The following is a 55817-nucleotide window of genomic DNA, read 5'->3' as shown; positions in this document are numbered from 1 at the left end:
CTATCTACGAGCGCCAGCGCTTCCTTGCGCGCCGTGCCGAAGACGATGTCGACATTCTTGAAATCGACCGCAGCGCTCATTTGGCGGCTCCCGTGCCGATGCGGCTGATGCGGTCGAGGATGATGGCGAGCACGACGATGGCGAGGCCGGCTTCGAGCCCGAGCGGGATGTTGACCGAGTTCAGCGCGCGCACCACCGGCTTGCCGAGGCCGTTGGCGCCGATGAGCGCAGCGATCACGACCATGGAGAGGCAAAGCATGATGCACTGCGTCAGCCCCGCCATGATGGTCGGCAGCGCCGCCGGCAGCTCTACCTTCCACAGGAGCTGGCGTTTTGTCGCGCCGAAGGCTTCGCCGGCCTCGATCATCGGTTTCGGCACCGAGGTTATGCCGAGATGCGTCAGGCGGATCGGCGCAGGAGCGGCGAAGATGACGGTGACGATGAGGCCGGGAGCGATGCCGAGGCCGAAGAGAATGAGCACCGGGATCAGGTAGACGAAGGTCGGCATAGTCTGCATAAGGTCGAGGATTGGCTGGAGATAGCGGTAGCCACGCTCGTTATGCGCCGCCCAGATGCCGATCGGCACGCCGATGGCCATGGAGGCCGCAGCGGCGCCCACGACCAACACCAGCGTCTCGACGGTTTCCTGCCAGAGATCCTGGTTGACGATGAACAGGAGGCCGAGCGCGACGGCAAGCGCCAGCTTCCATGATTTCTGCAGGTACCAGGCAAGCCCGGCTATGGCGGCAACCAGGAGAACCGGCGGGACGAGCAGCAAAAGATCGACCAGCCCGTCGAGAACGACGGTGAGCCCGTCGGCGATACTGTCGAAAAACCACTCGAAATTGGTGGTCAGGAAGTCGAAGAAGGTCTTGCCCCACCGCCCGATCGGGATCTTGAAGCTCGAAATCAGTTGCGAAACCGGATCCATGGCAAATGTCCCCTCATTTCTTCTTCACCCTCCCCCTGGCGGGGTGGGTCGAACCGCGCAGCGCAGCGGAGCGGGTGGTCACGGTTATGCTCCGTTCTGCACCACCCCACCGCGGCGCGTGCCGCGCCTCCCCGCAAGGGGGAGGGTGTAAGTCTGCTACGAACCCAGCGCGGTTTTCACGGCGGCCGCGGCGTCGCCGCCGTCGAACGTCGTCACACCGGCGAGCCATGGCGTCATCGCGTCCGGATTGGCCTTGAGCCATTCGGTAGCCGCGGCCCTCGGGTCGGCGCCGTCATTGAGGATCGCACCCATGATCTCGTTTTCCATCTTGAGCGAGAACACCATGTTCTTGAGCAGCGCGCCGACGTTCGGGCATTCAGTGGTGTAGCCGGCCCGGACATTGGTGGCGACGGTCGCGCCGCCGAAATTCGGGCCGAACACCTCGTCGCCGCCCGACAGATAGGCCATCTTGATGTTGGCGTTCATCGGATGCGGCTCCCAGCCGAGGAAGACCACGTCTTCGCCCGATGCGGCCGCCTTCTGCACCGCCGACAGCATGCCGGCCTCCGAGCTTTCGACGAGCTCGAAATCCTTCAGGCCGAACTTGTCGGCGGCGATCATGTCGAGGATCAGGCGGTTGCCGTCATTGCCGGCTTCGATGCCGTAAATCTTGTTGTCGAGCTTGTCCTTGAACTTGGCGATATCAGCGAAATCCTTGAGACCGGCGTCATAGGTGTGCTGCGGCACGGCGAGCGTATACTTTGCGCCTTCGAGGTTGGTCACGATCGTCTCGACCGACTTGTCTTCGAGATAGGGCTTTATGTCGGCTTCCATGGTCGGCATCCAATTGCCGAGGAAGACGTCGACGTCCTTGTTCTTCAGCGAGGTGTAGGTGACCGGAACTGACAGCACCTGCACGTCGGGTTCGTAGCCGAGCGCTTCGAGGATGACGCTGGCGGTAGCGGTGGTGGCGGTGATGTCGGTCCAGCCGACATCGGCAAAACGCACCGGCTTGCAGCTTTCCGGCTCGGCGGCGAATGCGCCGCCCGCGGAAAGAAATGCCGCCAGACCGAAGCCGGCGGCGAATAGTTTCATACGCGACATCATGTATTCTCCCATTGTGATCTATCGGCGAAGCGAAGTTGCGGTTTTGTCTCCGCCTTGTTTCGTCAGCCAAACACCATTCTGGTGCGGTTTCAAGCGATAAGACAATCGCGACCAACGGCGCGGGCTGGCCGATCAGCGACACGTTCGCCGCTTTTCTGGTGGAATGTGAGGACGCCCCCTCCCCGCGCCGGGACAACTCGGCTTAAAAGGGCTGCATGGCCAAGCTGTACTTCCACTACGCGACAATGAATGCCGGCAAGACGACGATGCTGCTGCAGGCCTCGTACAATTACCGCGAGCGCGGCATGACGACGATGCTGTTCGTCGCCGGCCACTACCGCATGGGCGATACCGGGCTGATCTCGTCGCGCATCGGCCTGGAGACGGAGGCTGAGATGTTCCGCAACGGCGACGACCTGTTCGCCCGGGTCGCCGAGCATCACGACCACACGACCGTGCATTGCGTCTTCGTCGACGAGGCGCAGTTTCTCGAGGAGGAGCAGGCGTGGCAGCTCGCCCGCATCGCCGACCGGCTGAACATCCCGGTGATGTGCTACGGCCTGCGCACGGATTTCCAGGGCAAGCTGTTTTCCGGCTCGCGCGCGCTCTTGGCGATATCGGACGATCTGCGCGAGGTGCGCACCATCTGCCGCTGTGGCCGTAAGGCGACGATGGTCGTGCGCCTCGGCGCGGACGGCAAGGTGGCGAGACAGGGCGAACAGGTGGCGATCGGCAAGGATGTCTATGTCTCGCTCTGCCGCCGCCACTGGGAAGAAGAAATGGGCCGCGCCGCGCCCGACGATTTCATCGGCTTCACCTAAAGCGCGGCGCGTCGTCACGCGGCGCGCGTCAGTTCTCGTTGTTTGCGTGTCGTTGTCCCAAAACCGTTGCGCACTTTTGGGCGACATGCATCAAGCCTGACCAGCGCTATTCTGGGTTGCGTGCGCATCGAACGGTGCGAGGAGGAGGGGAAAGAACCGGCAAGAAGAACCGCGATCGGGGAGCTATTCGTTGCTTTGTGACGGCAGTTATGCTAGTAGTTTGGCCATGGTGCTGATTGCGCCGACGACCCGCCGCCGAGGCGGGTTTTTTGTGTCGGGTTTCGGCGCTATCCTTCGCAAACTCCTAATCTTCCGCCTTCCCTTCCCCCCATGCCACACATATATTCGCGGCGGTTCGCGACACGAAACAGATGCCGAAGCGGGAGGCCCCTATGGCGACATTGCAGAATTTCGATGCCGAAATTGCCAAGACCAAGCAGGTCGTGCAGGACATGCGCACGAAAATCGAGCAGTCCGGCACGGTGCTCGACACGCTCGCCAAGACCGACAAGAAGATCGGCGACGCCAATTTCGACCTCGAGAACGCCCGCATCGAGGATGTGCTGAAGCAGCAGAAGGTGATGGAAGGCAACATCGCCGACCTGATCATCGGGCTGGAGGACGCCACCAACGTCTTCGGCGCCGAATTCGAGAGCATGAAGAACTACACCGGCTGGGAAAGCCTCGTCGGCATATTTTCCGACCAGAGCAAGCAACGCATGCGCACCGACCGCGTCCGCAACATGTCGCTGGCCGGCAATCTGCAGGAGCTTCTGGCGAAATCCGACACCATCGTCGGCATCCTCAAGGCGCAGAAGCAGATCCTCGACCAGCGTTACAAGACCTCCGAGGCCAGCCTGTCGCAGGTGATCGAGCGCCGCAAGGCGACCATGTCCAATCTGGAGACTGTGCAGAAGCGTATCGAGGAGCTCAATCCGATGCTGCTCGACATCGAGAACAAGATCGCCGCCTCGATCAGCCAGAAGGAGCGCACCGAGCTCGAAGGCGACCGTTCGAAACTGGCCACGGAGTACAACGAGAAGCAGGCCAAGGAGCAGGAGCTGCTGGCCGAAAGCCAGACGCTGGAGCGCTACACCTCGATGTTCCAGACCTTCGTCGATTCGCTCAACAACCAGATCGCGGCGCAGTCGACGCTGATCAACAAGCTGACCATCGATACCGAGCAGCGCATCGTCCTTTACAAGGCGCTGGAAGACTCGCTGAAGACCGCCGCCCAGCAGGACGTCGCCCACAAGATCAACACGCTGGGCAGCCAGGTCGACAACACCGCCGAGGAGACCATGGCCGGCATCGGCGCGGCCTCGCAGAAGCACATCGGCGATCTCCTCGAAATGCACGAGAAGAACATGGTGGCGACCGCCGACATCCAGCGCCGCAAGAAGCTGGCCGACGATGCCTTTGCCCGCCGCTTCGACGACGTGCTGAAGAAGCACAATGCGGCAAACTACGTGCAGTCATAATTGCTGCACCCGCATCGCTACCAAGGGCTGGCTGCATGACCCCCGAAAATGAAGCGGCAGCGCGGTATTTCTCGGCGATCACCGCGGCGCTGAGCGGCCTCGAGGTGTTCATGCGCGACGATCGCTCGCCGCTCTACCGGCACGGCATCGTCGCCAAGATCGTCGCCGAATACATCGCGCGGCTCGACAACTCGTTTTCCTGCTGGCGCAACCGGCTGGGCTTCGTGGAGACGTTCCGCATTTCGCGCGCCGAAAGCGGCTTTCCGGTCTTCCAGAACGTGCTCGAACTGGAAAACGATCGCCGCCAGGCCGATACGCGTCTCGCCAACATACCGCTGGCCGACGAGTTGCGCGAGGAAATGGCCGATTTCATCCTGCGCCACAAGGAATTCCCCGAGGCGCTGCAGAAGTCGATGGCCGAGCGGCTCTATCTGGAGGGCGTCAGGAGCGAGACGACCTTCGGGCCGTTCACTTTGGCGCAGACGGCAAAAGTCTCGGTCAATTCGAAGACCGGACGGCCTTACTATCTCGTCCACTGGGCCGCCTTCGACGGCAGCGCCAACCTGCCGCTGGTCTATATGGTGACGGTCGAGGATTCCTCCGAAGAGATGATCGGGCAGCTTGTCGACCGAAATGGCAAGCTCAACGACAAGGTCGACATTCCGCTTCCGGTTGACGGGCTGCTCAATCCCGAGCTCGCCCACCGCTTCGACGACTTCACCGAGAAGAATTCCGCCTATACGCTGTCGCCGGCGACGATCGCGGTCAACCTCGACAAGGATTTCGAGCCGCTCCACCCCAAGCAGTTGCGCCGCGTCGTGCTCGGTCCGTTCTATTCGGCAGGGATCACCGAGAACAATTCGACGGTGAGCGAAGTGCTGGCCAAGGTGCGCAGGCCGGAAAACGCCTGGCTGCTGACCTGGACCATCCAGGAGGTCTATTCCAAGGCCGAGAAGCCAGGTCGCAAAGGCCTTTTCTCAAGCGAGAAGACGACGCAGGAATTCTTCATCGACACCGACGATCTGGAGGCCGCGCGACAGGGCGTGTCGAGCTACGAGAAGCATGCGCTGATCCCGCATGAGGCCTATCAGGCGCTCTACGCCGCCGGCGAGGCGCAGAAGATCTTTTCCGGCTACAAGGTCCACATCCTGTCCAAAGGACAGGTCATCAGTGACGTCTGACCGTCAAATCGCGGAGCATCCTTCATGGACACCGGCCTGACCACGATTTCGGAAGCGGCAATCGAAAAGCACCGCGCCACGGCGCAGAGCTTCATCACCCGCATCGTCGTGCTGGAGGATCCGTCGCGGGAATCCGGAACGGCACTTGCCGGCACCAACCGCCGCTTCGTTTCGACCGTCTCGGTCGGCTCGGCGCGCCGCACACGCGAGGTCGAGCTTTCCAAGACCGTCGCCGCCGTCCATCCCGACGACCAGTTGCTGAGCATTGCACAGCACATGCTGCTGTTTCGCACCCGGCGCGGGCTGGCGATCGCGCTTGCCATCGCTGATGTCTTCGCCGAAGGCTCAGATCTCGAGAGCTTGAAGGCGAAAAACGCCCGCGCCCCGCTCGAAGGCGACGAGGCCGCCACATTCAAGAAGCTGCTGTCGGCTTCGGCCTATATTTCGGCCTTCAGCCTCGCCTCCTATCTGTTCCAGCTGATCGACAGCGACGGCGAGGCGCCGAACGATACGCCCGAGCCGGACTTCCTGTTCGACACGCCGCAGGATGCAGTGAAGTCAATTGTTGCCGGCCTCGACAGGGCGATATCAGGCGCGAAGGACGACGCCGAGCTGATGACCCGGGCGCGCGCCTTCGCCCGCGTCGCCATCGACGGGCTTTTGGCGCGAAAGGGCCGCTTCGACGGCATCGGTCCGTTCGAGAACGCGCATATCCGCATCGACGTCGACGACTTCACCCTCGACGGCTTCGACGTCGCACCGGGCAAGCGGTCGAAGCCGCTGGTGATGACCTTCAAGAAGCCGGAAGAGGTTGTCGGCAACCACATCGCCAAGTACCAGTCGGTGAAGCTCGCCAAGATGCTGATGGCTTACGATTTCGAGCGCGAGCTGAACCCGTTCGTCGAACTCGGCGGCTTCCTGTTCACCTTCATCGGCGACGGCGCGCCCGGTACCGGCAAGACGACGCTGATCCAGATGATCGCCGGTCTCGTCAACGGTTACTGCCAGGTCGCCGGCTATCCCTTCGCCTACGAGAATTTCGGCGTTGACCAGATCTCCTCCTATCAGGGCAAGTCGGGCCAGAACTGCCGCCAGTTCATCAACAATGTGCTGAACCCGCGCGTCATCGGCTTCGGCACCATCGACGATATCGATCAGGTGGCGGCCCGCCGCTCCGATGATCGCGCCTCGGCCGGCCAGCAGGAAATCACCGGAGTCCTGATGGACGCGTTCGGGGGCGCCGGCACGGTGGTGCGCGGCAACTGCTCCTTCGGCATGTTCTCCAACTATCCCGAAAACGTCGACGACGCGCTGCGCCAGCGCGCCGGCGCCCGCTGGCTGGTCGATGGGCCGCAGAGCCGCGACGATTACATCGACATCTTCGTGCTGCTCGCCGGCAAGAACCACAAGATCCCGCTCGGCGACCACAAGCTCTACGCCGCCCAGGAAATCCAGCGCGCGGTGATGGAAGCCTATGAAGAGCATGAGAAGCCCAGGGAAGACGGTCTCATGAAGGTCTATGAGCGCTACATGAAGGAGAACGGCGCACCGAAGTCGATGGCCGACATCGGCACCTATCTGCACATGATCAAGGAGGCCGAGCCGCGCTTCACCGGCCGCGCCATCAGGAACGTCACCGACGCGATCAAGATGCGCGCCATGGACATCGAGCTGCCGGACGAGTGGTTCGAGAAGCCGGAAGTCTTCATGCACAAGGGCTACGACGACAAGAAGGCGATGATCGAGGAACTGCGCGGCCCGTTCTCGATGGACATGGTCATGCAGGAGGTCAACCGCTACGCCGACTCGGAGTTCCGCTACTCCGACAAGTCCGACGACGCGGCGGTGACCAAGATGATCCGCGACACCCGCCTGCGCGACCGCGCGGTCCGCGAGATCGAGGAGTTGAAGAAGAAGGGCCTGTGGAATGCGTGAGGTTCTTCCTTCTCCCCGTTCACGGGGAGAAGGTGCCCGAAGGGCGGATGAGGGGCAGCGCAATGCGTGGTGGAAACGAACCGAAAGTATCAAAGGCCCGGCAACTTCGGAAAGTTGAAAACGACGCCGAGGAAAAACTCTGGAGCGAACTGCGTGGACGGAGATTGAATGGCCATAAATTTGTTCGTCAATTGCCAATCGGTCCATATTTTGCAGACTTTGCCTGCCGTGAAGCCAATCTGGTTGTGGAAGTTGATGGAAGCCAGCACGCAAATCGATCTCAGGATCGGTACAGGGACGAAACGATGAACCGGAACGGCTGGTCGGTGCTGCGGGTGTGGCACGCTGATGTTCTAGCGAGTCGCAAAAGCGTGTTGGATACGATCGTAGCGGTCCTGGACGGTCGACTGGATAAAAAAATGATCGCTGTCGACGCGAAATTTCTGCCGTCAGCAACTTCAGAGGAAAGATGATGAGCGTCTGCGCCGCCCCTCATCCGTCCTTCGGGCACCTTCTCCCCGTAAACGGGGAGAAGGAAGAATGAGCCCGGCCAGGAAATCCGATCTGCTGCGCGAGAACGAGCTGATCTACGGCCGGCTGCTGACCGTAGACGAGCCGCATCTCATCCAGCGCTACAACAAGGCGTTGGTCGCCTTCGGCCTGAATCCGACGAAGCTGAAAAGCTTCGAGATCGACCGCACCGGCTTCTCGCCGCAGGTGGCCGAGGAATGCGGCGACTATAACTACCTCGATCCCAACGAGATCAACCGCCGTTTCATCATCCTGACCCCGTCGCAGATCGATCTGCCGGTGGTCCACACCGCCTTTTCCAACACCTCGCAACTGATGTTCGAGTTCATGTCGACGAACCAGCGCGCCATCGACGCGCTGACCATCAAGGATGTCATCTACGGCGAGATCGAGGATTCGGTTCCCAAGGTCGACGACATCGAAGATCTGCTGTCGATCAACCAGGTCGAGTTCAAGGTGCTGTCGGCGGAGGACGTGCTCGGCAAGGCCGCCGAACTCGGCAAGCTCGTCGACCAGCTGAAGCAGGAGCCGGACGCCTGGCGCGACAACGCCATGCTCACCCGCATGGTGGAGCTTGCCAAGATCTGCGGCGACATCCGCGAGAACGCGCTGGTGCCGGATCAGGTGATCTTTCGCCACAGCGCCTATTGGACCAGCCATTTCGGCGGGCTCTATGTGTTCATCGACCCTGATATGACGACGGTGATCAGCGACCCGGCAGCACCCGGCTTCCGCCGCTCGCGGCCGTGGCAGGTAAGCTACCTCTCGATCAATGATGCCGACAGGGTGTTCAAGTTCCTCGCCGCGACCGGCCGCATCGAACTGCCGCGTGCCTCATGGATCGAAACATCAGGCTATCTCGAACATCGCGCTGAGATGGTGGTGCGCGCGCTGATCCGCGACGCCGAGCCCGACCGCAACCTGACCGACGTCGACAAGGTCTGGCTGCAGACCTGGATCCACGGCCATGCCGACCTGATCACCAGGGACGGTAATTTTCCCTTTCTCAACGCCGCCAAGCGCGAGATCGCTCGCCTCGGCTATCTCAAGATCGAGGACGTGTTCCCGCAGCAGCGTTTCCTGGCGATCCGGGCCAAGCCCGGCCATCCCGACGCCTGGCTGACCAACCAGCTGATCTCGGATTTCGTGCCGCAGGACTTCGTCTCGCGCTACGTGTTCAACAAACCGGGCTTCTACAGGGACTATGACGGCTTCAGCGACGCCTGGCGATCGCATGTTGTGGACGTTCTGAAAACCACATATCTGAAAGACAAGGTGGCGTTTCGCACACGCCTCTACGGCCTTACCGATTGAATGACCGGCTGACTGACGAGGGGGTGACATCGCCATGCTTGATCCGATCGTGAATTTCTTCACACGGATTTTCCAGTGGATCGGCCGCGGTATCGGCTTCGCCATCGGCGTGATCCTGTGGCCGTTCATGTGGGCTGGGCGCTGGTACACGCAGCGCGGCTGGATCCTGAAGGCGGTGCTCGGCCTCGCTCTGCTCATGCTGGTCGGCCTCTACGGCTACTTCATCTGGAACACGCAGGTCTGGAGCAATTTCAATCCCGCGTATGCGCAGGCATATAATTTCACACAGCCGGCCGGAACCGCCCCGCCGCAGCCCGCTCCTTCTGCCACCGGGGAAACCGCTGGCGTCGAGGGAGAAGTCAAGACCTGCACCAACTCGGCCATTGTCCAGGTCGCGGCCGATCTCATCGATTTCAACGTCAACGAGAACGCCTGGATCTCGTCGATGATACTCTACAAGCTCGGGTTCTTCGGCATGGACTGGGACCACACGCCGTTTCTCGACAACAAGGCCTCCTTCCAGCGTGGGGTCAATCAGGCCATCCGGCGCACCGCTGTCGAGCTTGTCGACACGCTGGGCCGCGTTCGCGGCACCAGCCAGATCGACCAGAACCTGCAGGATGCGCGCGGCGCGATCACCTTCGATGAGGAAACCTGGTATTTCGGCCTCAGGCCCTTTGGTCCGAAAACCCCGACGCCGAGTTTCTATCGCACGGCGGCGAGCAGCCTTCGCGCCTTCAACGACCGGCTGATGAAATGCGAAGTTGTCTTCAACGCGCGCGCCGACAATCTGTTGCAGTTCGTCGACCGGATCGCGAGTGACATAGGCTCGACGTCGGACATGATCCGCGACCGTTCGCAGAACTTCAACAGCGGCTGGTTCGATACGCGCGCTGACGACCGCTTCTGGTTCGCCTACGGCCAGCTCTATGGGTATTACGGCATCCTGACGGCGGCGCATCACGACTTCCAGCAGATCCTCGACAATCGCGGCCTCACGCCACTGTGGAACAGCGTAGAAGGCCAGCTCAAGGCAGCGCTCGCCATCCGGCCTTTCATAATCTCCAACGGCCGCGAGGACGGCTGGATCATGCCCACCCACCTCACCACGATGGGATTCTATGTGCTTAGGGTGCGATCGAACCTCGTCGAGATCAGGTCCGTTCTGGATCGGTGAAGCAAGCGACTGGTGGAAGACGCCCTGGCTTGAAATCACTGCCGGTACTGGTCGGGATCCAGCAACCTTCTGTCGCAGTGGTTCGGTTGCGCATTGCGGGGAGCGGAACCTGATCGTCTCGTCGTCGTTCAATCGTGGGCGGCAGCCAGCGAGGACACGCGATGGATATCCGCGAAATTGCTCGAAATTTCTATGCCACGATCGATGCGCAAGACTGGGATAAACTGGCCAGTCTGGTCTCTCCGGATCTCGCCGTTCATCTCGCCAGCGCCAACCCGATCGGCTTCGACGACTGGCGCAAATCGCTGACCGAGTTCTTTGTCGGATTCCCGGACGGACATCACGTCATCGACGACTATGTCAGCGATGCCGACAATGTGGTCACGCGCGGCCGCTTTCAGGGCACGCACACCGGCATCTTCCATGGCGTCGAACCGAGCGGAAATTGCGTCTCGGTTGGTGTAATTAACATTGATCGCGTCGAGAACGGCATCGTGGTCGAACATTTCGGCCAGCTTGACGGCTTGGGGCTGATGCACCAGATCGGCGCATTCTAGCGCGACCGCTCGAAGCGCCGACCGGCGCGCGAACCCTGTCGCATTCCGTGCATTCCGCGGCTGTTTTGAGACGGCAGAACGACGCGTGCTCTGGCTTCTATACGGCGCGACAACCGGGCGCGAAGACCCGGGACAGGTCGACCGGGAACACCACAACCTTTCTTCATAGGAAACATAGTTGCATGCAAGTTGACGCCACGGCAGCGACAGGGTTAGAACGTGCCCTCGCCTGCAGTGCCGGGCTGTTTCGAACAGGCTTGCGACCACACTGATCAAACCCGTCCCCTCCACCGTCCAATCCAGAGGAAAGCCGCCATGGCCGAAGTGAAGTCCGACATCGAGATCGCGCGCGCCGCCGACAAGAAGCAGATCCAGGAGATCGGCCAGAAGATCGGCATTCCGAGCGAGCATCTTTTGCCTTACGGCCACGACAAGGCGAAGATCTCGGCCGAGTTCATCAAGTCGGTGAAGGCAAACAAGGACGGCAAGCTGATCCTCGTCACCGCCATCAACCCGACGCCGGCCGGCGAAGGCAAGACGACGACGACGGTGGGCCTCGGCGACGGTCTCAATCGCATTGGCAAGAAGGCCATCGTCTGCATCCGTGAGGCCTCGCTCGGCCCGAATTTCGGCGTCAAGGGCGGTGCTGCCGGCGGCGGCTATGCGCAGGTCGTGCCGATGGAGGACATGAACCTCCACTTCACCGGCGATTTCCATGCCATCACCACTGCGCATAATCTGCTTTCGGCGCTGATCGACAACCACATCTACTGGGGCAACGACCTCGGCATCGACATCCGCCGCGTCGTCTGGCGCCGCGTCATGGACATGAACGACCGGGCGCTGCGCGAGATCATCTGCTCGCTCGGCGGCGTCGCCAACGGCTTTCCGCGCGAGGGGGGCTTCGACATCACCGTCGCCTCGGAAGTCATGGCGATCCTCTGCCTCGCCACCGACCTGAAGGACCTGGAAAAGCGCCTCGGCGACATCATCGTCGCCTATCGCCGCGACAAGTCGGCCGTCTACGCCCGCGACCTCAAGGCCGACGGCGCCATGGCCGTGCTGCTGAAGGACGCCATGCAGCCCAACCTGGTGCAGACGCTGGAGAACAACCCGGCCTTCGTCCATGGCGGCCCCTTCGCCAACATCGCGCATGGCTGCAACTCGGTCGTCGCCACCACGACGGCGCTAAAACTTGCCGACTATGTCGTCACCGAAGCCGGTTTTGGCGCCGATCTCGGTGCCGAAAAATTCTTCGACATCAAGTGCCGCAAGGCCGGCCTGAAGCCGGCGGCAGCGGTCATCGTCGCCACCGTGCGCGCGATGAAGATGAATGGCGGCGTCAAGAAGGAAGACCTCGGCAAGGAGAATGTCGAGGCGGTCAAGAAGGGCTGCGCCAATCTCGGCCGTCACGTCGAGAATATCAGGCAGTTCGGTGTGCCGGCGGTGGTCGCCATCAACCATTTCTATTCCGACACCGACGCCGAGATCCAGGCGATGAAGGACTATGTCGCCTCGATGGGCGAAGAGGCAGTCCTGTGCAAGCACTGGGCCAAGGGGTCGGCCGGCATCGAGGAGCTCGCCAGCAGGGTGGTGGCGCTTGCCGAATCCGGCGTGTCGCAGTTTGCGCCGCTCTATCCCGACGCCATGCCGCTGTTCGAGAAGATCAACACCATCGTCCAGCGCATCTATCGCGGTTCCGAAGCGATCGCCGACAAGTCGGTTCGCGACCAGCTCCACGCCTGGGAGCACGCCGGCTACGGCAACCTGCCGGTCTGCATGGCCAAGACGCAATATTCCTTCTCGACCGACCCGAACCTGCGCGGCGCGCCGACCGGCCACACCGTGCCGGTGCGCGAGGTCAGGCTGTCTGCCGGCGCCGGCTTCATCGTTGTCATCTGCGGCGAGGTCATGACCATGCCCGGTCTTCCGAAGGCGCCGTCCTCGGAAAAGATATTCCTGAACGAGATGGGCCAGATCGAAGGGCTGTTCTGAGAATTCTGAAGGCCGGAATGACGAGGGCGCCGCATCGCTGCGGCGCCCACTTTGCTTCTCCGCGACAATTTTCTAAGCGGCGCTCCGCGCCAGCGCGCGCTGGTTGGAAGCGTGGATCGTGTCGCGTTCGGGCAGCGTGCCGGTCTTCAGGCAGTCGATCCATTCGGCGGTCCTGAGAACGGCGGCGAAGCGCGACTGCAAGATAACAGTCACCACGCGGTGGATATCCTCGGCCGAAGCGTAGCCGGCGCTGTTGGCATAGGGCACAGAGCCGGTGGCGTCGGACAGGAACTCCACGGCAAAACCCATATGGACAGCGTGGATGACTGTCGACAGATCGCAGTTATGCGTCATGTAACCGACGACGGTGACCGTATCGATGCCGTTGGCGCGCAACCAGTCCTCTAGGTCGGTACCGGTGAAGGCGCTCGGCAAGGTTTTTTCGACATAATGATCGCGGCTTCGCCTTGATATCTCGGGATGCAATTCGGCGCCATGGCTGCCCTTGGCGAAGACCGGTGACGTTTCCGGCGCCAACTGCTTGATGACCACCACCTTAACGCCCGCCTCGGCCGCCGCGTCCATGGCGCGCGCCACATTGGCGACACTGTCGCGGAAGGGCGGGTGCTTGATGGCGAGGTTGCCACCGTCATAGTCGTTCTGAACGTCGACGACGATGAGGGCGCGGCGTGGGGCTTGCCTTTGGCTGGTTCCGACATGGGGTTTTCCTTTCCCGTTGACGCTGATGGGTGGAGGATAGGCTCGGCATCGGCCCGCAAAAAGTGTCCCGATTGACATTGTTCGAAAGAATTGGGACAATTTGAACCTACCCTCATTGGTGCTCATCATGGCAGATTCGATCGTTGCCGCCATCGCCTTCGATGGCATCAGTCCGTTCCACCTTTCCGTGCCGTGCCTTGTATTCGCAGAGGATCGCACGGCGCTCGGCCTGCCGCGCTTCGACTTCCGCGTCTGCGCGATTGAGAACGGGCCGATCCGCACCGATGCGGGGCTGACCATCAGCGTTCCCCACGGGCTTTCCGCGCTCGATGACGCCGAGATCGTCATCGTGCCTAGCTGGAAGAACCTCGAAGTCCCACCGCCACGGGCACTGATCGAGGCGCTGCGTCGCGCGCACCGGCGCGGCGCGCTGATTGTCGGACTGTGCTTGGGGACGTTCGCTGTTGCGGCGACCGGACTGCTTTCGGAGCGACGCGCCGCGACGCACTGGGCTTTTTCCGAGCAGCTGCAGGCCCTCTATCCCGACATTCTCGTCGAGCCGGAGGTGCTCTACATCGATAATGGCGACGTCGTGACTTCGGCCGGTGTCGCCGCCGGGCTCGACTGCTGCCTGCACATCGTGCGGGCCCGCTGCGGGGCCGAAGCGGCGCTGCGCCTCGCCCGGCAGATCGTCCTTTCTCCCCATCGGCAGGGCGGGCAGGCGCAGTTCATAGAACGCCCCATCGCCAGGACCGGCAATGCCGACCGCTTCACACAGGCTCTCGACGCAGTGCGCAAGACGCTGGGCGAGACGCACAGTCTGGACAGTGTCGCCGATGCCGCCGGCCTCACCCGCCGGACATTCACGCGCCGCTTTCAAAAATCGATCGGCACCAGCTTCGGCGACTGGCTGACCGACCAGCGCGTCGCGCTGGCGCAGCGGCTGCTGGAAGCGACGGAAAAATCGATGGATTCGATCGCCTTCGAGGCCGGTTTCGGCAGTGCCACGTCGCTGCGCCAGCACTTCGCGGCGCGGCTCAGAACCACGCCAGCGCAGTACCGGCGCGAATTCTCGAAGAACGCTCAGCAGGAGCTCGTGGCGCAAGCGCCGAGGTGATGGTCAATCGATCCTGCCCCTTCTTGAAAGGGCTTGCGTCATCTGTCATATACGAAGCGACAGATGACGTTAGGAGGCAGGCTCGTGGCGATGGCATTGGAAAAGGCAGATGCAGGGCCAAGAAACAATGAACTGCAAAAGGTAGCCAGGTTGCTCGGCGGCACCCGCATTCTATCACGGAACCTCAGGAGCGCATTGGACGCCCATGAGTTGCTTGTGCACGGCCTGCCGGGTTCGGCGCTAGACCATCTCCTTGGGCAGCTCGTATTCATCCAGAAGACTGATTCGCTCGAGAAGGCCGTCGGTATGAGCTTGCGCACCTACCAGCGCCGGAAGGATGCACCTTCCAAGCCTCTCAGCCAGGATCAGAGCGGGCGAACCTGGAAATTTGCGGAGATCCTGTCGAAAGCGACCGACGTGTTCGGTTCACAGGCGGAAGCCGAGCAATGGCTGGAGCGCCCGGCGATCGGGCTCGACCAGCGTCGTCCCATCGATCTTCTGGCAACCCCGGCGGGTGTCGAGCTTGTGGAAGACTATCTCGAGCGTCTTGAATACGGCGTTTATGCATGACGCCGCTGCCGGCGGTGCTTGGCGGCTCCGACGTCATTGGCTGGCGTCTCGATCAGGCTGCGTGTGCGCCTACATGGGACAGTGGCGAGGGCGCATACAGGGTCGGCGGACGATGGAACAGCAGGGGCGTGCACGCGGTCTACTGCTCAATCGATCCTTCGACTGCAATTCTCGAAGTTGCAGTCCATAAAGGTTTTAGGGTGCTCGACACGATCGCGCATGTGATGACTGCGGCAATAATCAGCGATGTCACGGATGTGCATATCGTCGACCCTGCCGCCGTTCCGAACCCTAACTGGCTGCGTCCGGGCATCCCGAGCTCTGGGCAACAGGCATTCGGCGACAATCTTCTCAAACGACATCGGTTCGTGGTGATTCCGAGCGCGGTGTCGCAGAATAGCTGGAATCTGATCTTCGAGGCGAGCGTCGCGAAGGGCGCCTATGCGATGAAGATACAGGAGGTCTTTGCGCTCGATACGCGATTGCATCCACCTCCTGCTAAGTGACCGTGCTAATCTCGCCGCTTCGCTGATCCAGCTGGAACAAAGGATGCTCAGCCACGCCTGACCGGCCGCGCCGGGTTGCCGACAACCCTGGTGTTTGCCGGCACATCGCTCGTCACCACAGCACCCGCTCCGACAATGGCGCCGGCGCCGATGCTGATCCCGCCGAGGATGATGGCACTGCCGCCGATCCAGGCATTGTCACCGATCTCGACCGGCTTCGCGATCTCCAGCCCGGCCTGTCGACCCGCCGCCTCCTTGTGGTGCTCGGCGCAATAGATCTGCACATTGGGGCCGAGCAGCGTTCCCTTGCCGATGCGGACTGGCGCCGTATCGAGGATGGTGCAGCCGGCATTGAGAAAGACGCCGTCGCCGAGAAAGAGATTGAAGCCGTAGGCGCAGTGGAACGGCGCTTCGATCCGGGCGCCCTCGCCCACAGCGCCGAGCAGCGGCTTCAGGGCAGGTCCGACGTCGCCACGTTGCCGGGGCGGCAAGGAATTGTGTTCGAACACCGCGTCGCGTGCGACGATGCGCAGCGCCTCCAGCTCTGCGTCGAGGCAAGTGTACCACTCGCCCGCGGCCATCTTTACGCGCTCGCTTCTGTTCAAGGCGATGCCCTCCTGTCTTACCCTGCTGTTTCAACGTGGTGTCAAAGCACAGTCCATAAAAATCGGGTAACGCCAGACATCGCAGGCTCTGGTCAAATGCCGATCCTATGCTAGCCTACCCCGGCCGGGCTATCCCAGGCCGTGTGATCGAGGGGGATCAATCATGCTGTACATCCTTGCACTTCTGATCGGCGTCGTTGCCGGCCTTCGCGCCATGACCGCGCCTGCCGCCGTCGCCTGGGGCGCTTATCTCGGCTGGCTGCCGGTCGCCGGAACCTGGGCTGGTTTCATGGGCCACTGGATCACCGTCGGCATCTTCACCATCCTGGCCATCGTCGAGCTGGTCACCGATCAGTTGCCGTCGACGCCGAGCCGCAAGGTGCCGCAGCAGTTCGGCGCACGCATTGTCATGGGCGCCTTCACCGGCGCGGTGATCGGGGCGACCGGCGGCGCCACCATCGGCGGCCTGATCGCCGGCGCAATCGGCGCGGTGATCGGCACGCTGGGCGGCGCCGAGCTGCGCAAACGTCTGGCGCTGGCTTTCGGCAAAGACCAGCCCGCAGCCTTCATCGAGGACGCGGTGGCGATCATCGGCGGCCTGCTGATCGTGGCGGCGGTGGCATGACGGCAAAGACATTCGACGCAATCATCATCGGCGCCGGACAGGCCGGCCCGCCGCTCGCCGGCCGGCTGACGGCGGCCGGCATGAGCGTGGCGCTGATCGAGCGCAAGCTGGTCGGCGGGACCTGCGTCAACACCGGCTGCATGCCGACCAAGGCCATGGTGGCCAGCGCTTATGCCGCGCATCTTGCCCGCCGCGCCGCCGACTACGGCGTGACGCTCTCCGGTCCGGTCGGCGTCGACTACAAGGCGATCAAGGCACGCAAGGACAAGGTGTCGGACGACGCCCGCGGCAACCTCGAAAGCTGGATTGCCGGCATGGACAGATGCACGCTTTATCGCGGCCATGCGCGCTTCGAATCGGCCAACACCGTGCGCGTCGGCGACGACCTGCTGAGCGCCGGGAAAATATTCATCAACACCGGCGGCCGTGCCTCGGTGCCGGACCTGCCAGGCGTCAACGACATTTCGTTCCTGACCAATTCGTCGATGATGGATCTCGACGTGCTGCCGCGCCACCTCGTCGTCGTCGGCGGCAGTTACGTCTCGCTCGAATTCGCGCAGATGTTCCGCCGTTTCGGTTCAGAGGTCACGGTGATCGAGAAAACCCCGCGGCTGATCGGCCGCGAGGACGAGGATGTCTCGGCCGCCATCCTGTCCATCTTCGAAAACGAAGACATCACCGTCCATCTCGGCGCCGACGACATCGGCTTCGCCAGGCAGGGCAGCGACATTGCCGTGACGTTCTCCGCCGGCAAGGCGCCGGCGGTCGGCTCGCATGTGCTGCTGGCAGTGGGCCGGACGCCCAACACCGACGATCTCGGCCTCGACAAGGCCGGCGTCGAGGTCGACAAACGCGGCTTCATTGTCGTTGACGACCAGCTTCGCACCAGCGTGCCCGGCATCTGGGCGATGGGCGACTGCAACGGCAAGGGCGCCTTCACCCACACCTCCTACAACGACTACGAGATCGTCGCCGCCAATCTGCTCGACGACGATCCGCGCAAGGTGAGCGACCGCATCGAAGCCTATGCGCTCTATACCGACCCGCCGCTCGGCCGCTGCGGCATGACCGAGACGGCGGTAAGAAAGTCCGACCGTCGCGCGCTGGTCGGCCAGCGGCCGATGACCCGCGTCGGCCGCGCCGTCGAAAAAGGCGAGACGCAAGGTTTCATGAAGATCCTGGTCGACGCCGACACCAAGGAAATCCTCGGCTGTTCGGTGCTCGGCCCCGGCGGCGACGAGGCGATCCACTGCGTGCTCGACCTGATGTACGCCAAGGCGCCGGTCAGCACGCTCGCGCGCGCCATGCACATCCACCCCAACGTCTCGGAACTTCTGCCCACCATTGCCCAGGAATTGAAGCCGCTGGCATAGGCTACGACCGCAAGCGGCAAGCGCACAACGGCGCGGTTTTGGCGCCGCTGGCGATCGCCGTGGCGGTGTCGCAGACGTTGGACCGCCAGCTGCTGGTGACGCACGCCGCGCAATAGTTGCGCCCATAGCGCAGCAGACTGGACCAATCGACAGCGTATCGGCGAAAGGGCATGTGTTCAGCCTCTTTCCTGGAGGAGTATCATGCAGAAATCGATCGAGCGCATTGCCGGCGACAGCGAGGGCGTTTGCTACGAATTCCCAGTGTTCCGCTTCGAAGGGTTCCGCTTTGACGGCAGCGACAAGGCCGCACCTTCGGCCTATCTGCAGGCGGCACTGCATGCCGGCGAACTGCCGGGGGTCGTCGCCATCGACGCGCTGATGCCGATGCTCGAAAACGCCGAAGCGGAAGGCCGCATCAAGGGCGATATCACCATCGTACCCCAGGCCAATCCGATCGGCCGCGCCCAGTATCATTTCGGCGAGCATCAGGGCCGTTTTCACTTGGGCACCCGCACCAACTTCAACCGCGGCTTTCCGCTGCTGGCCGCGCCTGACCCGACGCTCTTGCCGGACGCCACATTTGGCACGGCCGACCAGCGGCTGAAGACGCGGCTGCTGCAGCTGTCGATCGGCCACGACATCGTGCTCGACCTGCACTGCGACGACGAGGGCCTCGCCTACCTCTATGTCCATGCCAGCCTATGGCCGGCCATGGCGGATTGTGCGGCGGCCATGGGCGTCGATGCGGTGATCCTGTGGGGTGAGGACACCGACGGCACCTTCGAAGGCGCCTCGATCACACCGTATCTGAACGTCCCTGCCGATGTGGCCCGGTTCGACCGGCGCGTCGCCACCACGGTCGAGTATCGCGGCATCCTCGATGTCGACGGCGCTCTGGCCGGCTCCGATGCCGAGGGGCTCTATCGGCTGCTGGTGGGGCGCGGCGTGGTCCTGGACCAGGCCTTGTCCACGCCCAGCAGCTTCACCGGTATCGTTGCACCGCTCGAAAACATCGACATGATGCCGGCGCCTCGGGCGGGCGCGGTCCTCTACGACGTGAAGCCCGGCGACCGTGTGGCAAAAGGCGCACTGCTCGCCACCATCGTTCATGCGCCGGGTGAAGCCGGCGGCCGCACGCAGGTGTTTGCGCCGCAAGCAGGCATCATCCTGACACGGCGGTCCCGCCGCATCATCCGTGCCGGCGAAGATCTGCTGAAGCTGGTCGGCGACAGGAAGAGCGCCGATGCAAGGTCGGGAACGCTGGAGGATTGAGGGGCTCATGCCCTTCTCCAAGCCTTCCATTGAATCCAGTTGCGTGGCCGTGCAATCGCCGCTATTGGAATCGCTATGAACATGCGCTCGATCAAGACCGTTTGGTGGTGGGCTCGCTGACAGCGGCCTGTTCGAACGCGTGCGCGTGAAAATAGAAGGTGGCCGCAACGGAATGTCCGGGCGGCCATTTGTTTTTTCAAGCCATGCCCCGGGTCCGTTGCCCCAAGACGCTGAAATAGCCAAGACGCTGATGGAGACGGCAATGACGACGAAAATTCTGGAGAACGGGGCGGAGCGCTTCGTCACGGCGGGTGGCGTGACGATTACCCGCGAGCGCCATGATCGGCCTTATGAAGGCGCGATCGACGCCTATATCGACGGGCTGAATTCACGTCGTGGCGCCGTGTTTTCCTCGAATTACGAATATCCCGGCCGCTATACGCGTTGGGACACCGCCATGATCGACCCGCCGCTGGTGATCTCGGCGCGTGGCCGCGCAGTGCACATCGAGGCGCTGAACAGCCGCGGCGAGGTGCTTCTGCCGGTCATCGGCAAGGCGCTTGGCGGGCTTGACGACGTGACGATCGCCGAGACGTCGAGGAGACTGATCCGCCTCGATGTGGCCAAGCCAGGCCGTGTCTTCACCGAAGAAGAACGCAGCCGCGTTCCCTCCGTCTTCACCGTGCTGCGCGCCATCACCGCCTTGTTCAAGACGGAGGAAGACGCCAATCTCGGCCTCTATGGCGCCTTCGGCTACGATCTCGCCTTCCAGTTCGATCCGGTCGACTACAAGCTGGAGCGCCAGCAAAGCCAGCGCGACCTCGTGCTGTTCCTGCCCGACGAGATCCTGGTCGTCGACCACTATTCGACCAAGGCCTGGACCGACCGCTACGATTATTCCGGCGACGGGTTTTCGACGGAGGGATTGCCGCGCGACGAAATCGTCGAGCCGTTCAAGACCGCCGACCGCATCCCGCCGCGCGGCGACCATGCGCCCGGCGAATATGCCAATCTGGTGCGCAAGGCGATGGAGAGTTTCAAGCGCGGCGACCTGTTCGAGGTGGTGCCCGGCCAGATGTTCTACGAGCGCTGCGAGACACCGCCCTCCGACATCTCCCGCAAGCTGAAGAGCATCAACCCCTCGCCCTATTCCTTCTTCATCAATCTCGGCGAGGGCGAATACCTGATCGGCGCCTCGCCCGAAATGTTCGTGCGCGTCAACGGCCGCCGTGTCGAGACCTGCCCGATCTCCGGCACGATCAAGCGCGGCGACGACGCCATTTCCGACTCGGAGCAGATCCTGAAGCTGCTCAATTCGAAGAAGGACGAATCCGAGCTGACCATGTGCTCGGACGTCGACCGCAACGACAAGTCGAGGGTCTGCGACCCAGGCTCGGTGCGCGTCATCGGCCGCCGCCAGATCGAGATGTATTCGCGGCTGATCCACACCGTCGACCACATCGAGGGACGGCTGCGCGAAGGCATGGACGCCTTCGACGCGTTCCTGTCGCATGCCTGGGCGGTCACCGTCACCGGCGCACCGAAATTATGGGCCATGCGATTCATCGAGCAGAACGAGAAGAGCCCGCGCGCCTGGTATGGCGGGGCGATCGGCATGGTCAATTTCAACGGTGACATGAACACCGGCATGACCCTTCGCACCATCCGCATCAAGGACGGCATCGCCGAGGTGCGCGCCGGGGCCACGCTGCTCTTCGACAGCATTCCCGAGGAAGAAGAAGCCGAAACCGAACTGAAGGCATCCGCCATGATCTCCGCCATCCGCGACGCCAAATCAGGCAATGCCGCCGACACCGAACGCGCTACCGCGCGCGTCGGCGACGGCGTCAACATCCTGCTGGTCGACCACGAGGACTCCTTCGTCCACACGCTGGCCAATTATTTCCGCCAGACCGGCGCCAATGTCTCGACCGTGCGCACGCCTGTGCCGGACGAGGTCTTCGACCGGCTGAAACCCAATCTGGTCGTGCTGTCGCCCGGTCCCGGCACGCCGAAGGACTTCGACTGCGCCGCCACCATCAAGCGAGCCCGCGCGCGCGACCTGCCGATCTTCGGCGTCTGCCTCGGCCTGCAGGCGCTGGCCGAGGCCTATGGCGGAGAGCTGCGGCAGCTGCACGTGCCGATGCATGGCAAACCGTCGCGTATCCGCGTGTCGAAGCCGGGCATCATCTTTTCCGGCCTGCCCAAGGAGGTGACGGTCGGCCGCTATCACTCGATCTTCGCCGATCCGGTCCGCCTGCCCGACGGCTTCGTTGTCACAGCCGAGACGGAAGAAGGCGTCATCATGGCATTCGAGCACAGCAAGGAGCCGATCGCTGCGGTGCAGTTCCACCCGGAATCGATCATGACGCTCGGCCACAATGCCGGCATGCGCATCATCGAGAACATCGTTGCGCATCTGCCGCGCAAGGCCAAGGAAAAGGCGGCTTAGCTCCGGTTTCGGCGGCCGGAAGATCAATGACCGCTATTGATTCGAAAAACGCCGCCAAGCGCAAGGTCGCCAGCCTCGCCTTCTGGTCGATCATCGTGGCTTTCGTCGTGCTCGGCCTGAAGCTGGCGGCCTGGTACATCACCGGTTCCGTGGCGCTGTATTCGGACGCCCTGGAATCGATCGTCAACGTCATTGCCTCTGCCGCCGCCTATTGGGCGATCCAGGTCAGCCACAAGCCGGCCGACCAGGATCATCCCTTCGGTCACCACAAGGCCGAGTATTTCTCGGCTGTTTTGGAAGGCGTGCTGATCGTGCTGGCAGCCCTTCTGATCCTCAACGAAGTGTGGTGGTACTGGCGGCATCCCGTCCCGCTCGAACAGCCCTGGAGCGGCCTTGCCATCAACGGCGTCGCGACGGCGATCAACGCCTTCTGGGCCTTGACGCTGATCCGTGCCGGCCGTGCCGAGAAGTCGCCAGCACTGGTCGCCGACGGCAGGCACATCATGACCGACGTGGCGACCTCCGTCGGCGTGTTCGTTGGTCTGGTCGGCGCGGTGCTCACCGGCTGGCAAGTCCTCGATCCCGCTCTCGCCGTCATCGTCGCGCTGAACATCCTGTGGCAGGGCTGGCACGTGATCGGCTCGTCGATGAACGGACTGATGGACCGCGCCGTCGATACACACGAGCACATACACATCCGCGACATCATCTCGGCCAATTGCAAGGGCGCAATGGAGGTCCACGATCTCAAGACGCGGATTGCCGGCCGCGCCACCTTCATCGAGTTCCACCTGGTCGTCGACGCCGACATGTCGGTGGGCGCCAGCCACGTCATCTGCGACCGCATCGAAGATGCGCTGAAGGCCGAAAACCCCTCGGTGCGCGTCACCATCCATGTCGAGCCGGACGACGAGGCAAAACTGCCCAAGGGCACGACGGCAGTGCCGTTCGCGTGAAGCGGCGATCATCAGATCTATGTCGGCCGTTCTAAAGCTGCCTCGACAAAGTCGTCGTCAAGCGGCCCGGTCACCTGGTCGAGCCAGGCCCAATCCTGCGCGAGCGGCTCTAGGATGACCGCCCGGCCTTGACGGTGGATCGAAACCTCCTCGGTTTCGAAACAAAATTCCTTGGGCAGACGCACCGCCTGCGAGCGGCCTGACCAGAACACCTTTGCCTTGTTCATATGCCGTCCTTTCTGACCCAAAGTGTCAAGGCGCGCAGGCAGCCTGCGGCATCGGCTCCAGCCGGTAGACCTTGTCGTCGGATGCGGTCTCGCCTCCGGCCGCCTTCGAGCACAGGTCAACGATCGGCAGGCTGCTGTTGGGGTTGGCCAGCATCATCGTGCCGTTGGCGCCGCGCCGCAGATAAATCTCCCTGGCCACGATATCGCAGGAAAAGTCGCTTGTCTTTCCGCCCGCCACACAGCGCCACTGGTCCGCTTCGCCTTCACAACTGTAGCTCTGCGTGACCTTGGCCGCCTTGTGGCGCGTGGTGACGGAAACAGCTATGTCGGCACCACTCGGCCAGGTTGTGGGATCGCCGTCCTTGGCGAAGGCGGCCAGTTCGATCGGGCCCCGGAAAACCCGGATGGTGTGGGTAAGCTGATCGGGATGCGAGCCGAGATGCGCGGCATCGTAGTCGCGCCCGTAGCAGAACGGCTGGTCCGGTTTCAGCCGCTCACGCAGCGGGGCTCCCAACGCCGGATCGACCGGATCGATGCGTGCGAATTCGGCCTTGCAGGTCTGCGCCGGCATGCGGTCGAGCCGAAAGCCGTCATCTTCCGTGCCGAGTGCCTGCTTGGTAAACTCCTTTTCGCCCAGCTCATCCTCGGCGCCGGCATCGAGATAAAGGTTGCGATGCACGCCGGAGACGATCAGCCGGCCTTTTTCATCGACGTTCAGTAAGGCCATGGTGCGGTCGCATTCCATGCCGCAATGGATCTCGCCCGATTGCGAGTCATCCTTGCCGCACCAACCGCCGACCCATTCGGGCTTTTTGGCGCTGCGCACCGTCGTCGCCATGAAGCCGTTGTAGCCGGACGGAGCGCTGCTCGGCTCCTCGTTCGGGTGGCTGACCGGATCGCTGCCATAGTAGAAGAAAATCCGTCCCACCTTCTGGTTCGGATGTACCTTGAGATGCGCGGCATCATAGACACGCCCGAAACAGGCATCCTTGCCGTCCCGGCTGAGTTCGGTGAGTTCAGGCGTATCGTCGGCAAGGGCCGTGCCGGCAACAGCGGCAAGCAAGGCGCCACCAAGTCCGGCGCCCACAATGGTCCTAGATGTCATGTGCCCCTCCTCGCCCGACAGGACGTGACTTCAATTTATGCTAGGATCGAGGCCGAAGCCACGCAATTTGCGAGGACTGCATACTGGAGAACGACATGATGCGACGCCGCGATATTTTCCGTGTGGGCCTTGCCGGGGCCGCTGGCCTCTTCGGGCTGCGCCAGGTGAAGGCGGCAGCCGTGGAAGAAAGGCAGAAGGTCGCCTATCACCTCAGTGATCTCGACAAGGTCGGCTTCGTTTTGGGCAATATCAAGAACCATTATGAGGGCACCGGCGGCAAGGTCGACATCGTGCTGGTCGTGCATGGACCGGCCCTCGCCGCCTTCAAGTCGAAGAGCGCGTCAGCTGCCATTTCCAGCCGTTTTTCCGGCCTGGTCCGCGACGGGCTGACCCCGCATGCTTGCGCCAACACCATGCACGGTATGGATGTTGCGCTCACCGATCTCCTCTATGGCTTCCATGCCGCCGAGACCGGCGGCGTCGTCAAGCTCGCCGAATTGCAGCGCCAGGGCTACGCCTATTTGCGGCCCTGAACCTCTCCGGACTTGAACATGAGGGCGGCGAGGCCCTACGAAGAGCGGGAGAGTCCCGGAGGAATAGACGTGCCAACCACCACAACCGCCCTTCTCACCCCCACGTTGGTCATCCCCGATCTCGCCGGTAAGGCGGTGCTGATCACCGGCGCTTCGACCGGCATCGGGGCGGCACTTGCACTGGCCTACGCCGCGCAGAAATGCCGCGTCGCGCTGCATTACAATTCAAGCCGGGCGGCTGCCGAAAACCTGGCCGTGACCATCCGCAACGGCGGCGGCGAGGTATTCCTGATCCAGGGCGATTTCTCGATCCCCGCCGATGTCGAGCGCGTCGTCGAAGACAGCGCGCAACATTTCGGCCGGCTCGATGGACTGGTCAACAATGCCGGTGGCATGCTTGGGCGCGTGCCCTATGCCGAACTAACCGAGGCGCATTACGACGCGGTGATGGACCTCAACGCCCGCTCCGTGCTGACCGCATCGCGCAAGGCGATGCCATGGCTGAAGCGCCAGGGCGGCTTCATCGTCAACACCTCGTCGATTGCGGCGCGCAATGGCGCCGGCGGCGGCGCCGGCCTTTATGGCTCGGCCAAGGCCTTCGTCTCCAATGTTACCCGCGGCATGGCCAAGGAACTGATCGGCTTCAACATCCGTGTCAACGCGGTGGCGCCGGGCACCATCGCGACGCCTTTCCACGAGCGCTATTCGACCGAGGAGCACATGAAGGCCATGGTTGCTACCATTCCGCAGGGCCGCGCCGGCACGCCCGAGGACTGCGTCGGCGCCTATCTGTTCCTCTCGTCCGCTCTGCTGAGCGGTTACATCACCGGCCAGGTGATCGAGGTGAATGGTGGCCAGTTGATGCCGTGAGCGGCGACCTGCATACTTGTCGCGGAAGCCAACGGAGAAAACGGCAATGTACGGTCTGATCGGCAAGATGCGGGCGACGCGCGGCCAGCGCGACGCAATGATGCATGTCCTGCTTGCCAGCACCGGCGCCATGCCTGGCTGCCTGAGCTACATCATCGCCACTGACCCGGCCGATGCCGACGCGATCTGGGTGACCGAGGTGTGGACCGACCAGGCAAGCCACAAGGCTTCGCTGCAACTGCCGGAAGTCCAGGCGGCGATCGCCAAGGCGCGGCCGATCATCGCCGGCTTCGAATTCCAGGTCGAGACCCAGCCGGTAGGTGGCTTCGGCCTGCCCACCGTTAAAACCGACTGACGCCTGAGCGGACACATTTTTCGCCGCCGCGGGGTTCGCATCTCCCCTCTTCGGGTCTAAGACCGAAAAATGGATTCCCTGCCAGACCAGCCGACCGTCGAACGCATGGCGCGGATATCCAAAGCCTGGCAGTGGCTGGCCCTCCCGATCTTCTCGATCCTGTTTGCCGGCGCGCTGGAATTCGCCGCCTTGCCGGCGGCGCTGCTGATCGGGCCGATGCTGGCGGCGATCCTAGCCGGCACCAACGGCGCCACGGTGCGCGTGCCGCGCCCTTTGTTCGGCGCCGCCCAGGCGATCGTCGGCTGCCTTGTCGCCGCTTCGATCTCTGCGAACATCTTTCCGGTCTTCTACAGGGAATGGCCGCTGTTCCTCGGCACCGTGGTGGCGACCGTTGCTGGGTCAAGCCTGCTCGGCTGGCTGATCAGCCGCTGGCGTATCCTGCCCGGCACCACCGCAGTCTGGGGCTCATCGCCGGGCGCGGCCACCGCCATGGTGTTAATGGCAGGCGCCTTCGGCGCCGACCAGCGCCTCGTTGCCTTCATGCAATATCTGCGCGTCATCTTCGTCTCGATGACTGCCGCGCTTGTCGCAAAGATGTGGGTCGACACATCAGGAATCGAGGTCCCGGCCGTCATCTGGTTTCCGCCGATCGATCCAACAGCCTTTGCCGCGACACTTGGCGTGGCGCTCGTCGGCAGCCTCATCGGAAAGCTGCTCAGGCTGCCGTCGCCCTTCTTCCTCGGCACCTTCGTGTTCGGCACTGCGGTGCATCTCGGACTAGGCGTGCCGATGCAGTTGCCGCCCTGGCTGCTTGCCCTCGGCTATACGATGATCGGCTGGACGATCGGCCTGAATTTCACCAGGGCAATTCTGCGGCACGCGACGCGGGCGCTGCCGCAGATCGTCGGTTCGATCATCATCCTCATCGCCTTCTGCGGCGGTCTCGGCTTCATGATCAGCCATGTGCTCGGCATCGATCCGCTGACCGCCTATCTGGCGACCAGCCCCGGCGGCATGGATAGCGTCGCCATCATCGCCGCCGCCGCACAGCACGTCGACATCTCCTTCGTCATGGCGTTGCAATCGGCACGCTTCCTCGTCGTGCTGCTGATCGGGCCAAGCGTGGCGCGGCTGGTGGCGCGAAGTCTGAGGGAATAGAGGGTAATCTGCGGCTGCAGAAAGACCTGCGGCGCTGTCACCTAATTGGATCAGGCGCCACGCAATCTGCTCGCGGCCGCTGAAGGACCAGCCCAGTCGCTCAGGAATGCGTCGGGCAGTATAAGAAACGCCAGTCGTTCGGCCCCACAGTCGTTCGGCCCCACTTGCCTCTCTTTGGCTGCTCCTGTATGAAAACCGCCATGATCAACCGCGCCACCTCCGTCGCTTCCCGTCAGACCGGCTTTGCTGGCGAGACCGTGCGCGCGCTTGCTTCCGCTCTGCTGCTTCTCGGCCTTATCGGCGATCGCCGGGTTCGCTGAAGGAGCGCCCGGCGGTCGAACCGCCGCTCACGCGCATGCTCCTTGGCCAGTCTCAAAATTGGCAAGTCACATCAAGCGAATGAACATCTGGTAAAGGCGCCGCTCGGCACCAAATCCGCCTGAAGGCGGATCCCGCGAGCCGCCGGGAGAGACGACAATGAACGCACGAGAAGAGATCCGCGCAGACAGCGGGGAGATGGGCAAGGATGCTCGGGGCATGCCGGAGGCAGCCCGAGGCATGCCGGAGGCAGCCCGAGGCATGCCGGAGGCAGCCCGGAAATATCAACCTTACCCGACGGTCGGTCTCACCGACCGCATTTGGCCTTCGAAGGTCATCGACAAGGCGCCGATCTGGTGCTCGGTCGACCTGCGCGACGGCAACCAGGCGCTGATCGACCCGATGGGCCACGAGCGCAAGGCGCGCATGTTCGCCCTGCTCCTCGACATGGGCTTCAAGGAGATCGAGATCGGCTTCCCGTCTGCCTCGCAGACCGATTTCGATTTCGCCCGCTGGTGCATCGAAGAAGGCAATGTCTCAGCCGATGTCTCGCTGCAGGTGCTGGTGCAGTGCCGGCCGGAACTGATCACCCGCACCTTCGAGGCGCTGCAGGGCGCCACCAACCCGATCGTGCATTTCTATAATTCGACCAGCGAATTGCAGCGCCGCGTCGTCTTCGAGAAGGACGTTGCCGGCATCAGGCGGATCGCCACCGATGCTGCCAAGATGATCACCGACATGGCGGCGAAGGCCGGCGGCGGTTATCGTTTCGAATATTCGCCGGAGAGCTTTACCGGCACCGAGCTCGAAGTGGCGCTGGAAATCTGCAACGCCGTCACCGAAATCGTGAAGCCGACGGCGGATAACAAGCTGATCATCAACCTGCCGTCCACGGTCGAGATGTCGACACCCAACATCTATGCCGATCGCATCGAATGGATGTGCCGCAACCTCGACAACCGCGAGAACCTGCTCATTTCGCTGCATCCGCACAACGACCGCGGCACCGGCGTCGCCACCACCGAGCTCGGCCTGATGGCGGGCGCGGACCGCGTCGAAGGCACGCTGTTCGGCAATGGCGAGCGCACCGGCAATGTCGACATCGTCACGCTGGCGCTCAACATGTACACGCAAGGCGTCGATCCCGAGCTCGACTGCTCCGACATAAACCGGATGAAGGACGTCTACGAATATTCGAACCAGTTGAAGATTCCCGAACGCCATCCCTATGTCGGCGAGCTCGTCTACACCGCCTTTTCCGGCTCGCACCAGGATGCCATCAACAAGGGCATGAAGGCGTTGCGCAAGGCCAACACGCCGTACTGGGAAGTGCCCTATCTGCCGATCGACCCGGCCGATGTCGGACGCAACTACGAGGCGATCATCCGCATCAACTCGCAGTCCGGCAAGGGCGGCATCGCCTATGTGCTGCACGCGGACTACGGCCTCAACCTGCCGCGCAACCTGCAGATCGAGTTCAGTCAAGCGATCCAGGCGATCACCGACGCCGAAGGCAAGGAGGTGCCGGCCAAGCGCATCTACGAGCGCTTTCTCGAAACCTATGTCGATCAGCCCGGCGCGCGGCTGAAGTTCCTCGACCACCACACCTATCCGGACCTCGAGACCAAGGGCCGGCGTGCGGTGGAGGCGGTCATCCTGGACAGGGGCAAGGAGGTGACGATTTCGGGCTCGGGAACCGGCCCGATCGACGGCTTCGTCGACGCGCTGTCGCGCCATGTCGGCGTGCCGATGTCGGTGCTCGACTATTCGGAGCACTCCATGCAGCGCGGCTCGAATGCCTCGGCCATCTCCTATGTCGAGATGGAGCATCCCGGCGGCAAGCTGTTCGGCGCCGGCATCAACACCAACATCGTGGCCGCTTCCCTGGAAGCCGTCGTTTCCGCCGCCAACCGCATCGTCGACCGAAAGGTCGACTAGAGCAATTCCAGGAAAAGTGCGTAGCGGTTTTCCGTCCGGAATTGCGAAAAACAAATACTTAGAGCGGTTCGGCGGGTCCATCAAAAAGCTGAACCGCTCTAGACAAGCTGTCGAAAGCTAACAGCGCTGGAGCAAGATGAACCCACTTCTTGCTCTGGTCTTTCGCGCCGTTAACCACCAGAAAATTATCCGGTGGGGTACGCGATCGCATAATGGCTGCATGCTTGTATGGCAGGGCAGGCCCTATATGATTGCGTCTTAACCTGTGCCGACTTCGAAAGGATCGACACTTGCAGCATGCCACGCCTGCCGCCCCCGCAGTGCGCGAGACGTTGGAGCGATTGCTAGCCAGCGAAACGTTCGGGAGATCCGAACGAGCGCGTAAGCTGCTTCGCTACCTGGTCGAACGCGAGCAGGCAGGCGAAGCCGACAAGCTCAAGGGCTTTTCCATAGCGATGGATGTTTTCGGCAAGGACGGCGATTTCGATCCGTCGACCGACGCCGTGGTGCGGGTGCAGGCGGGCAGGCTGCGCGAACTTCTGCAGCATTACTTCGCCAATGAGGGTGTTGCCGAGCCGATCCGCATCGCCATTCCGCGTGGCGGCTATGTTCCATCCTACGAACTCAACGCGATCCGCCTGCCGGCCGAGCCGAAGCCGGAGGAACACACCGAGGCGGCTGCCACCTTGTCGGGATCGCTCGAGGAACCCGGCATGGCCGCAGGTCCCGCATCGTTGATGTCCCCTGTCGTTCGCGAGCCGGCACCGTCGCTGCTGCGCCATCTCCAGTTCTTCTGGCTGGCGATCGCTCTGGTCATCGCCATGCTGGGCGTGCTGATCCTTCGTCAGGGAAGCGGCGCATTGCTGGCGGGAAGCGAAACCGCGTCGACGATCGAAAATGCGGTGGCAACCGGCAGCATTGCGCCATGGGCTCCGATTGAAAGCCTTCCGCTCGTCTACATTGCGGTGAAAACCAACAGCGCCGAGGCTGCCCGCGTCGCGGCATCGCTGCGCGCCGGCCTCAGCGGCTTCGATACGGTCACCTTCATCGGTCGGGACGCCGACGGCCCGCCCGATCCGGTCACCGATGCGATCAGCTTCGTATTCGATGTCTTGCCGGGACCAACGGCAGGCGATGTCACTCTGGAGCTTCAAAGCGTGGCGACCGGACGGGTCCTGCTATCACGCAACTTGACTGCCGCCGACAGCACACCCTCCGCCGTCGAGGACAGTGTCGCCGGCGTTTTGAGTTCGGCCGTTCCCGCCTCTGGCACGATCTACAACTATATCGAACAGAGCGGTCTTCAGACCGGCCTGACGGAATGTCTGCTGCTCGACGACAAGTACTATCTCGACCAGGGCGCGAAAACCCATGAGGATGCCTATCGCTGTCTCGAAAAACTGATCAATCGGAATGCGAAATCGTCGCTCGTCTATTCGGAGCTGGCGACCCTGCATCTCGAGGCGGCCACAGATCACTACGCCTATCCAGCCGGCGCAACGCTCGAACAGGCGATGTCGCTTGCCCGTCGCGCCGTGCAGATGGGGCCGACCAGCCCCTATGCGCACCGTGCCTATGGCTATCTCAATTCCCGCCTCGGCAATTCGGAGGAATCGATCCGCTGGATGCACAAGGCCTACGAACTCAACCCTTACGACCTCAGCATGGCGGCAGCTTACGCCTATGGGCTGATTTTCGCCGGCAGGTACAGGGAGGGAACACCGATCCTTGCTCACGCCGCCGAAACCTCCAGCGCGCATCCGCCCTGGTGGGACTACGGGCTTTTCGTCGGGCAGTTCATGGCGGGCGATATGAATAAGGCCGCGCTTGCCAGCGATGCGCTGCAAGCGACGCCGACGAAATCGCACTATCTGGCTGCGCGGCTGATCGGCGCGAAGGCAACCGGCCGCAATCAACTGGCGCATGAACTTGTGGACGAGATGACTGTCAAATTCCCGAAATTCGCTGCCGATCCGCGCGCGACCTTTGTCGAGCGGAGATACCCCGCCGATCTAACCGATCGGCTGGTCGAAGCGTTGCGTGCCGCCGGGCTCGGCAATGCCAGCTAGATTTCTGAATTAGCATGGCTGATCGCGAAAATTTTACTGGCCATCGGCTTGGACAAGGCGCAATCCAGCCACAATCTGGAATTTCGCATCCTGTTTGATTTTGCAATAAAACCATAAAATTGCATGATTTCATCCCTTTACGCTGCCGAACGGGGCGCCGGTCCGAAGACGGTTGTCTTCCTGCATGGCTTCGGCGGTTGCCACGACGACTGGCACGAGGTGATTTCGACACTGGCACTTGGTTCACGGACGCTGGCCTATGATCTTCCGGGCCATGGGCTATCCCTCGATTTTCCGGGTGGCGGTCCGGCCAAGGCGGCCGCCCGGGCCGTTCTTGCAGACCTCGCCGCACGCAGAATTAGGAGGGTGCATCTCGTCGGCCACTCGATGGGCGGAGCGGCGGCAGTGCTGATGGCATTGGCCGAGCCCGAAAGGATAGCGTCGCTGACGCTTCTGGCGCCGGGCGGATTTGGGACTGAGATCAACGGCCAGCTGTTGCGCCGTTACGCCGCCGCTGCCGGCAAGAGCGAACTTCGCGCCTGCCTCGCCGCCATGTCCGGACCGCAAAGCCTGCCCTCGGAGCGCATCGTGGATGTGCTTGGCGAAATGCGTGCGCGTCCCGGCCAGTTGCGGAAACTTGTCGAGATCGCGGGCGCCATGACTAGGGACGATCGGCAGGGCGTCATCCCGCGCGAACGGCTCGAAACGCTTGATATGCCGGTGATGGTGGTTTGGGGGACAGATGACGCGGTGCTGCCCTTCACACAGGCCGATGGACTACCGGCGCATTTCCACCTGCACCACGTGTTGGAGGCCGGCCATATGCTGGTCGAGGAAGCGCCCGGCCTGATCGCCGAGATCGTCCGCCGCAACATGAAACGCCGCGCCAGGCCGCTTCGTCTAAAATCCGCCTCCGCGGCGAACTGATCCGTCCCTGTCAAAGCGCGGCTTCGGGCCGGATTTGGTCCGGCAAGCCGTCTATCGATCTCGCAAGTGCATTTTGCTGCATTTTGCCGACGGCTGTGTTAATTCGGTGTTAACCAAACCCGCGAGGCAAACGCCGATGAAGGATGCAGGCGAGAACATCACCCAGATCGATCAGTCGCGAAAACTGTCCGACGCCATTCGCGATGTGAAAAACGCCTTCGCCGACCGCGACGACGTCGTGATCGACATGCGCGAGGCGCATCGCATGCGGCTGGAATTGCTTGCCGCCGAACTCGCGCCCATCTTCGCCGACGTGCCCGCCGACATGGACAATTTCGACTTCGCCGTCTCGTCCGGGCTGCAGCCGCGCCTCTGGATCGACGCCGTCAGCCATGTCGCCATGGGACGCGACCGCCGCACCTATCGCTTCCTCAGGGATACGCGCATCGGTCGGGTGGTGCTCGCCGAATCAACCGAGATGAAACCGGTTGCCGATCAGGTGATGCGCTACGTCGCGGAGCGCGTCGTCGAACGCCAGAGAATGATGGAAGGCGGGGTCGAGCAGGCTGTCGCCGGCCTGAAGCGTGCCTTGGTCCCGGAAGCCGAGCCGCCACTGCGATCCGTCCCGCGCGGCAAGCGTTGGTCGGCGTTTCTCTCCGGTCTCGGCCTGATCGCCGCAGGCGCCCTGGTCGGGCTGGCTGTATCGATCGTGTTGTTCTGGGACCGCCTTGTTGCGATGGGACTGAGCTTTGGACCATGATCCTGAACCGAAGGTCCGCGTAGCGAAAAGTGGAAACCGGTTTTCGGAAAAGATCATGGTCAAACAAAAAGATAGAGCTCCATCCCAATTCTATCGGATGGAACAGGCTCTAATGCATGTCGCGCAAAAGTGCGCAGCGGTTTTGCGATAACGACATGTATAAAACAACAACCTGAAGCGCGTCGCGCGAGGCCGATCGAACACGACGCGCTTCAGGCCATAGCGTCCGCGCCAAGCTCCAGAATCTCCAGATCGGAAGGCGGGATGGCCGGCCCGGTCAGGCCACGTCGCGTCAGCCTGATCCGCCAATTGTCCTTTTCGCCATCGATCTCCAACAGATTATATTGCGCCGCCGGCCGCCTGCCGCCTGGCGCCTGCCCTGCGGCGGCGACGCCGACCACTGGAATTTTGGCGCCGCGCCCATTGATGGAAAACAGCGTCGGCTCGTGCGAATGGCCGTGCAGCACAAGCTCGGCCCCGTGCCGCTGAACGACCTTGTGGAAGCGGGCAATGCCGAACAGCCGCTTGGGCTGCGAAACGGCGCCGCGCACTGGCGGATGGTGGATCATGATCACCCGGAACAGTCCGCGCTTGGCCGTAGCATCGAGCACTTCGCGCAGCCTTTCCGCCTGGTCTTCCAGAAAGAAGCCGTTGGCCATGAACGGAGCCGTGGCCCGCGCCGTCGTCACACCGATCAGCGCGACGTTGCCACGCACGCGCAGATACGGAAAGGCGTCGCGGTCGATCGGCGTATTGACGCCGTCGCCGGTCATCCATGCCGTCCACGACCGGCAGGCCTTGTCGAAGGCGCCAGGCACATAGGCGTCGTGGTTTCCTGGAACGACCGACACATCATCGGGAGAACCCAGCGTCTCCAGCCAGTGCTTGCCCATCTCGATCTCGCCATCGAGCGCCAGATTGACCAGATCGCCGGTGACAGCAAGGTGATCCGGTGCGCTCGCCTTGATATCGGCGACGATCGTGTCGATGACGGCATCGCGCATGTGACGGCGGCGGTTGCGCTGCCAGTTGACGTAACCGACCACGCGCTTGGAGGCGAGATCGCGATAGGTTACACCGGGAAGCGGCCCCAGATGGATATCGGAAATATGCGCGAGCCTGAACATCCTCTCTTCATAAGCGACGCGCGCGCTGCTTTCCACCCACGGTTTCGTGGGTGATGACGCGGCCCGATCCGGAGCAAGCTTTCCGCCAGGCCGGCTGGCCAGGTCTCAGGGCAAGGCTGTTTCATCTGTATTTCGTGCTGCGGCGGCCAATGACGCTCGGGGTGCGCGGCTTGATCCACGACCGCACGTCCAATTCCGTCTTCCTCATTCGCCACACCTATGTACCGGGCTGGCAGCTTCCCGGCGGTGGCGTCGAGCTGGGCGAGACAATGATCGAGGCGCTGGCGCGCGAGCTCTGCGAGGAGGGCAATATTGCATTGACCGCGCCGCCGTTGCTGAAATCGATGCATTTCAACCGTCGGACCAGCCGCCGCGACCATGTCGGCCTCTATTTGGTCGAGCAGTTCAATCAGACGGCGCCGAAGCTGCCGGACCGAGAGATCGCCGCAGCCGGTTTCTTTCCGCTCGACCGCCTGCCGGACGGAACGACGCCGGCCACGTTGCGGCGAATCGCCGAGATTTTTGGCGGCGCGACGGCGTCGCCCTACTGGTAGGTCACGCTGCCTTCCTGAACCGCGCCCGATCATGCGGCGCGGCGTAGTCCAGTTCCGGTCCGACCGGCACGATGTGCGTCGGGTTGATCGTTTCATGGCTGCCGTAATAGTGCGCCTTGATGTGGTGCAGGCTCACCGTGCCAGCGACGCCCGGGACCTGATAGAGGTCGCGCAGATAGTTCGACAGGTTCGGATAGTCGGCGATGCGGCGGAGGTTGCACTTGAAATGGCCGACATAGACCGGATCGAAGCGAACCAGCGTGGTGAACAGCCGCCAATCGGCTTCGGTGATGCGGTCACCGACGAGATAACGCTGGCGAGACAGGCGATCCTCGAGTTGATCGAGCGCCGAGAACAGTTCGCCAAACGCCTTTTCATAGGCCGCTTGCGTCGTGGCGAAGCCGGCGCGATAGACGCCGTTGTTGACTGAGGGATAGACCAGCGCATTGACTGCGTCGATTTCGCGGCGCAGTGCCTGCGGATAGAAATCGAGGCTGGCGTCGCCCCATTTGTCGAAGGCTGAATTGAGCATCCGGATGATCTCGGAGGACTCATTGGAGACGATTGTTTGTTCTCGCCTGTCCCACAGAACCGGCACCGTCACGCGGCCGGAATAGGCGGGATCGGCCTTGGTGTAGATCTGATGCAGGAAATCGAGGCCGTAGAGCGTGTCACCGGTGGCGCCGTCCTCGGCCAGGAATGTCCAGCCGTTGGCGCCCATGAAATGATGGACGACCGAGACGGAAATCACGCCCTCGAGCTTCTTCAGTGCTCGAAAGATCAGCGTCCGGTGCGCCCAGGGACAGGCAAGCGAGACATAGAGATGGTAGCGGCCAGGTTCGGCCTTGAAGCCGCGCTTGCGGCCTTCGGCCGGCGTGCCGTCGACCGTGACCCAGTCGCGCCAGTGCGACTGCGCCCGCACGAACTCGCCGTCGCTGCCCTTGGTGTCATACCCGCGGTCCTGCCATTTGCCGTCGACAAGCAATCCCATGCGATGTCCTTTCGTCTTCATGGGGATGTAGGCACATACCGACGATGCGGAAACCGCCAGGCGTTGAACAGTTCGTCAATCGCCAGGGCGGCAAACGAAGGGCGGCAGGCGAAAACGGCCGATTGCAGTGGCTGAAGATTGGTGCTAGCGGAAAATCCGCATGTTCGACTTTGCCTTGATCCGGTTCGACCGACGACGAAAGGGCGCCCGCGCTTGATGAAGCGCTGACCGGCGAACGCTGCCGTTTGCAGCAAACCTTTCCCCGTATACCGGAACGCAAAGACCATGAGCCTTGCCGACGTGAAATACCTGCCGGAAAATCCGGCGCATGACCCCGAAATCGAAGCCATCAACGACGAAGCCTTCGGGCCGGGCCGTTTTGTGCTGGGCGCCTACAGGATCCGCGAGGGCGGCCCGCATGAACGCGCTTTGTCCTTCGTGGCCGTCGATGACGACATCGTTGTTGCCTCGGTGCGCATGACGCGCATCGCGGCCGGCGCCGGCCGTGCGCTTATGCTCGGACCGCTTGCCGTGCGGCCGGCATTCAAGAATCTCGGCATCGGCCGCCGGCTGGTGACGATCACACTGGAAGCCGCCGCCAAGGCCGGCATGCCGGCCGTGATGCTCGTCGGCGACGAGCCCTATTACGGCCCGCTCGGCTTCAAGAGAATTCCGCGTGGGCAAATCTCCATGCCGCGCCCGGTCGATCTCGACCGGCTTTTGTCGCATGAGATCGTGCCGGGCGCGATGGCACGGCTGGTGGGCGAGGTTTGCCACGCCGATCAGGCAAGAATTGCCGCGCACGTCGCCGCGATGGCGTGACCATCCCGACGCTGTTGCCGTCCTGTCGGAGCTTCGTAGCATGTGGCCGGTCAGCGCATGACCCGGAAAATCGGAATCGATTTTCGGAAAGGATCATGCGCAAATAAAGTGCTACAGCGTCCTTTGCGCGTCCGAAAGGACGCGCGGCGCTGTAGTGCATGTCGCCCAAAAGCATGCCCTCGGGCCTGACCCGAGGGTGCGCAGCGGTTTTGGGATAACGACATGCATAAAAACAAAGACCTAAAGCGCGTCGATTGAGTCCGTTTCAATTCGACGCGCTTTGGATGGAGGACGCCGGCATGAACCCGAACGGCCAGATTGCGATCGTCACCGGCGGCGGCTCCGGCCTCGGCGAAGCGACGGCGCGTGCACTGGCCGCGAAGGGCGCCGGCGTTGCCATCCTCGACCTCGGCATCGAGCGTGCGGCGAAGATTGCGGCCGATATCGGCGGCATCGCCATCCAATGCGACGTAAGCAGCGCCGACGGCGGTGCTGCTTGCGTGGCGGAAGTGGCAAAAAAGCTCGGCGAACCTCGTATCCTGGTGAATTGCGCCGGCATCGCCATCGGTATGAAGACGATCGGCAAGGACGGTCCGCACCCGCTCGACCAATACCGCAAAGTGATCGAGGTCAATCTGATTGGCACCTTCAACATGATCCGCCTCGTCGCCGACCGGGCCGCAAAGCTTGAGCCGCTGGAGGGCGGCGAGCGCGGGATCATTGTCAACACGGCATCGGTCGCCGCCTATGACGGTCAAATCGGCCAAGCGGCCTATTCAGCCTCCAAGGGCGGCGTCGTCGGCATGACGCTGCCGGTTGCGCGCGACCTTGCCCGGTCGGGCATTCGCGTCTGTACCATCGCGCCCGGCATCTTCAAGACGCCGATGATATCAGGCATGCCGCAAGAGGTGCAGGATTCGCTGGGCGCCGCGGTGCCCTTCCCGTCCCGTCTCGGCGAGCCTTCCGAATATGCGGCCCTTGTGCTGCACATCGTCGAAAACCAGATGCTCAACGGCGAGACCATCCGCCTCGACGGCTCCATCCGCATGGCGCCGAAGTAGCCGATCATGAGTGCCGAAGTCTCGCCGCAGGCGAAGACCGGCCCGCTCGCCGGCCTGACGGTGATCGAGATGGCCGGGATTGGACCGGTGCCGCTGGCCGGCCTGATGCTGTCGGAGATGGGAGCCGAGGTGCTGCGCATCGAGCGGATTGGGTCGACCCAGCCGTTCCTGTCGCTACCGGATGAATACGACATCGACCGTCACGGCCGCTCCATCCTGCGGCTTGACCTAAGGCGCTGGGAAGGCGCCGAACTGGTGCTGCGCCTTGCCGAAAAGGCCGACATTCTGGTCGAAGGGTTTCGTCCCGATGTCATGGAGCGGTTTGGTCTCGGGCCGGATGCGGCATTGGCGCGTAACCCGGCGCTGATCTACGGCCGCATGACGGGGTTCGGCCAGGACGGACCGCTATCGGGTCGTGCCGGCCACGACATCACCTACCTCGCCTATTCGGGTGTGCTGCACGCCATCGGCCAGGAAGGAAGCCGGCCAGTCCCACCGCTCAACCTCGTCGCCGACTATGGCGGCGGCGCCGTGATGCTGGTTGCCGGCGCACTGGCCGCCCTGTTTGAGCGTTCGCGCTCCGGTAGGGGCCAGGTGATCGATGCCGCGATGATCGAGGGCGCTTCGATGCTGGCGACACCTGTGCACGCCTTGATGGCGGCGGGCCTGTGGAGTGACACGCGCGGCGCGAACCTGCTCGATTCCGGCGCGCCCTTCTACGATAACTATGAGACGGCGGACGCACGCCACGTCGCCGTCGGCTGCCTTGAACCCCGGTTCTTCGCTGAATTCGCAAGCCTGCTGCCGCTCGACAAGCGTTTTGTGCACGGCCAATACGACAGGAATTTGTGGCCGCAGATGCGCGCTGCCATTGTCAATCGGGTCGGGCAGAAGACACGGGACGACTGGGACCGTCTCTTTGCTGCGACCGATGCTTGCGTTGCACCGGTTCTGTCGTTGCGGGAAGCCAGGGATCATCCGCACAATCGCGCTCGCAACGCCTTTGTGACGTCGGGTGCGCTTGAACGCCCCGCCCCGGCCCCGCGCTTTTCGCGCTCCCGGCCGACGCTTGCCGCCATGCCGGCCGATCACCATTGTCAGGCGGCGACCGTGCTGGCACGCTTCGGCCTTTCGGAAAGCGAAACTGAGGCCCTTGTCAAATCCGGTGTGATAGGTTGATTACCGGAGAATAAAAATCAGCTTAAGACGGTGTGGATTTTGGCCGACCGAAAAAAGGACGTGATCCGCGAGACCGACGCCGAAGCGATCAGGCTGGCAAAGACGCTGATCCGCAGCGCCCGTTTCGGCGCGCTGGCGGTGATCGAGCCCGGGACCGGTTCGCCGCTGGCCAGCAGGGTTGGTGTCGCCACCGATATCGACGGTGCGCCGATGATCCTTGTATCGATGCTGTCCGCCCATACCGGCGCGATCCTTGCCGACCCGCGCTGTTCGCTGCTTGTCGGCGAGCCCGGCAGGGGCGACCCGCTGGCGCACCCGCGGTTGACGCTCGTCTGTCGGGCAGCACGGCTTGAGCGCGGGTCCGGCGAGCATGCCCGCGCCGAACGGCGCTATCTCAACCGCAACCCCAAAGCGAAGCTCTATGTCGGACTTGGCGACTTCTCGATCTTCCGCCTCGAGCCGGAGCGGGCCAGTCTCAACGCCGGCTTCGGCAAGGCCTACTTGCTCGAGCGCACCGATCTGGTCACGACCGCTCCGATCGTCGAAGACCTTGCCGCTGGTGAACAATCCGCCCTCGACCATATGAATGCCGACCATAGCGACGCAATTGCCGTCTACGCGCGCCATTTCGCCAAGGCCGCAGGCGACGGCTGGGTCATCACCGGCTTCGACGCCGACGGCATGGACCTGGCATTGGGCGACGATGTCTGCCGGGTCTTCTTCCCCGAGCCACTGAGGGCGGCGCGTGAGCTCAGGCATGTTCTGGTCGACATGGCAAAGACCGGCCGAGTTGCAGACGAAACACAGTCCGACAGTTAATCGTGTCGGATCGAAAGCAAGTCTTGAGGTTTGAGTGAAATGTTCTACCCTTTCTCGGTAGCGTTGAATCGCCAGCGCACATTCGCGAGTGAGTCTATGGAATCAGACGCTATTGCCCCCATAGCGCCGGATGAGCAGGAAGGTGTGGGGGATCGATGGTCTCGAAAAAGCTAATCGCCAATGCCGAATCAGCGGCTGCGTTTCTGACGCTGATGGGCAACGAGAAACGACTGTTGATCATGAACTATTTGGCCGACGGTGAAATGTCGGTCGGTGCTATCGCCGAGAAGGTTCTGCTCAGCCAATCCGCCCTGTCCCAGCATCTGGCCAAACTGCGGGCGCTCGATCTCGTCGAGACCCGGCGCGACCGGCAGATGATCTACTATTCCTGCAAATCCGATGCCGTGCGCGAACTTCTCAACACGCTGGACGGGATTTTCGGCGAAGGTGAGTTGTCGCAGATGGCGTACCGCCTGCGTCGCTCCGGGACTTGATCGGCCAATGCATGTCGCCCAAAGCCTGCCCTTGGGCTTGACCCAGGGCTTGACCCGAGGGTGCGAAGCGGTTTTGGGATAACGACATACATAACAACAAGAACCGGCCCAAGCACCCCCTACCTCGCTGACGGTTCTTAGAGCGACTTGCGTCCACTTGGACGCAGGAAGTACTTTGGATCCACGCATCGAGCTGTCCGAAAACCCACTGCGATTTTCGGGGCGATGCGTGTCCGCCGAGGCAAGCATGCGCCCCATTCGTATCGAAGACCCGCAAGACCCGCGCGTCGCCGCCTATGTCGACATCCGCGAGCGCGATCTTGCCGGCCGGCAGGGCCGCTTCGTCGCCGAAGGCAAGGTGGTGCTCGAAATGCTGCTCGCGGCCAAACGCTTTTCGGCCGAATCGGTGCTGGTACTCGAAAACCGGCTGGCAGGCCTCGACGGAACCCTGCGCAAGGCACCCGCGGACCTTCCGGTCTACGTCGCGGCCAGCGAGGTCATGGACAGGATTGCCGGCTTTCACATGCATCGCGGCATATTGGCGATCGGCCGCAAGGGCGCGGCGCAGCCTGCAGAGGCCTTGCTTGACACCTTGCCCGCCCGCGCGTTGATCGTCGTGCTGGTCGGCATCGCTAACCATGACAATATGGGCTCGATCTTTCGCAACGCCGCCGCCTTCGGCGCCGATGCGGTGTTTCTGGACGCGACCTGCTGCGATCCGCTGTACCGCAAGGCGATCCGTGTCTCGGTCGGCGCCGCGCTGAAAGTTCCCTTCGCCTCCCTCACTGAGACCATCGGCTTCACCGCGGCGCTCGACCGGCTGGGCTTCGGCCAGTTCGCTTTGTCGCCACGCGGCCAAACCGGCATCCGCGATGCGAAAGGGACTGAACGGCTGGCGCTCTATCTCGGCACTGAAGGCGAAGGCCTGCCCGAAAGTCTGCTCGCCCGCCTGCGGACGGTGCGGATCGATATGGCAGAAGGTTTCGACAGCCTGAATGTCGCCGCCGCGTCAGCCATCGCCCTACATCATTTTTCGGCAAGCAGGACCTGAGCCGCAGAAGACAGCATCACTGCCTGGGCTCAATGCGCCGATTCGGCCTCTGCAGCGCCCGCACGCGATCGGCAAGGCTGCGTTCGCCGCTTCCCGGTGGGTTGGGTGCCGCAAGAGCCTTTGCGATCGGCGACTCCGGCCCGTCGAGCTTCGCCGTCAGGGCGACGACTTGCGCCGCCAGGTCGCTCATCTGCTCACGCAATGCAGCGCTGGCGCGGCGCGCATCGTCGCCGCCTTCGGATTTGGATGCCTCGAAGGCGGCAAGATCCGTTTTCAGTTTCTTGTTCTCGCGGGCCAGTTCCGTCAGCCTCGCCTCCAACCGCTCGCGGTCGTTGTCGAGCTTGGCGATGGCTTTTTGGGTGTCGTCCTTGACGGCCGCATCGGCCTGACTGCCTTGCACTCCGACGAAACGCACCGCGGAGGCGTTTTCCACGCGTTCGCTTTTCGACTTTTCGCGAAGCCGCGCGATTTCCTTGTCGCGGCGGTCAAGCTTGTCCTCGCGATCGGCAAGCGTGGCGAGCAGGCGCTCGACCTTCTTGTCCAGTTCGCCGGTCCTTTTCTTCTCGGCCTTCAACGCGTCTCGTGCGGCCTTGCTCTCGGCCGCGATCTCCTGTTGGCGCCTGTCCGCCTCCTTGCGCTGGCCACGCAGCACCGAAATGTCGTCGGCCAGCTTTTGCAGTTCGGACTCGCGCGCCACAAGTTCGATCTGACGGCTGCTCGAAGAAAAGCTGGCGTCGTCATACATGTGCTCCAGTTTTTTCAGCTCGAGCACACGCTTTTCCAGGGCATGCTCGGTTTGAGCAAGTCGATCTGACAAAAGCTGCAACTGGTCTTCGCGCTGCCGAAGGTCTTCGAGTTCGGAAACGGCCTGTTTCTTGTCCTTCCGCTCGAGCGCCAGCTCCTTCAGTGCCTCGCGGCCGCGGCTGATCTCGACAAGCTGTTCGGCCGATTTCTCGCGCAGCGACTTGACGCTCATCTCGAGCCGGCGCGTCGACATGGCGAACTCGGCGCGGATGCGATCCTTCTCCGCCTGGATCTCGGCCAGCGTCAGCGGCATCGAGCCCTCGACGCGTTTGCGCGTCAGCATCACGGCCCGCCGCCAGATGGCCGGGGCAATCATCAGCGCCACAAAGCCGGCGCAGAGAAAGCCGAGGACAAAGAACAGGACCGACTGAACCAAGGTGACTATCCGTTATGGACGGCAAACAACCGTAAGCGACTGTGCCACGTTCGCATGACGGAATTCCAGCGCTGCGGCAAGGGTCTGCCGCAGCAATGTTCAGATCGTCGACCTTGGAGCCAGTCGAGACGGCGAGGCAACCGCTTGCTCAGAATGGATTCCAGGTGGCGCGCTGGGTAAGCTTCAGATAACCGAGATTGACGCCAAGCCGGGCGCCGACGCCGGTGCGGATCGGCACCAGCAGCACATTGTTGTTCTTCATCACGTTGAAGCCGACGCCAGCCACGAGATAGGCCGAGCCGGCAACGCCGCCGAAACGATTGTAGAGGCTGTTCACGTCGTCGAGATTATAGACCAGCATCATCACCCGCGAGCCCTCGCCGCCAAAATCCCAGCCGAGCGACGGGCCCTGCCAGAACACTTTGTGATCGCCGGCGTTCTTGGTGTAGAGCGTGCCTTCGCCATAGGTCAGGCCACCGATCAGCGCGCCCGAGCCCTCCTCGCCAAGCAAATAGCCATTGGGCAGGCCGTAGGAGGCGAAAATCTTCTCGACGACGGTGGCGAGCCCGCCCGACGTCGCGCCGAAGAATTTATGACCGGAATCGACGATCTCCTGAGCGGTGTATTCCTGGGCCCGCGAAGGCGAGGTCGAAAAGACGATGACAAGGCCCATGAGAGCGATCGCCATTGAGAGGACACGGAAGAAACTCCGGTCAGAGATGACACGGAAAATCCGGTCAGAGGTGACACGGAAAAAACTCCGGTCGTAGTATCGGGAAAACATGCTTCCAATCTCCGTCAGGGAGCACTTTCGCCGACGCCTCACATCCGTGCGGCTCTTTGGCGGCCGCTAAGGATGACTGTTATGGGCAAACTATGCCGTAATCCTTTTTCAACCATTAAGCTTTCACATGAAGATGGCGGTTAGAAGGCTGGTTTCGAGCTGGTTTCGCGTCGCCCCGCAGTATCCGCACCCTGCGTGAACACACCATTTTCGATAACGACAATTCCGGATTTGTTGCTGCACGCTCAGGCGCTGTGTATTCAAGGCCTTGGAGAGAGCGTGATTCGTGTTGGCAGGCGTGATCATTTATCGCGCGGCCATTCCAGTGAAATTTTGCAGGGACTTTCGCCGATGGCCGAGCTTTTCACCCTTTCCGCACCCGATCTCGCAGCGCTTTTGTGCAGCCGGGTCTGCCACGACATCATTTCGCCGGTCGGCGCCATAAACAACGGGCTTGAGCTGCTCGACGAAGGCGGCGCCGACGAAGATGCCATGAAATTGATTCGGCAGAGCGCCAGAAACGCTTCGGCCCGCCTGCAATTCGCCCGCATCGCCTTCGGCGCAGCCGGTTCTGCCGGCATGATGATCGACACGGGGGACGCCGAGGCCGTTGCGATCGCCTTTTTGAGGAACGAGAAGCCGGAACTGGTCTGGAACGGAACCCGTGCGCTGCTGCCCAAGAACAAGGTAAAGTTGCTGCTCAATCTCATTCTCGTCGCCAACGCCGCCATTCCGCGTGGCGGTAAGCTTACGGTTACGCTTGAAAACCTCGACACAGAACCCCGCTTTGCGCTCGCCGCGAGCGGTCCGATGCTGCGCGTGCCGCCCAAATTCCTGGAGCTCCATTCCGGCAACAGGCCTGAAGAACCGATCGACGCGCATTCGGTGCAGCCCTACTACACGTTGCTTCTGGCGCGCGAGGCGAACATGACGATATCGATCCACGCAACCGCAGAAGAAATCGTACTATCGGCTGCTTGAAGTTACTAAGAAATGATTGAAAAGAACAGATAAGAGGTTTTAGACAATATTTACTACCCCCTCACGGTCGAATGAAGCGAGCCTTCCAGGCTAGTTCGGCCGAAGCATCGGTCAAGAAGTTTCCGTAAAAGCTGTTCTTGCAAAAATTTTACCTATCGGCTTTTCAGCTTCTTTACCGGATTGATCCTACCGTGCCTTTCAGTACCGCGACGCTGCCGGATTGCCGCATGGCAAAGAGGGACCGGAAATGAAACGCTGCATGTTCATCGACGATTCGAGCGTCATCAGGAAGGTCGCAAAGCGCATCCTGGGTGGTTCCGACATGCTGGTCATCGAAGCTGCCAGCGGGTTTGACGCGGTCGAGATGTGCACTGCCGACATGCCGGATATCATCGTCGTCGACGGCGCCTTGCCGGACATGCAGGCGGAGGACGTCATCCGCCGCATACGCGCCATGGAAAGTCCGATACAGCCCCAGATCCTGATTTCGCTGGTTGAGGTCGACGTCGCTTCGATCATGCGGGCAAAGCGCGCCGGCGCTCAAGGCTATCTGCTGAAGCCGTTCAATCGGCCGCAACTTCTCGAATGCTTCCGCACCTTGAGAATTGCAGCCTGATTCGCCGATCCCTGGCGCATCGCCCCCGGAAATTGGCGCTCCATGTCTGCGATACAAACGCAAAAGTCCGGCCGAAGCCGGATTTTGTCGGAAAATCGATCGGATCGGCGTCGTCAGCTCAGGCGCTGACGCGGATATCTTCCGGCTCGCGCAGCACATAGCCGCGACCCCAAACCGTCTCGATGTAATTCTGGCCGCCGGAAGCGTGGTCGAGCTTCTTGCGCAGCTTGCAGATGAAGACGTCGATAATCTTCAGTTCCGGTTCGTCCATGCCGCCGTAAAGGTGGTTGAGGAACATTTCCTTGGTGAGCGTAGTGCCCTTGCGCAGCGAGAGCAGCTCCAGCATCTGGTATTCCTTGCCGGTCAGATGCACGCGCTGGCCACCGACCTCAACGGTCTTGGCATCGAGATTGACCACCAGGTCGCCGGTGGTGATGACCGACTGGGCATGGCCCTTGGAGCGCCGCACGATAGCGTGGATGCGGGCGACCAGTTCGTCCTTGTGGAACGGCTTGGTCATATAGTCGTCTGCGCCGAAGCCGAGGCCGCGTACCTTGTCCTCGATGCCGGCCATGCCGGAGAGGATAAGGATCGGCGTCTTCACTTTGGAAAGGCGAAGTGTTCTCAAGACCTCGTATCCCGACATGTCGGGGAGATTGAGGTCGAGAAGGATGATATCGTAGTCGTAGAGCTTGCCTAGATCGACACCTTCTTCGCCAAGATCGGTCGTATAGACGTTGAAACTTTCCGATTTCAGCATCAGCTCGATGCTTTGTGCGGTTGCACTGTCATCTTCTATCAGCAGAACACGCATTTCATTCCCCTTTTCTGCTGCCGGACCATTTCACGACCCGTCCAGGACCGGAGCAGTGATTGCCTGAGCAGAGGCTGCCATCGAATGGTTAACAAAACCTAATTCCGTGCCGCTGACGGTATCAGATTTTTTAACCCCTTTCTACACCTTGTTGAATCTAATAGTGAATCACAGAACCAAACCGCTAATGCAAAACATTAATAAGCCAGACTAAGTGACTCTTTGGACTCGCTGGCCGTGCTTCCGCATCGAGAGCCGGAATTTTTACCCGGCCTTAAGTCCTGAGCCCTATGATTAACAATGCCCGTAAACGAATGGTTACCGCCGGCAAAAAACTTTAGGAATTTGTTTCCCATAGTTCCTGTAAAGTCGGTGGAAACGGGTGAAGCCTGCGGTTTGCCAGGTGGATTGGACGATATGTGCAGGTGTGCGTTTCCAGGAGTACCGAATCATGAAGTCACGTGAAAACCTCGTTCGGCTGAAGCAGTTCCAGGTGAATGAGAAGCGGCGGCAATTGCTGCAACTCGACATGATGATCGCTGAATTCGAGCGCATGGCTGTCGAACTGGAGCTCCAGATCACTGCCGAAGAAAAGAAAGCCGGCATCACCGACATCAACCATTTTGCCTATCCGACCTTCGCCAAGGCAGCGCGCCTGCGCCGCGACAATCTCAGAAACTCGCAAAGCGACCTCGCCCAGCAGCGAAGCGTTGCCGAATCACTGCTCGGCGAAGCCGAAGCGGAGCTTTCCAAAGCGGAAATGCTCGAATCGCGCGACACCAAGATCCGCGACGCCGAGACCGGCGGCCGCAGCGCCATGATCGGCTGAAAACAAGGCTTTAAGCCGGTCAACACCCAGCGATCACGGCGTTGCTCATCTGGAACGTCGCCGCTCATTGGTCGAGCAGCCGCCAGTTTCAGGGCTACGCTAGCAAAATCTCCTTCACGTTCCGAGACCGCCCGCATCCGGGCATTCCTGATGTCGGCGCAGGCGATTCCGGCCAGGACCTTATCTGATTGAGCAACCCACCGGTTCTGGCCGAGTTCGGCGCGTCGAGCGGATGTCCGTCGGGCCCGACCGCACAGGCTTGTGGAACGTGGCAAGGTCGACGCGAAAAGCTTGCCGTCCCTGTGGCAATGACCCGCTCGAAGAAGCAGGCGCCGCTCATGCCTTTCTCGGCCGATCGGCAGGTGGTGCTGACCGTCTGAAGCAGAGAAAACCGTTGCGGCAAAGCAAAAAGGGCGCGGATTGTCGCGCCTTTTGACTTCCTTGAACCAGCCTTAATGCCGATATTGCTGGATGCGCGTCGTGCGCAGGCCGGCAAGGCCATATTCGTCGATCGACGCCTGCCAGGACAGGAATTCCTCGGTGGTCAGCTTGTAGCGCTGGCATGCCTCCTCGAGGCTCAAAAGCCCACCCCGTACAGCAGCCACCACTTCCGCCTTGCGCCGAATAACCCAGCGACGTGTGTTCGTCGGCGGCAGATCGGCAATCGTAAGGGGGCTGCCGTCAGGCCCGATAACATATTTGACGCGCGGTCTAACAAGATCGGTCATCGTACTCTCTACTAAAAACTCAAAGACCCAATCCCCACCACATTACCGCCACAGCTTTAAAAATTGCCTAAGCGAACCCTAATAGCTAGGTAAGGATCATGAACGCCGCGTTAGTCTTTTCGTCGGCATTTGAGATATCTGCCCGCGAGCGCCGAATCCGTTCAAAAAAATCGGCCGGTTCGCGAAGCTGGCGCGCCCGGAAAGCTTGACCTATATTCCGGCCATTGGCATTCAAGCGCCCTCATCCCGGGGCGCCGTGCAGAACGAAAGAACCATGAACAGCCTCGACCTTCCCGGACGTCCCGAAAACACCCGCGTCGTTGTCGCCATGTCGGGCGGCGTCGACTCGTCGGTCGTTGCCGGTCTTTTGAAGCGCGAAGGCTATGATGTCGTCGGCGTCACGCTGCAGCTCTACGACCATGGCGCGGCAACGCACCGGCCCGGCTCATGCTGTGCCGGCCAGGACATCGACGATGCCCGCCGCGTCTCCGAGACGCTCGGCATTCCGCACTATGTGCTCAATTACGAGGAGCGCTTCCGCAAGGCGGTGATCGACCCCTTCGCCGAGAGCTATGTGGCCGGCGAAACGCCGATCCCTTGCGTTTCCTGCAACCAGACGGTGAAATTCGCCGACCTTCTGGCGACCGCCAAGGAGCTCGGCGCCGACGCGCTGGCCACCGGCCATTACATCCGCTCCGGCGCCAACGGCGCCCATCGCGCACTGTACCGGCCGGTCGACGCGGAGCGCGACCAGAGCTATTTCCTGTTCGCCACCACGCAGGCGCAGATCGATTATCTGCGCTTTCCGCTTGGCGGCCTGTCGAAGCCGCAGGTTCGCGCCATCGCCGAGGAAATGGGGCTGACGGTCGCTGCCAAGCAGGACAGCCAGGACATCTGCTTCGTGCCACAGGGCAAATATTCCGACATCATCGCCAAGCTGAAGCCGACTGCTGCCAATCCGGGCGACATCGTCCATATCGACGGCCGCGTACTCGGCCGCCATGAAGGCATTTTGCGCTACACGATCGGTCAGCGCCGCGGCATTGGCGTCGCCTCGGGCGAGCCGCTCTACGTCGTCCATCTCGACGCCGATCGAGCCCGCGTCGTCGTTGGCCCGCGCGAGGCGCTGGAGACGCACAAGATCTATTTGCGCGACATGAACTGGCTGGGCGACGCTGCGCTGTCCGACATCCCGGCGGCCGGGCTGGAGCTTTTCGCGAAGGTCCGCTCGACACGCCCGCCGCGCCCGGCCGTGCTGCATCACAACGCCGGCATCACTTCGGTGGAACTGGTCGACGGCGAGTCCGGCATCGCGCCCGGCCAGGCCTGCGTGCTCTATTCCGACGACGGCAACCAGGCCCGCGTGTTCGGCGGCGGCTTTATCGAGCGTTCCGAGCGTGGCGCCGAGGCCGAGGCGATGCTGACGCGGCTGGCAGCCCGCCCGGCGCAGATTCCCGCGGAATGATCCCGATCCTATCGGGATGATCAGGCTCTAACACAGCGGCACTTTCTCTCAGGAAGACGATCCAGTGTGGGTAACCGTGCCAGCGGTCAGGATACGCAGCACCCTGATGGCTTCCTCGCCACTGGTGCGCGGTTCTGCCCGCGTCTCGATGCACTGGATGAAATGCTCGAGCTCTCGCGTCAGCGGCATGCCCTCGCCCACCGCCACATAGGACGGCTCGTTGGTGGTGAAGGCCCATTGGCCGCTGTCTTGCCACACCGCGTGGCGGTAGACGGCGAGCTTGCGCTCCCACGGCTCGACATCGTCGAACACCGCCATCGCCTTGGTGCCGACCACGGTCAGCCGCCGCTCGCGGTAAGGGTTGAGCCGCGACGCGAAGAGATGGCTGCGCAGACCGTTGGGAAAGCGCATGTGCAGATGCGCGAAATCGCTAAGATTGTCGAGGAGCGCTGCCCCCTCGCCACGCACCTCGATCGGTTCCGTGCCGGTGATGGCGAGGATCATCGACAGATCGTGCGGCGCAAGGTCCCACAGCGCATCGTTCTCCGTGTGGAACTTGCCGAGCCCGAGCCGGTGCGAATGGATATAGCGGACCTCGCCGAGCTCGCCATTGTCGATCAGCGCTTTCAACGTCTCGAAGGCTGGATGAAAGCGCAGTACATGGCCGACCATGAAGACACGGCCATTGTCGGCCGCCGCCTTCACCGAGCGCTCGGCATCCGCCACCGTCAGCGCGATCGGCTTCTCCACCAGCACGTCCTTGCCGCCCTGGACGGCGCGCACCGCCATGTCGGCATGGAACTGCGGCGGCAGCGCCATGACGATGGCATCGACGTCGCTGCGGACAAAGAGCGCCTCCGGCTCGATCGCCAGGCAATCCTGCTCACTGGCGAAGCCTTCGGCGCGGGCAGGGTTGACGTCCGAGACCGCGTGCAGCGCGCCGAGCGCCTTGAGGGTGCGGATGTGGTTGCTGCCCCAGTATCCGCAACCGAGGACTGCAATGCGCGGTTTCATCAATTCCAACTCTAGAATTTCGTGGCCGAGACATAGCGGCGCGCCCCGCCGAACTCAACCCCGGCATTTCTGTGCCCAATTATCTGCCCGGCAAAGCTTTCCGGCCATTAGAGCGATGTGCGTCCGCTTGGACGCACAAGGTACGCGTCTCAAGACCGTGAAGCTTGGCGACGCGACAGGATGCGATAGAGTGTGGCGCCAGACCGGCTGCATCGACTCCGGCTGCATCGATGCTTGACAGGCTTGGCGTCCCAACCTTATATCCGCCCGACCTTGGCGAACGCTTCGACATGCCTGCTGATTTGAGGCGGATTTCGGGCCTTTCGCCGCCCTGGCGGGGTAGCTCAGTTGGTTAGAGCACGGGAATCATAATCCTGGGGTCGGGGGTTCAAGTCCCTCTCCCGCTACCAAAACTCCTTAAACCATTGAAATAGCAAAAAAATCTATGCACAATGGTAGCGCTTCCAATTGAAATTGATCAATAATTTCAACGTGGCGCCCTCGTTTTCCACGCGCCAGGTGATTTCAGAGTCGAGGAAGAGCAGCACGCGTTTTACTCCTCCCTGAAAGCGCGCTCGATCCGATCAGCAAGGGCTTCACGATACAAGACAACATCGTGCGCCTGCCGGTCGAAAAGGGACACCTCGACCTTGCATTCCAGGCGCCGGCGTCAATCCTTCGGGTCTGGCGAGACCCGTGCGCAGCAGACTGCCAGCTAGTTGACGCACTTTCCAGGGGAACAGGACATTCACATTCAAATTGGTTTTTGGATACCTATCGGAATCTGAATGAGTTTCCAAGCTCTGGACTGTGTCCTCCCAGGCCCACGACCGGACCGTATCCCAGCCAGCTTAGCTGGCGCTCGTTTGGGAGGATTGCTTGGCTTTCCGCACGGCTTCTCACCGCGTGAAGCGAGCGCCATGCCGGCACCGCGGCGGATGGTTGCGCTGGAAGACACACTCGCAGGACGGGGGCGCCGCATTGTTCTGAGGTGAACTTTGCCGAAGCCCACGCCACACCGGCAGCTTCTTCATGTGTGTGGCGTTCACGATGAACCCGCCGATCGAAGATTCGCCGGCCGCTGGTGATCAGGCGGCGCCTTCCAGATAGCGCCTTTCGAAGACGCCTTCGGCAGCATCGCACTTCGACTTGTCGAGCAGGTTCGCCCTGACCATCAGGTCGATCGTCGTCTTGAGCGCCTTGTCTGGCACGGCCAGGCCCTGCGGCCACATGCCCATGCCACGCATATATTCCAGGCCCCGTCGCGCCAGGGATTCGCTTTCGGGTGTGGTAATGCGCTGGAAGATCGGCAGGGTGATGCCATGGTTGGCCGCTTCATTCGTGACCGAATGCGCCTCGATCAGCGCCTTGAGGAAGCGGATCACGAGATCGCGGTTCGCTGCGAGCCAGGATGCCTTGCCGATGACAGCGGTGAAGACGATCTCGGGGATTGCGGCGCTGACTTCCCCGAGCAGATTGTAGCCCTTGTCCTGCGCGAGGAAATTCCAAGGTGCGGGCTGCGGAGCGCAGTCGATTTCGCCTGCCTGCAGCGCCTCCCACCGCTTGGTGTGAATGCCGGCCAGGGCAAACTCATAGTCGCCGGGGTAGTGCAGCCCTGCCGCGGCCAGCATGATCTGCGTGTAGATCGCGGTGCCCTCCGTCAGCGAGGACGTGCCGACTTTCTTGCCCCTCAGCTCGGCAAGCGAGCCGATGCCTGGACGCGCCACGATCGACATCGGCAGGCGCACGGCGTTGGCTGCCACGATACGCAGCTCTCCTCCCCTGACGAAGTCGGCAACGGCGCCTTCCGGCGGCGTAATCGCCAGATCCGCTTCGCCGTCGAGAACGGCCGCGGTCGCCTTTTCGACGCTGCCCATGCGCTTGTAGTCGATCTGGATGCCGTGCTTTTCGAAAAGGCCCTGTTCATCGGCGACGAAGACAGGAAGCCAGTTGAACCCCTGCGCGCCGCCCGCGAGCCGAAGATCGGCGAGGCCGGCAGATTCCTGGTCAGTCATGGCGATATCCTCCGTTGAAACTTCCGGCGCCGGCCTCTGTCTGGCGAGATGCGGTTCGGTTCTACGGCCGTGATGCCGTGGGACATTGACAGACGCATAATAATTTGAGATACCATCTAGTATCTAAAAAACATACGGTATGTCAATATGCCGAACGACGGACTGGGCTGATGCAACATCGAGCCGAAGGAGGAAACATGCGCCCCACCAAGAATGTCGCCGATATCAGCAGCCGACAGGTCGACGCGCTGCGGAACAGCTGACATGAGCGGCCTGGCGCGATCACCACAGGAAGCGATGTTCCTCGGCATGGTTACGGCTGGTTTGCTCGCGCTTGTGGCAGCTGGGCTGCTGCGCTGGTTTCGCGCCGGGAAGCTCTGGACGGACCTCCTGGTGCCCGCTTCCTTCCTCGTCGCTTACTGGCTGGCCTACAACAAGGTGCCGTCTTTCCCGCCAGTAGGTGCGGTCAATAAGGTCTTTTTAGTCTCCGTGATTGGAACGGCGCTCGGTGTCCTGGCCGAGGCCGCAGGCCGTGGCATGCCGGGTCGCGCACTTGTCCTTGCCCAGCCGATCGCGTCCGCCGCCTATATAGGAGCGGCTCGGCTGCCCGATGCGCTCCCGGAAGTGGCGGTGGCCGCGTTATGGGGCCTGCTGGTAATGCATGGCCTTTCCGGTGGAACAGACCGGGCCGCGGACGAATCCGGCACAAGGCGCGTCGTCTCGCTCGGCATCGCATGCGTCGGTTTCGCGCCGATCGCGCTATTGGGGGCATCGTCCTCGAGCTTTCAGCTCAGCCTGCTTTTCGCAGCCGCCCTAGCGGCCATTGTCGCCACCAATATCTCAAATCCGGATTTCGGATTCCGCTCCGCATCCCTCTTGGGAGGAGCAGGTGGCATGATAGCGGTCGCGCAGACCGTCACGCTGATCACGCGCAAGACCGACATGCCAGCGCTGGCCGTGCTGTCATTGATCTTTGTCGCGCCGTTTATCGTCGATCCGGTTTTGCGCCGGATCCACGTCACGAACAAAGCCGTCCGCCTCGCCGCATTTGTCGGGATTTGCCTGCTGCCAGTCGGCGCATCCCTGGCGATTGTGATCGCGCGGTATGGCTCGAGCTTCCCGGTATGACCCGGAAGAGAACTGTCGGAAACCAGTTTAGGGAGGAAGTTACACCTATGTCGAAACTACTGCGGACCACCTTGCTTGCCGCCACGATCGCCTGGTTGCCGCTAGCCGCCGAAACAGCCGCGGCCGGGACTTTCGAAATCGATCCCGTGCATTCGGGCATCGCTTTCTTCATCGACCATCTCGGTTTCTCGCAAGTGATCGGAACGGCGAAGGAGTTCTCGGGCACGTTCGCGTTCGACGCCGCCCACCCGGCTGACAGCAGCCTCGACGTTGCGGTGAAAGTTGCCGGCATCTCGACCAACAACAGCCAGCGCGATAGCGACATCCAGGGCGCCGACTGGTTCAATGCAACCGAGTTCCCGCAGATCACCTTTGTCGGGCGGGAATTCAAGGCGGTCGATGCCAAATCCGGAACGATCACGGGCGATCTCACGATCGCAGGGGTGACAAAGCCGGCCACGCTGGACGTCACCTTCAACAAGGAAGGCGAGAACCCGTGGGACAAGAGCCACGTCGTCGGCTTCAGTGCGCGAACTTCGATCAAACGCAGCGACTTCGGCATGAAGGCCGCGCTCGGAATGATCGGCGACGACGTGAGCCTCGTGATTCAGGTTGAAGGGCGTGCCCGTTCATAACTCACGGTGACCATCCGGCAGGCTGTCGCCTGCCGGATGGCTCGATGGAAGCGGATCCCATCGGCAGCGTTCGTTCAGGCAGATTCGGCCACCATCACCCACGGATTGCGCCAAGTGAAACTTGCCGCGGCCTACTCTGCGGCCACGGGATCCGGACGCCTGAAGGCATCGGCCGTCCCACCTTGCGCGAAAAGGTGGCTTGCATGAGCAATGACGTTCTCGGTCGTCTCGCGGATATGCCGGTCGACCAGATCCTGCGCCGTGGCCGTGTCGCGGGCGATGACCCTATCCATGATCATCTTGTGCTCGACGTCCTTTGCGCGCCATTGCGGGCGAAACTGCGAGGACATCCTGCGGTAGCGGTGGGCGCGCTCAAAGAGCTTCTGCCGGATCTCGAGCAGATTCGGCGAACCGCATGCCGCGACCAGCGACAGGTGGAACGCACTGTGCAACGTGGCCCATTCGTCGGAGAGATAGTAGCTCGCACCAAGCCGGCTTTGCAGGCGATCCATTCGATGGAAGGCGGCCATGATGTCCGCCTCCCAGCGATCGTCGCCACGATCGATTGCCAGCTTGATGCACTGCCGTTCAACGAGCACACGGACATCCGTCAGATCGTTGAGATCAAACAGCGAGACTGGCGCGACCAGGAACCCGCGCTGCCCCTCCGCCACAACCAGGCCTTCGGCCACCAGCCGCGACAGGGCCTCGCGCAGAGTGGAGAAGCTGACTTCATACAACTCCCTCAGCGTCTCGAAGCGCAGCTTGGTTCCCGGTTTCAAGGCACAGCTGATGATGTCGCTCCGCATGCGCGCCAACACATCCCCGGCGCGTGTCTCTCCAGCGGGCTTGAGGGTGTTACCCATGCATACGACTCCGTATTGAATTATCGCGGAGATTACTGCGGATTTTCGAAATAATCAAACCTGTCGCGTCGAAGTGGCGCGATACCGGCCAGGGCGGGCGTGTTGGGTCTCAGCCGTTAAGCAACAACCTCTGGGCATGCCAGCGCAGATGGTCGTCCATGAAGCTCGAAATGAAGAAATAGGAATGGTCGTATCCATCCTGCATGCGCAGTGTCAGCGGAATGCCGGCCTTGGCGCAGGCCCCCTCCAGGAGCCAGGGCCTTAGCCCGTCATTCAGGAACCCGTCCGATGTCCCCTGGTCGACGAGAAATTCCTGAAAGCGGTGCCCATCCTCAATGAGCGATGTGGTGTCGTAGATCCGCCACGCGGCTTCATCCATGCCGAGGTATTTTTCGAGGGCCGGCCTCGACCAGCCGGCTGTGCCTGGCTGCACGATCGGCGCGAAGGCCGAGCAACTCCTGAACCGCTCCGGGTTCTTCAAGGCAATCGTCAATGCACCATGCCCGCCCATCGAATGGCCGGTTATGGCTTGGCGCGACATGTCTGCCGGAAAATTCGCAGCGATCAACGCCGGCAATTCCTCGACGATGTAGGAATACATCCGGTAGTTCTCCGCATAAGGCTCCTGCGTCGCATCGAGATAAAAGCCGGCGCCGCAGCCAAACTGCCAATTGTCCTTCTCATCTGGGATGTCGGCGCCGCGCGGACTGGTGTCCGGACAGACGACGATCAGCCCCAGTTCGGCGGCCATGCGCCTGTATTCGCCCTTGTCCATGACATTTTGATGGGTGCAGGTCAGTCCCGACAAATACCACACCACCGGGCAAGGCGTTTCCCGGGCCTGTGGAGGCACGAAAACGGCAAACGACATGTCGCAGGAGCAACTTGTCGACAGGTGCGAATAGACGCCCTGCACGCCGCCATGGGATTTTGCCTGGGAGATCGTCTTCATGGGTTCCGGCATGTAGTCTCCACCAATTTTAGGCGCCAATGATAGCCATCTATGGCATCCGCCGCGGCCGCGGCAACCCTGGTGGATCAGGTTGCCCGATATTGGGCGGCACCAGCAGATGATTGGCGTGGGGGGGGGGGGGGGGGGGGGCCCCCCCCCGGGGGGGGGGGGGGGGGGGCCCCAGGCCCGTGGTTGGTTTGGGGCGGTTGTGGGCCGGGGGGGGCCC

General features: G+C 62.2%; 56 protein-coding genes and 1 tRNA gene (1 of these 57 cut by a window edge). 40 read left to right on the top strand and 17 right to left on the bottom strand.

Features of this window, described 5'->3' with window-relative positions:
* From choV to AC0L14_RS11645, 3 genes are all read right to left on the bottom strand, one after another.
* Window positions 1-80, bottom strand: partial view of a choline ABC transporter ATP-binding protein gene (gene choV / locus AC0L14_RS11655; RefSeq protein ID WP_473527668.1) — the 5' end (the start) only. Its footprint begins 1102 nt before the window's first position; 80 of the gene's 1182 nt are visible here — the first part of the coding sequence; its start codon is at window positions 78-80; its stop codon lies off the left edge, out of view.
* On the bottom strand, window positions 77-931 hold the full coding sequence (gene choW / locus AC0L14_RS11650; RefSeq protein ID WP_095494431.1) for a choline ABC transporter permease subunit: 855 nt from the start codon (window positions 929-931) through the stop codon (window positions 77-79). The genes choV and choW overlap by 4 nt, the downstream gene beginning before the upstream one ends.
* Window positions 932-1087: 156 nt before the next feature.
* On the bottom strand, window positions 1088-2035 hold the full coding sequence (locus tag AC0L14_RS11645; protein ID WP_473486877.1) for a choline ABC transporter substrate-binding protein: 948 nt from the start codon (window positions 2033-2035) through the stop codon (window positions 1088-1090).
* A gap of 218 nt (window positions 2036-2253) precedes the next feature.
* On the opposite strand from AC0L14_RS11645, the gene AC0L14_RS11640 reads away from it, so the two are divergent.
* The 9 genes from AC0L14_RS11640 to AC0L14_RS11600 all read left to right on the top strand — a co-directional run bounded on the left by AC0L14_RS11640 (window position 2254) and on the right by AC0L14_RS11600 (window position 13030).
* Window positions 2254-2859, top strand: coding sequence for a thymidine kinase (locus AC0L14_RS11640; protein ID WP_473749520.1), 606 nt, complete (start codon window positions 2254-2256; stop codon window positions 2857-2859).
* 392 nt (window positions 2860-3251) lie between these two features.
* Window positions 3252-4340 carry a hypothetical protein gene (locus AC0L14_RS11635; protein ID WP_473486819.1) on the top strand — a complete coding sequence of 363 codons (1089 nt, stop codon included), beginning with the start codon at window positions 3252-3254 and terminating at the stop codon, window positions 4338-4340.
* Between the two features lie 35 nt (window positions 4341-4375).
* A complete protein-coding gene (locus tag AC0L14_RS11630) occupies window positions 4376-5521 on the top strand; it encodes a hypothetical protein (RefSeq protein WP_473749519.1) in 1146 nt (381 codons plus the stop codon).
* A 24-nt stretch (window positions 5522-5545) separates the two neighbouring features.
* Window positions 5546-7456 carry an AAA family ATPase gene (locus AC0L14_RS11625; protein ID WP_473749518.1) on the top strand — a complete coding sequence of 637 codons (1911 nt, stop codon included), beginning with the start codon at window positions 5546-5548 and terminating at the stop codon, window positions 7454-7456.
* A gap of 62 nt (window positions 7457-7518) precedes the next feature.
* Window positions 7519-7929: an endonuclease domain-containing protein gene (locus AC0L14_RS11620; protein ID WP_095494434.1), complete on the top strand. Its 411-nt coding sequence runs from the start codon at window positions 7519-7521 to the stop codon at window positions 7927-7929.
* 67 nt (window positions 7930-7996) lie between these two features.
* Window positions 7997-9301 carry a DUF6638 family protein gene (locus AC0L14_RS11615; protein WP_473749517.1) on the top strand — a complete coding sequence of 435 codons (1305 nt, stop codon included), beginning with the start codon at window positions 7997-7999 and terminating at the stop codon, window positions 9299-9301.
* A 34-nt stretch (window positions 9302-9335) separates the two neighbouring features.
* Window positions 9336-10478 carry a DUF2333 family protein gene (locus tag AC0L14_RS11610; protein ID WP_473527262.1) on the top strand — a complete coding sequence of 381 codons (1143 nt, stop codon included), beginning with the start codon at window positions 9336-9338 and terminating at the stop codon, window positions 10476-10478.
* Between the two features lie 134 nt (window positions 10479-10612).
* A complete protein-coding gene (locus AC0L14_RS11605; RefSeq protein WP_473749516.1) occupies window positions 10613-11035 on the top strand; it encodes an ester cyclase in 423 nt (140 codons plus the stop codon).
* Window positions 11036-11350: 315 nt separating this feature from the next.
* Window positions 11351-13030, top strand: coding sequence for a formate--tetrahydrofolate ligase (locus AC0L14_RS11600; protein ID WP_473527260.1), 1680 nt, complete (start codon window positions 11351-11353; stop codon window positions 13028-13030).
* 72 nt (window positions 13031-13102) lie between these two features.
* On the opposite strand, the gene AC0L14_RS11595 is transcribed toward AC0L14_RS11600, so the two are convergent.
* A complete protein-coding gene (locus AC0L14_RS11595) occupies window positions 13103-13828 on the bottom strand; it encodes a cysteine hydrolase family protein (RefSeq protein ID WP_473749515.1) in 726 nt (241 codons plus the stop codon).
* A 49-nt stretch (window positions 13829-13877) separates the two neighbouring features.
* On the opposite strand from AC0L14_RS11595, the gene AC0L14_RS11590 reads away from it, so the two are divergent.
* The 3 genes from AC0L14_RS11590 to AC0L14_RS11580 all read left to right on the top strand — a co-directional run bounded on the left by AC0L14_RS11590 (window position 13878) and on the right by AC0L14_RS11580 (window position 15943).
* Window positions 13878-14867, top strand: coding sequence for a GlxA family transcriptional regulator (locus tag AC0L14_RS11590; protein WP_473749513.1), 990 nt, complete (start codon window positions 13878-13880; stop codon window positions 14865-14867).
* Window positions 14868-14957: 90 nt separating this feature from the next.
* Window positions 14958-15437, top strand: coding sequence for a type II RES/Xre toxin-antitoxin system antitoxin (gene parS / locus AC0L14_RS11585; protein WP_473749539.1), 480 nt, complete (start codon window positions 14958-14960; stop codon window positions 15435-15437).
* Entirely contained in the window at window positions 15434-15943 is a 510-nt protein-coding gene (locus AC0L14_RS11580) for an RES family NAD+ phosphorylase (protein ID WP_473749512.1), read from the top strand. The genes parS and AC0L14_RS11580 overlap by 4 nt, the downstream gene beginning before the upstream one ends.
* A 47-nt stretch (window positions 15944-15990) precedes the next feature.
* Here AC0L14_RS11580 and AC0L14_RS11575 read toward each other — a convergent pair whose 3' ends face one another.
* Window positions 15991-16548, bottom strand: coding sequence for a sugar O-acetyltransferase (locus AC0L14_RS11575; RefSeq protein ID WP_473527256.1), 558 nt, complete (start codon window positions 16546-16548; stop codon window positions 15991-15993).
* Window positions 16549-16711: 163 nt separating this feature from the next.
* On the opposite strand from AC0L14_RS11575, the gene AC0L14_RS11570 reads away from it, so the two are divergent.
* The 5 genes from AC0L14_RS11570 (at window position 16712) to AC0L14_RS11550 (ending at window position 23226) form a co-directional block, all read left to right on the top strand.
* The gene (locus tag AC0L14_RS11570; protein WP_473749511.1) at window positions 16712-17173 is read left to right on the top strand and encodes a DUF4126 domain-containing protein; all 462 of its coding nucleotides are present in this window, start codon (window positions 16712-16714) and stop codon (window positions 17171-17173) included.
* Window positions 17170-18546 carry an FAD-containing oxidoreductase gene (locus AC0L14_RS11565; protein WP_473749509.1) on the top strand — a complete coding sequence of 459 codons (1377 nt, stop codon included), beginning with the start codon at window positions 17170-17172 and terminating at the stop codon, window positions 18544-18546. Before AC0L14_RS11570 ends, AC0L14_RS11565 begins: the two co-directional genes overlap by 4 nt.
* Window positions 18547-18747: 201 nt before the next feature.
* Entirely contained in the window at window positions 18748-19818 is a 1071-nt protein-coding gene (locus tag AC0L14_RS11560; RefSeq protein WP_473527253.1) for a M14 family metallopeptidase, read from the top strand.
* A 262-nt stretch (window positions 19819-20080) separates the two neighbouring features.
* The gene (locus AC0L14_RS11555) at window positions 20081-22270 is read left to right on the top strand and encodes an anthranilate synthase (RefSeq protein WP_473527252.1); all 2190 of its coding nucleotides are present in this window, start codon (window positions 20081-20083) and stop codon (window positions 22268-22270) included.
* 26 nt (window positions 22271-22296) lie between these two features.
* The gene (locus AC0L14_RS11550) at window positions 22297-23226 is read left to right on the top strand and encodes a cation diffusion facilitator family transporter (RefSeq protein ID WP_473749507.1); all 930 of its coding nucleotides are present in this window, start codon (window positions 22297-22299) and stop codon (window positions 23224-23226) included.
* A 17-nt stretch (window positions 23227-23243) separates the two neighbouring features.
* On the opposite strand, the gene AC0L14_RS11545 is transcribed toward AC0L14_RS11550, so the two are convergent.
* Together AC0L14_RS11545 and AC0L14_RS11540 are read right to left on the bottom strand one after the other, a co-directional pair.
* Window positions 23244-23453: an antitoxin gene (locus tag AC0L14_RS11545; protein ID WP_473749506.1), complete on the bottom strand. Its 210-nt coding sequence runs from the start codon at window positions 23451-23453 to the stop codon at window positions 23244-23246.
* A gap of 25 nt (window positions 23454-23478) precedes the next feature.
* Window positions 23479-24558 (bottom strand): hypothetical protein, encoded by a 1080-nt coding sequence (locus tag AC0L14_RS11540; RefSeq protein ID WP_473527249.1) that lies wholly within the window; start codon window positions 24556-24558, stop codon window positions 23479-23481.
* 98 nt (window positions 24559-24656) lie between these two features.
* Between AC0L14_RS11540 and AC0L14_RS11535 the strand changes: the two genes are divergently transcribed.
* The 8 genes from AC0L14_RS11535 to AC0L14_RS11500 all read left to right on the top strand — a co-directional run bounded on the left by AC0L14_RS11535 (window position 24657) and on the right by AC0L14_RS11500 (window position 33486).
* A complete protein-coding gene (locus AC0L14_RS11535; protein ID WP_473527274.1) occupies window positions 24657-25091 on the top strand; it encodes a DsrE family protein in 435 nt (144 codons plus the stop codon).
* A 69-nt stretch (window positions 25092-25160) separates the two neighbouring features.
* Window positions 25161-25961: an SDR family NAD(P)-dependent oxidoreductase gene (locus AC0L14_RS11530; RefSeq protein ID WP_473527248.1), complete on the top strand. Its 801-nt coding sequence runs from the start codon at window positions 25161-25163 to the stop codon at window positions 25959-25961.
* A gap of 46 nt (window positions 25962-26007) precedes the next feature.
* Complete coding sequence (locus AC0L14_RS11525; protein ID WP_473527247.1) at window positions 26008-26316, top strand: putative quinol monooxygenase; 309 nt, start codon at window positions 26008-26010, stop codon at window positions 26314-26316.
* A 69-nt stretch (window positions 26317-26385) separates the two neighbouring features.
* On the top strand, window positions 26386-27474 hold the full coding sequence (locus tag AC0L14_RS11520) for an AbrB family transcriptional regulator (protein ID WP_473749503.1): 1089 nt from the start codon (window positions 26386-26388) through the stop codon (window positions 27472-27474).
* A 477-nt stretch (window positions 27475-27951) separates the two neighbouring features.
* Entirely contained in the window at window positions 27952-29730 is a 1779-nt protein-coding gene (gene leuA, locus AC0L14_RS11515; RefSeq protein ID WP_473749501.1) for a 2-isopropylmalate synthase, read from the top strand.
* A gap of 290 nt (window positions 29731-30020) precedes the next feature.
* On the top strand, window positions 30021-31799 hold the full coding sequence (locus tag AC0L14_RS11510) for a tetratricopeptide repeat protein (RefSeq protein WP_473749499.1): 1779 nt from the start codon (window positions 30021-30023) through the stop codon (window positions 31797-31799).
* Between the two features lie 123 nt (window positions 31800-31922).
* Window positions 31923-32726: an alpha/beta fold hydrolase gene (locus AC0L14_RS11505; RefSeq protein WP_473749498.1), complete on the top strand. Its 804-nt coding sequence runs from the start codon at window positions 31923-31925 to the stop codon at window positions 32724-32726.
* A gap of 136 nt (window positions 32727-32862) precedes the next feature.
* Entirely contained in the window at window positions 32863-33486 is a 624-nt protein-coding gene (locus tag AC0L14_RS11500; protein WP_123149347.1) for a hypothetical protein, read from the top strand.
* A gap of 212 nt (window positions 33487-33698) precedes the next feature.
* On the opposite strand, the gene AC0L14_RS11495 is transcribed toward AC0L14_RS11500, so the two are convergent.
* Entirely contained in the window at window positions 33699-34613 is a 915-nt protein-coding gene (locus AC0L14_RS11495) for a metallophosphoesterase family protein (RefSeq protein ID WP_123149405.1), read from the bottom strand.
* 53 nt (window positions 34614-34666) lie between these two features.
* Between AC0L14_RS11495 and AC0L14_RS11490 the strand changes: the two genes are divergently transcribed.
* Complete coding sequence (locus tag AC0L14_RS11490) at window positions 34667-35167, top strand: NUDIX domain-containing protein (protein WP_473486843.1); 501 nt, start codon at window positions 34667-34669, stop codon at window positions 35165-35167.
* Between the two features lies 1 nt (window position 35168).
* On the opposite strand, the gene AC0L14_RS11485 is transcribed toward AC0L14_RS11490, so the two are convergent.
* Entirely contained in the window at window positions 35169-36158 is a 990-nt protein-coding gene (locus AC0L14_RS11485; RefSeq protein ID WP_473749496.1) for a glutathione S-transferase family protein, read from the bottom strand.
* Between the two features lie 285 nt (window positions 36159-36443).
* Here AC0L14_RS11485 and AC0L14_RS11480 point away from each other — a divergent pair, with 285 nt between their 5' ends.
* The 6 genes from AC0L14_RS11480 to AC0L14_RS11455 all read left to right on the top strand — a co-directional run bounded on the left by AC0L14_RS11480 (window position 36444) and on the right by AC0L14_RS11455 (window position 41584).
* Window positions 36444-36980, top strand: coding sequence for a GNAT family N-acetyltransferase (locus AC0L14_RS11480; protein ID WP_473749494.1), 537 nt, complete (start codon window positions 36444-36446; stop codon window positions 36978-36980).
* Between the two features lie 299 nt (window positions 36981-37279).
* Entirely contained in the window at window positions 37280-38041 is a 762-nt protein-coding gene (locus AC0L14_RS11475; protein WP_473749493.1) for a 3-hydroxyacyl-CoA dehydrogenase, read from the top strand.
* Window positions 38042-38047: 6 nt separating this feature from the next.
* Complete coding sequence (locus AC0L14_RS11470) at window positions 38048-39220, top strand: CaiB/BaiF CoA transferase family protein (protein ID WP_473749492.1); 1173 nt, start codon at window positions 38048-38050, stop codon at window positions 39218-39220.
* Between the two features lie 39 nt (window positions 39221-39259).
* On the top strand, window positions 39260-40039 hold the full coding sequence (locus AC0L14_RS11465; RefSeq protein WP_473527237.1) for a HugZ family pyridoxamine 5'-phosphate oxidase: 780 nt from the start codon (window positions 39260-39262) through the stop codon (window positions 40037-40039).
* A gap of 155 nt (window positions 40040-40194) precedes the next feature.
* The gene (locus AC0L14_RS11460) at window positions 40195-40533 is read left to right on the top strand and encodes an ArsR/SmtB family transcription factor (protein ID WP_123149342.1); all 339 of its coding nucleotides are present in this window, start codon (window positions 40195-40197) and stop codon (window positions 40531-40533) included.
* Window positions 40534-40780: 247 nt separating this feature from the next.
* Window positions 40781-41584, top strand: a complete 804-nt coding sequence (locus AC0L14_RS11455; protein WP_473749491.1) for a TrmH family RNA methyltransferase — start codon at window positions 40781-40783, stop codon at window positions 41582-41584.
* A 16-nt stretch (window positions 41585-41600) separates the two neighbouring features.
* On the opposite strand, the gene AC0L14_RS11450 is transcribed toward AC0L14_RS11455, so the two are convergent.
* Window positions 41601-42764, bottom strand: a complete 1164-nt coding sequence (locus AC0L14_RS11450; RefSeq protein WP_473749489.1) for a coiled-coil domain-containing protein — start codon at window positions 42762-42764, stop codon at window positions 41601-41603.
* A 148-nt stretch (window positions 42765-42912) separates the two neighbouring features.
* Window positions 42913-43452: a DUF1134 domain-containing protein gene (locus tag AC0L14_RS11445; RefSeq protein ID WP_245319184.1), complete on the bottom strand. Its 540-nt coding sequence runs from the start codon at window positions 43450-43452 to the stop codon at window positions 42913-42915.
* 447 nt (window positions 43453-43899) lie between these two features.
* Between AC0L14_RS11445 and chpT the strand changes: the two genes are divergently transcribed.
* Together chpT and AC0L14_RS11435 are read left to right on the top strand one after the other, a co-directional pair.
* Complete coding sequence (gene chpT, locus AC0L14_RS11440; RefSeq protein ID WP_473486850.1) at window positions 43900-44529, top strand: histidine phosphotransferase ChpT; 630 nt, start codon at window positions 43900-43902, stop codon at window positions 44527-44529.
* A 247-nt stretch (window positions 44530-44776) separates the two neighbouring features.
* Complete coding sequence (locus AC0L14_RS11435; protein WP_473486851.1) at window positions 44777-45145, top strand: response regulator; 369 nt, start codon at window positions 44777-44779, stop codon at window positions 45143-45145.
* 118 nt (window positions 45146-45263) lie between these two features.
* Here AC0L14_RS11435 and ctrA read toward each other — a convergent pair whose 3' ends face one another.
* On the bottom strand, window positions 45264-45959 hold the full coding sequence (gene ctrA, locus AC0L14_RS11430) for a response regulator transcription factor CtrA (RefSeq protein WP_123149336.1): 696 nt from the start codon (window positions 45957-45959) through the stop codon (window positions 45264-45266).
* Between the two features lie 451 nt (window positions 45960-46410).
* Between ctrA and AC0L14_RS11425 the strand changes: the two genes are divergently transcribed.
* Both AC0L14_RS11425 and AC0L14_RS11420 read left to right on the top strand, forming a co-directional pair.
* Window positions 46411-46788, top strand: a complete 378-nt coding sequence (locus tag AC0L14_RS11425; RefSeq protein WP_029349790.1) for a flagellar export protein FliJ — start codon at window positions 46411-46413, stop codon at window positions 46786-46788.
* A gap of 188 nt (window positions 46789-46976) precedes the next feature.
* Window positions 46977-47168, top strand: coding sequence for a hypothetical protein (locus AC0L14_RS11420; protein WP_473749488.1), 192 nt, complete (start codon window positions 46977-46979; stop codon window positions 47166-47168).
* Between the two features lie 72 nt (window positions 47169-47240).
* Here the strand turns inward: AC0L14_RS11420 and sciP are convergent, their stop codons facing one another.
* The gene (gene sciP / locus AC0L14_RS11415) at window positions 47241-47516 is read right to left on the bottom strand and encodes a CtrA inhibitor SciP (RefSeq protein ID WP_006203587.1); all 276 of its coding nucleotides are present in this window, start codon (window positions 47514-47516) and stop codon (window positions 47241-47243) included.
* Window positions 47517-47790: 274 nt separating this feature from the next.
* Between sciP and mnmA the strand changes: the two genes are divergently transcribed.
* Window positions 47791-48981, top strand: a complete 1191-nt coding sequence (mnmA, locus tag AC0L14_RS11410; protein WP_473749487.1) for a tRNA 2-thiouridine(34) synthase MnmA — start codon at window positions 47791-47793, stop codon at window positions 48979-48981.
* Window positions 48982-49029: 48 nt separating this feature from the next.
* Here the strand turns inward: mnmA and AC0L14_RS11405 are convergent, their stop codons facing one another.
* Window positions 49030-49995: a Gfo/Idh/MocA family protein gene (locus AC0L14_RS11405; protein ID WP_095491711.1), complete on the bottom strand. Its 966-nt coding sequence runs from the start codon at window positions 49993-49995 to the stop codon at window positions 49030-49032.
* Window positions 49996-50328: 333 nt separating this feature from the next.
* Between AC0L14_RS11405 and AC0L14_RS11400 the strand changes: the two genes are divergently transcribed.
* A tRNA-Met gene (locus tag AC0L14_RS11400) sits at window positions 50329-50405 on the top strand.
* 678 nt (window positions 50406-51083) lie between these two features.
* Here the strand turns inward: AC0L14_RS11400 and AC0L14_RS11395 are convergent.
* Window positions 51084-52010, bottom strand: a complete 927-nt coding sequence (locus AC0L14_RS11395; RefSeq protein WP_473527233.1) for an ABC transporter substrate-binding protein — start codon at window positions 52008-52010, stop codon at window positions 51084-51086.
* Window positions 52011-52274: 264 nt separating this feature from the next.
* Between AC0L14_RS11395 and AC0L14_RS11390 the strand changes: the two genes are divergently transcribed.
* On the top strand, window positions 52275-53138 hold the full coding sequence (locus AC0L14_RS11390; protein ID WP_473527232.1) for a hypothetical protein: 864 nt from the start codon (window positions 52275-52277) through the stop codon (window positions 53136-53138).
* A 47-nt stretch (window positions 53139-53185) separates the two neighbouring features.
* Window positions 53186-53773, top strand: coding sequence for a YceI family protein (locus tag AC0L14_RS11385; RefSeq protein ID WP_077380229.1), 588 nt, complete (start codon window positions 53186-53188; stop codon window positions 53771-53773).
* A 131-nt stretch (window positions 53774-53904) separates the two neighbouring features.
* On the opposite strand, the gene AC0L14_RS11380 is transcribed toward AC0L14_RS11385, so the two are convergent.
* Both AC0L14_RS11380 and fghA read right to left on the bottom strand, forming a co-directional pair.
* Window positions 53905-54639, bottom strand: coding sequence for an FCD domain-containing protein (locus AC0L14_RS11380; protein WP_419694515.1), 735 nt, complete (start codon window positions 54637-54639; stop codon window positions 53905-53907).
* Window positions 54640-54748: 109 nt separating this feature from the next.
* Window positions 54749-55603 (bottom strand): S-formylglutathione hydrolase, encoded by an 855-nt coding sequence (gene fghA / locus AC0L14_RS11375; RefSeq protein ID WP_473527231.1) that lies wholly within the window; start codon window positions 55601-55603, stop codon window positions 54749-54751.
* Between the last annotated feature and the right edge of the window lie 214 nt (window positions 55604-55817).

Source organism: Mesorhizobium sp. WSM4841, from assembly GCF_055811515.1.
This window is presented reverse-complemented; position numbering and strand designations above follow the sequence as displayed.

What these genes read in the sequence shown, in the direction of transcription:
- choW (WP_095494431.1), bottom strand. Translation starts at nt 931, where the DNA reads ATGGATCCGGTTTCGCAACTGATTTCGAGCTTCAAGATCCCGATCGGG.
- AC0L14_RS11645 (WP_473486877.1), bottom strand. Translation starts at nt 2,035, where the DNA reads ATGTCGCGTATGAAACTATTCGCCGCCGGCTTCGGTCTGGCGGCATTT.
- AC0L14_RS11640 (WP_473749520.1), top strand. Translation starts at nt 2,254, where the DNA reads ATGGCCAAGCTGTACTTCCACTACGCGACAATGAATGCCGGCAAGACG.
- AC0L14_RS11635 (WP_473486819.1), top strand. Translation starts at nt 3,252, where the DNA reads ATGGCGACATTGCAGAATTTCGATGCCGAAATTGCCAAGACCAAGCAG.
- AC0L14_RS11630 (WP_473749519.1), top strand. Translation starts at nt 4,376, where the DNA reads ATGACCCCCGAAAATGAAGCGGCAGCGCGGTATTTCTCGGCGATCACC.
- AC0L14_RS11625 (WP_473749518.1), top strand. Translation starts at nt 5,546, where the DNA reads ATGGACACCGGCCTGACCACGATTTCGGAAGCGGCAATCGAAAAGCAC.
- AC0L14_RS11620 (WP_095494434.1), top strand. Translation starts at nt 7,519, where the DNA reads ATGCGTGGTGGAAACGAACCGAAAGTATCAAAGGCCCGGCAACTTCGG.
- AC0L14_RS11615 (WP_473749517.1), top strand. Translation starts at nt 7,997, where the DNA reads ATGAGCCCGGCCAGGAAATCCGATCTGCTGCGCGAGAACGAGCTGATC.
- AC0L14_RS11610 (WP_473527262.1), top strand. Translation starts at nt 9,336, where the DNA reads ATGCTTGATCCGATCGTGAATTTCTTCACACGGATTTTCCAGTGGATC.
- AC0L14_RS11600 (WP_473527260.1), top strand. Translation starts at nt 11,351, where the DNA reads ATGGCCGAAGTGAAGTCCGACATCGAGATCGCGCGCGCCGCCGACAAG.
- AC0L14_RS11595 (WP_473749515.1), bottom strand. Translation starts at nt 13,828, where the DNA reads ATGTCAATCGGGACACTTTTTGCGGGCCGATGCCGAGCCTATCCTCCA.
- AC0L14_RS11590 (WP_473749513.1), top strand. Translation starts at nt 13,878, where the DNA reads ATGGCAGATTCGATCGTTGCCGCCATCGCCTTCGATGGCATCAGTCCG.
- parS (WP_473749539.1), top strand. Translation starts at nt 14,958, where the DNA reads ATGGCATTGGAAAAGGCAGATGCAGGGCCAAGAAACAATGAACTGCAA.
- AC0L14_RS11580 (WP_473749512.1), top strand. Translation starts at nt 15,434, where the DNA reads ATGACGCCGCTGCCGGCGGTGCTTGGCGGCTCCGACGTCATTGGCTGG.
- AC0L14_RS11570 (WP_473749511.1), top strand. Translation starts at nt 16,712, where the DNA reads ATGCTGTACATCCTTGCACTTCTGATCGGCGTCGTTGCCGGCCTTCGC.
- AC0L14_RS11565 (WP_473749509.1), top strand. Translation starts at nt 17,170, where the DNA reads ATGACGGCAAAGACATTCGACGCAATCATCATCGGCGCCGGACAGGCC.
- AC0L14_RS11560 (WP_473527253.1), top strand. Translation starts at nt 18,748, where the DNA reads ATGCAGAAATCGATCGAGCGCATTGCCGGCGACAGCGAGGGCGTTTGC.
- AC0L14_RS11555 (WP_473527252.1), top strand. Translation starts at nt 20,081, where the DNA reads ATGACGACGAAAATTCTGGAGAACGGGGCGGAGCGCTTCGTCACGGCG.
- AC0L14_RS11550 (WP_473749507.1), top strand. Translation starts at nt 22,297, where the DNA reads ATGACCGCTATTGATTCGAAAAACGCCGCCAAGCGCAAGGTCGCCAGC.
- AC0L14_RS11545 (WP_473749506.1), bottom strand. Translation starts at nt 23,453, where the DNA reads ATGAACAAGGCAAAGGTGTTCTGGTCAGGCCGCTCGCAGGCGGTGCGT.
- AC0L14_RS11540 (WP_473527249.1), bottom strand. Translation starts at nt 24,558, where the DNA reads ATGACATCTAGGACCATTGTGGGCGCCGGACTTGGTGGCGCCTTGCTT.
- AC0L14_RS11535 (WP_473527274.1), top strand. Translation starts at nt 24,657, where the DNA reads ATGCGACGCCGCGATATTTTCCGTGTGGGCCTTGCCGGGGCCGCTGGC.
- AC0L14_RS11525 (WP_473527247.1), top strand. Translation starts at nt 26,008, where the DNA reads ATGTACGGTCTGATCGGCAAGATGCGGGCGACGCGCGGCCAGCGCGAC.
- AC0L14_RS11520 (WP_473749503.1), top strand. Translation starts at nt 26,386, where the DNA reads ATGGATTCCCTGCCAGACCAGCCGACCGTCGAACGCATGGCGCGGATA.
- leuA (WP_473749501.1), top strand. Translation starts at nt 27,952, where the DNA reads ATGAACGCACGAGAAGAGATCCGCGCAGACAGCGGGGAGATGGGCAAG.
- AC0L14_RS11505 (WP_473749498.1), top strand. Translation starts at nt 31,923, where the DNA reads ATGATTTCATCCCTTTACGCTGCCGAACGGGGCGCCGGTCCGAAGACG.
- AC0L14_RS11500 (WP_123149347.1), top strand. Translation starts at nt 32,863, where the DNA reads ATGAAGGATGCAGGCGAGAACATCACCCAGATCGATCAGTCGCGAAAA.
- AC0L14_RS11495 (WP_123149405.1), bottom strand. Translation starts at nt 34,613, where the DNA reads ATGTTCAGGCTCGCGCATATTTCCGATATCCATCTGGGGCCGCTTCCC.
- AC0L14_RS11490 (WP_473486843.1), top strand. Translation starts at nt 34,667, where the DNA reads ATGACGCGGCCCGATCCGGAGCAAGCTTTCCGCCAGGCCGGCTGGCCA.
- AC0L14_RS11485 (WP_473749496.1), bottom strand. Translation starts at nt 36,158, where the DNA reads ATGGGATTGCTTGTCGACGGCAAATGGCAGGACCGCGGGTATGACACC.
- AC0L14_RS11480 (WP_473749494.1), top strand. Translation starts at nt 36,444, where the DNA reads ATGAGCCTTGCCGACGTGAAATACCTGCCGGAAAATCCGGCGCATGAC.
- AC0L14_RS11475 (WP_473749493.1), top strand. Translation starts at nt 37,280, where the DNA reads ATGAACCCGAACGGCCAGATTGCGATCGTCACCGGCGGCGGCTCCGGC.
- AC0L14_RS11470 (WP_473749492.1), top strand. Translation starts at nt 38,048, where the DNA reads ATGAGTGCCGAAGTCTCGCCGCAGGCGAAGACCGGCCCGCTCGCCGGC.
- AC0L14_RS11460 (WP_123149342.1), top strand. Translation starts at nt 40,195, where the DNA reads ATGGTCTCGAAAAAGCTAATCGCCAATGCCGAATCAGCGGCTGCGTTT.
- AC0L14_RS11455 (WP_473749491.1), top strand. Translation starts at nt 40,781, where the DNA reads ATGCGCCCCATTCGTATCGAAGACCCGCAAGACCCGCGCGTCGCCGCC.
- AC0L14_RS11445 (WP_245319184.1), bottom strand. Translation starts at nt 43,452, where the DNA reads ATGGCGATCGCTCTCATGGGCCTTGTCATCGTCTTTTCGACCTCGCCT.
- chpT (WP_473486850.1), top strand. Translation starts at nt 43,900, where the DNA reads ATGGCCGAGCTTTTCACCCTTTCCGCACCCGATCTCGCAGCGCTTTTG.
- AC0L14_RS11435 (WP_473486851.1), top strand. Translation starts at nt 44,777, where the DNA reads ATGAAACGCTGCATGTTCATCGACGATTCGAGCGTCATCAGGAAGGTC.
- ctrA (WP_123149336.1), bottom strand. Translation starts at nt 45,959, where the DNA reads ATGCGTGTTCTGCTGATAGAAGATGACAGTGCAACCGCACAAAGCATC.
- AC0L14_RS11425 (WP_029349790.1), top strand. Translation starts at nt 46,411, where the DNA reads ATGAAGTCACGTGAAAACCTCGTTCGGCTGAAGCAGTTCCAGGTGAAT.
- sciP (WP_006203587.1), bottom strand. Translation starts at nt 47,516, where the DNA reads ATGACCGATCTTGTTAGACCGCGCGTCAAATATGTTATCGGGCCTGAC.
- mnmA (WP_473749487.1), top strand. Translation starts at nt 47,791, where the DNA reads ATGAACAGCCTCGACCTTCCCGGACGTCCCGAAAACACCCGCGTCGTT.
- AC0L14_RS11405 (WP_095491711.1), bottom strand. Translation starts at nt 49,995, where the DNA reads ATGAAACCGCGCATTGCAGTCCTCGGTTGCGGATACTGGGGCAGCAAC.
- AC0L14_RS11395 (WP_473527233.1), bottom strand. Translation starts at nt 52,010, where the DNA reads ATGACTGACCAGGAATCTGCCGGCCTCGCCGATCTTCGGCTCGCGGGC.
- AC0L14_RS11390 (WP_473527232.1), top strand. Translation starts at nt 52,275, where the DNA reads ATGAGCGGCCTGGCGCGATCACCACAGGAAGCGATGTTCCTCGGCATG.
- AC0L14_RS11385 (WP_077380229.1), top strand. Translation starts at nt 53,186, where the DNA reads ATGTCGAAACTACTGCGGACCACCTTGCTTGCCGCCACGATCGCCTGG.
- AC0L14_RS11380 (WP_419694515.1), bottom strand. Translation starts at nt 54,639, where the DNA reads ATGGGTAACACCCTCAAGCCCGCTGGAGAGACACGCGCCGGGGATGTG.
- fghA (WP_473527231.1), bottom strand. Translation starts at nt 55,603, where the DNA reads ATGCCGGAACCCATGAAGACGATCTCCCAGGCAAAATCCCATGGCGGC.